Raw genomic sequence first — 57,671 nt, forward strand, 5'->3', positions numbered from 1 at the left:
AGACTCTAATTCATCATTAACGCATTGAAGAACATAGCCAAATAGATCGTCGTTACTTACATCATCATCTTTAGCCCAATTTACACACATATCTGTGTATTCTTTAATTGTTTGTGCAGAAGCTACTGGTGCATCGTCTGCGATTGCAACCGTTGCAGATACAGCAAAAAGTGGTGCAACTATTAATGCTAGCAATGCTTTATTCATTTGTTGATTCCTAAATAAATGGTTTTACGATTTAAATACATTTTAAAGCTGTATTTAAATAGTGCCCAATGCAGAACAACTCTGTTGGTGTAGTGATTTTTAATCGAAATTAAAATAAAAGATAACGAAAAATTTTTATCGTCAAGATGAGTAAATTACGCTTAAATAATTATATAAGTAATTGTGTTGTAATAAATTATAAGCTAAGGTCGCTTTTTTATAAAAAGATAAGTTAATGTCAGAACACCAAGCAAAACCAACCAGTACGCCTCGTAAAATACACAAAGTAGAGCAGGGCTTAGAGTCGTTTATATTTAAAGGGCGCTGGTTATTAGCCCCGTTTTTTGTAGGCCTACTATTTGCTGTAATATTGCTATTAATAAAGTTTTTTAAGCAACTTTATTTAATGGGTATTGCCACTTTTAGTGCAACAAACCAAGAGTTATTAGTGGGTATACTTACCCTCGTTGATACCGCTTTACTGGCTGGTTTATTACTTATTATTATTTTTAGTGGTTATGAGAACTTTGTGTCAAAGCTTAATATTGAGGGCCACGAAGATAGGCCGTCATGGATGGGAAAAGTAGGTTTCTCAGGCTTAAAAATGAAGCTTATTAGCGCAATTGTTGCCATATCTGCGGTTGAGCTTTTAAAGGTATTTATTAATTCTAATATTCATTCAAGTGAGGAGCTATTTTGGAAAGTGATTATCCATGTCACCTTTGTAAGCTCTGGCGTGTTATTTGCGCTCACTGATTATTTAAACAGTAAAACACAATCACATTAGAAAGGTTAAGTTAGTGGTTTGGTGGCCTGTATTTCGTCTTAATACCGGCTATAGCAGCCCCACTATTTGAGCGCACAAAAAAGCCCGATAAAATCGGGCTTTTGAGCATCATACGTCAGGGCATTCTTATTTTACAAAAGCAAAGTAACAGCCAAAACCATTCATGTTGAGTTTATTACCATCTAAAGTAGCATTACAGTGAGATAGTGAGTCATGCGCCTCAGTCACTGTTTTAGTCAACTCAAATGTTTGATTGGTATCAGCTAAGTTAAACACACATAACATAGTTTGCTCGTTTAGCGTTCTGTAAAAAGCGAGGATAGGCTCAGCAGTATCAATAAACTTAATATCGCCTGCTAATAACACAGTATGCTGTTTACGCCATGCCATAAACTCACGATAAGCATTGAGTATAGAGTTTGCATCTTTATCTTGTACAGACACAGCCTGCTGCGTATGCGCGCTATCAACCGGTAACCAGGGTTTAGCAGCACTAAATCCTGCGTTTTGTGTGTTGTTACCTTCCCATGGCATTGGCGTTCTACAGCCGTCGCGACCTTTAAAGTTTGGCCAAAAGGTAATGCCATATGGGTCTTGTAGGTCTTCAAATGCTACAGAGGCTTCACCTAGCCCCAGCTCTTCACCTTGGTACATACATACGCTACCACGCAAAGAAGCTAATAAAGCTGTAAGCATTTTGCATTGTGCTGGGTTTATTTCACCATTTTGGCTCCAGCGGCTCGCAACACGCTCTACATCATGGTTGCTAAACGCCCAGCACGGCCAACCTTCAGTCATGCGTTGCTCTAGAGTCTGTACGGTTTCTCTTATGTATTCACTTGAATAATCATCCGTGAGTAGCTCAAAACTGTAACCCATATGCAGCTTATCGCCGCCTTGGGTATATTCTGCCATTGTTGCCAATGAATCTTCCGATGAAATTTCACCAAGTGATACAGTACCCGGGTATTTATTAAGTAGTGCACGTATGTCTTGCATAAACTCAATGTTTTCTGGCTGGGTGTTATTATAATAATGGTACTGAAACGCGTATGGGTTATCTTCACTAAAGCCACGGCCTTGGCGTTTATCTTTAGGCTTTGCAGGATTGTCACGTAATTGTGCATCGTGGTAGCAAAAGTTAATAGCGTCTAATCTAAAACCATCTACACCTTTTTTAAGCCAAAACTCTACGTTTTCTAAAACAGCTTTTCTTACATCTGGGTTATGAAAGTTTAAATCAGGCTGTTCGGTTAAAAAGTTATGTAAATAGTATTGACCGCGACGAGGCTCCCATTGCCAAGCACCGCCACCAAAAATAGATAACCAGTTATTAGGCGCTGTGCCATCTTCTTTAGCATCTGCCCATACGTACCAGTCAGCTTTATCATTGTTTTGGTTTTCGCGGCTATCTAAAAACCATTGATGTTGGTCTGATGTATGGCTTAACACTTGGTCAATAATAATTTTAATGTCGCGTTTATGTGCTTGATCTATTAACTCATCAAAGTCGTTTAAGTCACCAAATATGGGGTCTATATCGCGATAGTCACTTATGTCGTAGCCAAAATCTTTCATTGGAGATTTGAAAAAAGGAGAAATCCAAATAGCGTCAACGCCTAAGCTTTTAATGTAATCAATGCGATTAATTATCCCTTTAAGATCACCAATACCATCGTTATTGCTGTCTTGAAAGCTTCGCGGGTAAACCTGATAAATAACCGCACCTTTATACCACTGCTGTTGGGCCATACTTTTCTCCGTCGTTCCACACAGTATTTATATTGTTATTAGTTTGATTGAAACAATCACTAAATTTTCAAAAAGCATACGTGAAGGGTGCTGCTCTGTAAAAAGTCTGCATACGTATGCAGCTAATTTACTTACATAAAAGCGGTTTTAGCTAAGCAGAAAGTTACCCATAAAAACCGCTACAGCACTTTTACCAATCATGTTTATTTAAGTGTAACTAAAACAGCTGACTATTTTGGTGCTTATTTTTAAAGGGCTGCACAGCTTTGGTGATTCCACTCTTTGGTCAGACCAATTTAACCTGGTAATCTTTACAAAAGATATGCGTGTAAATTTATAAAAAACCTTTAATTAACGCTATTTACAAATAATGACAAAGGGATTTCAGGTAAATAATTGATGTATTTTTATAATGATAATAAATCACTAGATTGCACCAATATAAAACTATTTAAAACAGTGGGTTAAAGTTTTATTTGTGAACTCATTGTTAACTTTTAGCGTTTTGCATAGTACTGAATACGTATGCATAAAGTTGTTAATAAAATAATTCGAGCGTTAATATTGATGCTGACAACAAAATTAGCTCGCCTGTTTGACTATCACTCAAATAAAGAAGCGAGTATCACAATATGGGTAACGGGAAAAACATCATGTCTATGTTCAAACCAAGTATATTAACGTTGGCAATGGCTACTGCAGGATTAGCAAGCTTTGCCTCTGTAGCAGCACAAGAAGATACAGTTAAAAATGATGACGTTGAGGTTATCGAAGTAAAAGGCTTTCGTGGCAGTGTTGTAGAATCAATCAACACAAAGCGTTTTTCTACTCAAGTCGTTGAGTCAATTTCAGCTGAAGATATAGGTAAACTTCCTGATTCATCTATTGCTGAGTCTATTGCACGCTTACCAGGTTTAACGGCGCAGCGCCTAGATGGTCGCGCAAGTAGAGTATCAATTCGTGGTTTTGGTGAAAACGAAAGTGGCACTACATTTAATGGCCGCGAGCAAGTATCTATTGGCGATAACCGCGGCGTAGAGTTTGACCTTTACCCATCAGAAATTATGAGCGGCGTTACCGTTTATAAAACACCTAATGCAAGTATTGAAGCAGAAGGTATTGCCGGTGTTATTAACATGCAAACCGTACGTCCTTTAAGTAAAGGCGAGCGTGTATTTCAAGTTAATGGCCAGTACGAGCAAACTAGCTTTGATAAACTAAACCCAGACGGTAACGACGATGGTTACCGCGGTACTATTTCATACATTGATCAATTTGCAGATGACACCATAGGTGTTGCGTTTGCACTAAATACCATGAGCTCTCCAAATCAAGAAAAACGTTGGAACTCTTGGGGTTACCCTGAATTTACTGCTGATGATGGTCAAACGTACTCTATATTAGGGGGTGCAAAACCATTTGTACGTTCATCAACCCTTGAACGTGACTCAGCAATGCTCGTACTAGAGGCCGCGCCTACAGACAAATTAAACATGACGTTTGATGCCTTATATGTTGATTTTACAGATGAAAAAATCTTACGTGGTATCGAAATCCCATTCGCATGGGGTCAAGGTTCGATTGACCCTGCAAGCGTAGCTGTAGATGACGCAAGTGGCTTTATTACCAGTGCGGTAACAAATGGCCAACGTGTGGTTGTGCGTAACGACTACGAAGAGCGTGAAGCAGAATTAACCGCGTTTGGCTTTAACACTAAATACGATATTGATGACTCGTGGTCAGTAGAGTTTGACGCAAGTTACTCGCAAGTAGACCGTAAAATTTGGAGCCTTGAGAGTTATTCAGGCACAGGCCGAGGCGATGCTCGCGGTGTTGCAGATAACCTAGGTTACACATTTAACGGTGGTAATACAGGTGCTACGTTTACTCATGACTTAGATTACAGCGATTACAGCTTAATACAATTAGGTGGTCCTTTATCATGGGGTGCAAGCTCTGCTTTAAATGATAAATATGGCTTAACCGGCACCGAGTATGAAAACCAAGCGCAAGATGGTTTCATTAATGCACCTACAATTGAAGATGAGTTATCTACGTTAAAACTAGCGGCATCTAAAGTATTAGAAAACGAATACTTCAGCTCAATTGAATTTGGTATGTCTTATAAAGAGCGCGAAAAAACCAAAGATTCGCAGGGCTTCTTTATGACGTTATCTGGGTTTTCACTTGATAACCCGGGTTTAGTTACCGTGCCAGAGCAGTATCGAATGGGCAGCGTTGATTTAGACTTTATTGGCATGGGCGATATGATTGCCTACGATGTAAATGGTCTTGTTAATGACGGCTACTACGACTTACTTGATGAAAGCTTAACAAATACGAGCCATTTAACTAAATCGTGGACCGTAAAAGAAGAAATTACCTCTGCGTTTGCACAAGCTAATATTAATGCAGAAGTAAGCGGCTTAGCGTTAACGGGTAATATCGGTGTACGTTACGTTCACACTGATCAGTCATCGCAAGGTAATGCATTTAGTACTGTAGATGGCATTGTTGTGGCATCACCTACCAATATTAGCCACGATTATTCACACGTTTTACCAAGTTTGAACTTATCACTTGCGATTGATGAGCAGCAAACAGTGCGTTTTGGTGCAGCTAAAACAATCTCACGCGCCCGTTTGGACGAAATGAACTCATCTATTGATGCATCATACAACACAACGCCTGATGAAAATGGTAACTTTTGGTCTGTATCGGGTGGTAACCCTAACCTAGAGCCTAAAGAAGCAACTGGTTACGATTTAACGTACGAAAACTACTTTAGCGATGAAGGTTACTTCTCTGCTGCGTTTTTCTATAAAGACTTAACCCAGTGGATTTTTGACGGCACATACGAAATTGATATGTCGGGCGTTGCTGACCCTTCAACAGGTGAAATCCCAGCTACTTCTGAAGGTACTGGTAGTGGTAAAGTAAATGGCGGTGGCGGCGACCTATACGGTTACGAGCTATCTCTTGCATTGCCATTTAAAATTTTCCACCCGTCACTTGAAGGTTTTGGTTTAATTGCAAGCCATACCGGTATTGAGTCTGATATTGAAGATCAAAACGGTAATGAGTACGAGTTACCGGGTCTGTCTGACAAAATTCAGAGCTTAACGGTTTACTACGAAATGAATGGTATTCAACTGCGTACCAGCATGCGTAAACGTAGTGCCTTTAAAGGTGATGTATACGGGCTAGGTTTTGATACCGAGCAAGTGGATATCCTAGGCGAAACAATTTGGGACATTCAAGCGGGTTACGACTTTAGTGAGGCCGGTGTTGAAAGCCTTGAAGGGTTATCAATTCAGTTCCAAGTTCAAAACTTAACAGAAGAGCCGTTTACATCGCTTTCTGGCGATAACGCGCTACAAGTTCGTGACTACCAAGATTACGGACGTACTTACTTGTTAGGCTTTAGCTACAAGCTATAATAAAGGTTGTGTGTAGGAGCCCTTGTAATTTGTTTTACAAGGGCTTTTTTATAGCTACTTTATCTAAATTTTATCAAACTTAACAAAGCTTTAAACTGTAAACGTGGACAATAATATGAAACCAATAAAACACGTCGTAATCGCAGGCGGGGGCACGGCAGGGTGGATAACAGCCGCCTTGCTTAATAAAGTGTTAGGTAAAGTAATTAAAATAACCCTTATTGAGTCAAGTACTATTGGCACTATAGGCGTGGGTGAAGCAACAATTCCGCCTATTATTCAACTTAACAATGCACTGGGTATAAACGAGCAAGATTTTATAAACGCTACAAATGCATCTATAAAATTAGGAATTGAGTTCGAAAATTGGAAAACCCCCTCTCATAGCTACATGCATGCTTTTGGCTCATTTGGAAAAGACTTCCCCTTTTGCGATTTTTACAATTTTTGGGTAAAAGGGCATATTAGCGGTGCAGAAGAAAGCTTATGGGATTTTTCTCTTAACTACCAAGCGGCTAAACAGCATAAATTTGCACCCTTAAATACCCTACCTAATACACAATTGCCTGGCTTGAGTTATGCATATCACTTTGACGCAACGTTATATGCTGAGTTTTTAAAAAAGCTCGCAACATCACGCGGTGTTGAGCATATTGATGCCAAAATAGAGCAGGTAGAACAATGCCCTCTATCAGGGAATATAAAATCATTAACCCTTGGTAACACACAGCAGATAAATGGCGACCTTTTTATAGACGCTACAGGCCAGCGCGCCTTACTCATAGAGCAAACCCTTAACACCGGTTTTGTCGATTGGTCTCATTATTTACCGTGTGATAGCGCCGTGGCGGTGCAGTCTCAAGGTACTAGCGAGCTAAAACCTTATACGCGTTCAATTGCACACAGCGCAGGCTGGCAGTGGCAAATACCGCTGCAAAGCCGAATAGGAAATGGCTTGGTGTACTGTAGTCGTTATTTATCTGACGATGCGGCAACGCAGTTATTATTAAATAATTTACCTGCTGAGCCAATGACTGAGCCGCGGGTAATTAAATTTAAAACAGGACGACGTTTAAAACAATGGCATAAAAACGTGGTATCGGTTGGCCTTGCCAGTGGCTTTTTAGAGCCGCTAGAGTCTACCAGTATTCATTTAATACAAAGTGCCGTAACCCGTTTAATAAAGCTGTTTCCACACAATGGCATAAGCGATGCTTTAGTTACTGAATTTAATAAGCAAAGTGTGATAGAAATAGAGCACATTCGTGATTTTATAATATTGCATTACACACTAACAGCGCGAGAAGACTCCCCATTTTGGCGACAATGTAAGCAAATGGACATTCCTGACTCATTGGCCCATAAGCTCAAATTATTTAAGCAAACCGGCAAAGTAGTGCGCGAAAACGACGAATTATTTGCCGAAGTTGCCTGGCAACAGGTGTTTATTGGGCAAGGACTTATCCCCGAAGATTACAACAGCATTGTTGACTCACTCAGTAGTGAACAACTAAACGATTTATTCTCAACACTAAAAACGCTTATTACCTCAACGGTAGATCAATTACCCACTCATAAAGATTTTTTAGCAAAAATTAAAAAGGCCTGATGATGCAACTTTTAAAAAAACTTTTACTTGTAAGTGCCTGTACTTTACCAACCATTAGCTTCGCACTTGACGTTGAGCCAGCTAATTGGTGGGTTGGCATGAACAAAAACACGATTACCATCATGGTTCATGAGCAAAACATTGCAAACGAGCAAATTAAATTAGCTAAATACAACGGCGTTAAGTTAAATAAAGTAACCCGTACCGACAATCCAAATTATGTATTTTTAAATATTACCATTACCGACGCCGCTAAAGCCGGAACACTTGAATTTAATAGCAGCGAAACGAGCAATAACTTTGAGTTTCCACTTCTTGAGCGAGATAAAAACAGCGCTCAGCGTCAAGGGTTTACATCAGCTGATACGCTTTATTTGATTAACCCAGATCGCTTTGCTAATGGTGATAAACAAAACGATACCGTCGCAAGCATGTTAGAAGCGGCAAACCCGAGTATAAAAGGTGGGCGCCACGGTGGTGATATTCAGGGCGTTATAAACGCGCTTCCCTATTTAAACGACTTAGGCGTAACACAGCTTTGGTTAACCCCAGTGCTTGAAAACAACATGCCTAACTATTCTTATCATGGTTATGCAATTACAGACTTTTATAAGGTTGACCCACGCATGGGCTCAAACCAGCTATACAAAACGTTATCAGTAAAAGCAAAAGAGCAGGGTATAGGGCTAGTAATGGATATGGTTCTTAACCATTTTGGCTCTGAGCATACTTGGGTTAACGATAAGCCAACTAAAGATTGGATTAACTTTAATGGTGAATTTAACAATGGCAAAAATGCCACCAGCCATGCGCGCCAAACCATACAAGACCCACACGCCAGTGAATACGATAAGCGCCAGTTTAACGATGGCTGGTTTGTAGAAACCATGCCTGATTTAAATCAGCGCCAACCACTGTTAAGTGAATACTTAATTCAAAATGCAATTTGGTGGATAGAATACGCCGATTTAAGCGGCATACGTGTTGATACCTACTCTTACTCAGATAAAGCATTTTTGAGTGATTGGACAAAAGCCATAATGCAAGAGTACCCAGATTTTAATATTGTTGGAGAAGAGTGGACGTCTAACCCTGCTATTGCCTCTTACTGGCAACGTGGAAAGCATAACCAAGATGGCTATACATCAAGCTTACCAAGCGTGATGGACTTTTCGTTGCAAGAGTCGGTAATTCAAGCGCTAAATGAAGATGAAAGCTGGAACACGGGTTGGGTTAAAGTATATGAATCGTTAGCTAATGACTTTTTATACCCTGATACAAATAACATTATGGTATTTGCCGATAACCACGATATGAGCCGTGTTTACACTGAGCTTGGTCAAGATGTAGCCAAAACAAAAATGGCGATGACCTTGTTTTTAACCACACGTGGCATAGCGCAAATGTATTACGGTACGGAAGTACTATTAGATAACACCCCAAGTAAAGACCATGGTGATATTAGAATCGACTTCCCCGGCGGGTTTGAAGGGCAAACTCGTAATGCCTTTACCAAAGAGGGCTTAACAAAACAGCAAAAAGAGATGCATAACACCATCAGTACGCTGCTTAACTTTAGAAAAAACAGCTCAGCACTAGATAAAGGCAAACTTGTACACTTTACGCCTCAACAAGGGGTTTATAGTTATGCGCGTATTAGCGATGAGCAAACAGTGTTGGTATTTATGAATAAAAACACACAAACGCTACAAAAAAATATTGAGTATATGCAAGAGGTAATGCCTAACAGCACAACAGCATTTAATTTATTTACTCAAAAAACACAAAAGCTTGGCAAAACCATTGAATTACCAGCGATGAGCGCAACGGTACTCGTTATAAATACGCCACAATAGTGACCTGAATACGTATGCAGCAACTGTATGGTTGCTGCAGTAATCTTTAGTATAAAGTTAATAACAATACTGACAAAAAAGACACACAATGAAAAAATCAGTTTATGTACCCGCAGTACTGTGTAGTGCACTTATTGCTACAGGGTGTTCAGAAAATAACAAACCTGAACAACAGCAAGCACCTGCCCACACGCAAAATGAGCTTACCAAGCCGGTTGTATATCAAGTATTTACCCGTTTGTTTGGCAATACCGAAACAGCCAATGTGCCATGGGGCACTAAAGAGCAAAACGGCGTAGGTAAATTTGCCGACTTTAACGATGCAGCCCTCAAAGGCATTAAAGAGCTAGGTACCACGCACGTTTGGTATACCGGTGTATTACACCACGCGTTAGTGGGCGATTATACCGACTACGGCATTTCACAAGATGACCCCGATGTAGTAAAAGGCCGCGCAGGGTCACCGTACGCAATTAAAGATTACTACGATGTTAACCCCGATCTGGCCGTTAATGTAACAAACCGCATGGGAGAGTTTAGCCGGCTTATTGAGCGTACACATAGCCACGGTATGAAAGTCATTATTGATATAGTGCCTAACCATGTTGCCCGAAACTATCAATCACTTGGAAAGCCTAAAGGCGTAGAGGATTTCGGCGCACAAGACGACACCAGTAAAACGTACGATAAAAATAACAACTTTTATTATGTGCCTGGGCAGTCATTTCAAGTGCCTACCTCTACAACTTATACCGTGTTAGGGGGAAAGGCTCACCCACTTGCGGATGGCTTTTTTGATGAAACACCTGCTAAATGGACAGGTAACGGTGCCCGTGCACCAAAACCCGATATTAACGATTGGTACGAAACAGTAAAAGTAAATTATGGCGTAAAGCCAGATGGGAGCTACGATTTTGCTCAGCTGCCAAACGACTATAAAGACAAAGATTACCGTGCTCATTATGCATTTTGGCAAGATAAAGAGCTACCAGATAGCTGGTACAAATTTAGAGACATTGCGCTTTTTTGGCTAGACAAAGGCGTTGATGGCTTTAGATACGACATGGCCGAAATGGTACCGGTTGAATTTTGGAGCTTTTTAAATTCGTCAATAAAAATGCAAAAAAGCGATGCCTTTTTATTGGCCGAAGTATATAACCCGTTAATGTACCGCGCGTATATTCAGCAAGGTAAAATGGATTACCTTTACGATAAAGTCGGCTTTTACGATACCTTAAAAGCGATAATGCAACTTAAACAACCTGCCAATAGTATTTTTGATGCGCATCAAAGTGTGCTCGATATAGAGCAACACATGCTGCATTTTTTAGAAAATCACGACGAGCAACGAATCGCAAGCCCAGACTTTGCAGGTAATGCCCAGTGGGGTAAACCTGCTTTAGTTGTTTCTAATTTAATTAGCCGCGCGCCAACACTTTTATATTTTGCTCAAGATGTGGGAGAAGATGGCTCTGAAAACGCGGGGTTTGGAGCGCCGACACGTACCAGTATTTTTGACTACATTGGCGTCCCTGCGCACCAAGCATGGATGAATAATGGGAAATTTGATGGCGCAAACTTAACCGCAGAGCAAGTAGCACTTCGTGATTACTACAAAGCGGTTATGTCACTGAATAGTTTACCTGCTGTAGTAGGCGGAGAAATGTCGGCACTTAACCTTGTAGGAAGTGAACGTGTTGTTGGTTTTACCCGCTCTTTAGGCCAGCAAAGTGTGTATGTGTTAAGTAACTTTAGTGAGCAGCCACAAACAGTTACGGTTAATTTATCAAAGGCACAATTAGGTGCAATGAGTGAAAATACGCTATTAAATGATTTACTTGAAAATCACACCACCGAGCTTAAAGCTCACCCGCAAGGCGCTACATTTAACCTCACACTTGATGCATTTAGCAGCGCAGTATTAACAAATAAGGCTAATAATGAATAATCAAAATAATATTACCGATAAGCCAAATTTAAGTTTTTGGCAAATATGGAACATGTGCTTTGGCTTTTTAGGCATACAATTTGGTTTTGCCCTGCAAAACGGCAATGTAAGCCGAATATTTCAAACATTAGGCGCACAAGTTGATGATATTCCCATTTTATGGGTTGCAGCCCCGCTTACCGGTTTAATTGTACAGCCAATTATTGGTTACTGGAGTGACAAAACCTGGGGTCGCTTTGGTCGTCGTCGTCCGTTCTTTTTTATAGGCGCAGTGTTAACAACGCTTTCACTATTTATTATGCCGCATTCACCAACGCTTTGGATTGCCGCAGGTATGTTATGGATCATGGATGCGTCAATCAACGTAACCATGGAACCGTTTAGAGCGCTTGTTGGCGATAACTTGCCAGAAAAACAGCGCGCGACAGGTTACGGTTTACAAAGCTTTTTTATTGGTATTGGTGCGGTGTTAGCCTCGGCGCTACCATGGATGATGACCAACTGGTTTGATGTAAGTAATACCGCAGCCCCAGGGCAAATTCCTGAATCTGTTAAATACTCATTTTATTGGGGCGGGGTGGTGTTACTTGTTGCCGTGCTTTGGACCGTTGCACGTACTAAAGAATATAGCCCTGAGCAATTAGCGGCTTTTGAAAAGCAAAGCGCTCAACCTAAAACAAGCAAAGTGGTTGATATTAACTTTAATAAAGGTGCCATTATTTTTGTGGTACTGGGTTTAGCAACTCTTGCATTAGTCATGGGCTTATCCCTTGAAAAAGAATTATACCTACTTGCTGGTGGTTTATTAGCCTTTGGTATTGTGCAGTGGATTGCAGCGGCGCTTAAAAGTGCGAATAAAACCCAAGGTGGTTTTTACCAAGTAGTACAAGATGTATTTACTATGCCAGAGGCCATGAAGCAGCTTGCTTGGGTGCAGTTTTTTAGCTGGTTTACTTTATTTGCTATGTGGATTTATACCACCGCTGCAGTAACAAGCTTTCATTATGGTAGTAGCGATGCAACTTCTAAAGCATTTAACGATGGCGCTGACTGGGTGGGTATTTTATTTGCCGCCTACAATGGATTTGCTGCAATTGCCGCTATGTGTATTCCGTTTTTAGTTAAAAAAATGGGATTAAAAGGCGCGCATTGCTTTAATTTATTGCTGGGCGCGTTAGGTCTTGCAAGCTTTATGTTTATTCAAGACCCTAAAATGCTACTTATACCTATGATTGGCGTAGGGTTTGCGTGGGCGTCTATTTTATCACTCCCGTATGCCATGTTAAGTAACGCACTACCGAGTAACAAAATGGGCGTTTATATGGGGATTTTTAACTTTTTTATAGTTATACCTCAGTTACTTGCCGCCAGTATTTTAGGGCTTATTTTACGCCACGTATTTTCTAATCAGCCTATTTATGCATTATTAATTGGTGCAGCTTCGTTTGTTGTTGCTGCTGTTGCAGTAATGCGCGTTAAAAATTCTCATTAAGGACACACAATGAAAAAATATAACCTTATAACCGCCTCTCTTTTAACGTTAGGTTTAGCGGCTTGCGGCGCTCAAAACACAAGCACAACTAACGAAAGTACCACAGCACAGGTTACATCAGCCCCAGGCGCCCCAGGTGCAGAGCCTTTTTGGGCTTATGCGGGTAAAACAGGTATTGGTACATCATACGAGCAATACCAAAACGGCCAATACACTAATGCAGCTGCAACGGAGGATGTGTCTAAAGTATGGTTTTCAATTGCTAAAGGGATGATCACCGAAACCATGTTTGGGCTTATTCACCAAGCACAAATAAAAGACATGCAATTTATAGTAACAGGTAAAGATTTTACCGTTAGTGAAGCGGATGATTTAAATGTCACCATTGATTACTTACATAAAGATGCACAAGGTCGCCCGTTATCGCTGGCTTATAAAGTAACAAGCACTGATAAACAAGGCCGCTTTAGCCTAGAAAAACACATCTTTACTGACCCAGATGGGCAAACCCTATTTGTACGCAGCGTATTTAATACTGAGCTTGAAGGGCTAAAAGCGTATGTGTCTGTTAATCCGTACATTAATAATAACGGCTTAGGTGACTTTGCTAAAACAACAGAGCAAGGCCTAGTAGCATGGGAAAACGATAACTATCTATCACTTCAATCCGCGTCACCATTTAAAGCAAAAACAGTAGGGTTTACAGGAAAAAGTGATGGCATTAATGCACTTAAAACTACGCAATCTATAACTACCCAATACACAAATACCGGCGAAACTGCTGGTAATGTAAGCATGCTTGCAGAGCTTGGCGAGATAACTGCAAATACCACTTTTGATTTAGCACTGAGCTTTGGTAAAACGCAGCAGCAAAGTATTCAGCAAGGCGAAAAAAGTTTGGCAAACGGGTACCAAGCGGTGCTCGATCACTACAACGGCAAAGGAGAAGCGCTAGGCTGGGAAGATTACCTACAAAGCCTAAAACCGCTTAATACCATGGTTGAACAAACAGCCGATAACGGTAAGCTTTTATACACCAGCGCCATGGTATTAAAAGCACAAGAAGATAAAACACACGCAGGGGCATTAATTGCTTCTTTATCTAACCCATGGGGCGAAACGGTTTCAGCCAAAGAGGGTTCTACGGGTTATAAAGCGGTATGGGTGCGCGATTTTTATCAAGTAGCCATGGCATTTATGGCGCTTGGCGATACTGCCACAGCAAAAACAGCGTTCGAATACCTTGAAAAAGTGCAAGTAAACAGCAAAACACCAGGTAATAAAGGCGATACAGGCTGGTTTTTACAAAAAACACACGTCGACGGTGAATTAGAATGGGTAGGCGTACAGCTTGATCAAACCGCTATGCCTATCATGCTGGCATGGAAGTTACATAAAGCCAACGTACTTAGCGATGAAGAGCTAAAAAACTGGTACGGCAAAATGTTAAAACCAGCGGCAGATTTTTTAGTAGAGGGCGGACTTGCTAAAATTTTGTGGAACGACACACAAATTACACCACCGGCAACACAACAAGAGCGCTGGGAAGAGCAAAGCGGTTATTCGCCATCTACAACTGCGGCAATAGTGGCAGGCCTTATTACCGCAAGCGATATCGCAACGCTTAGTGGTGATGATAAAAACGCGCAGCGCTACCTTGCCACGGCTAAAAAATACAGCAGCGATATTGAATCGCAAATGTTTACTACCGAAGGTAACTTAAAAGGCGAGAATAGCGATGGCGAATACTTTATTCGTATAGGCCAAGATACCGATGCAAACTCAAACACTAAAATTAACGCTAATAATGGCCGCGAAGGGTTTAATAAAAAGCAAATTTTAGATGGCGGCTTTTTAGAGCTAGTACGCTATGGCGTACGCGGTGCAAATGATGAAAGCATCGTTAAAACACTACCTGAGTATGACGACGAAACGCTTGAAGATAACCTACAAGTTAAATACAGCTTTAGCTTTGACGATGGCAGCGGCACTTTTGCAGGCTACCGCCGCTATGGCAATGATGGCTACGGTGAAGATGAAGTTAAAGGCACAAACTATGCTGAGGGTGGCAGCAATACACCAGGCCAACGTGGGCGTGTATGGCCATTTTTCACCGGTGAGCGCGGGCATTACGAAATCGCAGCAGCTAATGCAAACAACGCTCTGGATGATGCTAAACAAGCGCAAATTAAAAACAGCTATGTAAAAGGCTTAGAGCAATTTGCTAATAACGGCCTTATGTTACCAGAGCAAGTATGGGATGGTGTAGGGGTTAACAAAGCAGGTTATGAGCTAGGCGAGGGGACTAATTCAGCAACACCATTGGCATGGACTCATGCCGAGTATATTAAATTAGTTCGTTCACTGAGCGACAAACAAGTTTGGGATCATTATCCCGTTGTTGAGAAAGCTTTAAAATAAGGCTAGTTCAAAATGTAAAATTAAAGCCACGGTTAACAGCCGTGGCTTTTTTGTATCTAAGTGGGGGTTTAATGTTTAATAAGCACAATGAAGTTGAGTGATAAATTCTTAACTAGACCCTCTGGCAATTAATACCGGCGGTAAAAGGGTGCTTTGCACTTCTTCTTCACGTATTAATTTAAGCAGGTTCTCTACTAACATTTGCCCTGCGACGGTGGTGTCTTGCGCTATGGTTGTAAGCGGTGGGTTTATGTAGCTTGCAATGGCTATGTTATCAAAACCGACCACGGCCACTTCGTTAGGAACATTAATATTGGCTTCTTTTAAAGCGCGAATTGCACCAATGGCAATTAAATCACTGGCGGCAAAGAGTGCGTTAAATTTAATGTTATTAGCAATAAGTGAGCGTGTAGCATGATAACCAGACTCTTCAGTTGAAATAGCATTGGCCATTTTTCGCTCATTAATGGTTATACCGTTAGTAAGTAGCTCATCTTTAAACCCCTGAAAGCGGGCAAAAAATTCTGGGCTGTGATCAGATGCATCACCGATAAACGCGCAATCAGTGCGGTTATGGGCAATTAAATGACCAGCGGCTAGTTTGCCCCCGCCGTAGTTGTCGCAGCATACAGTAAGATCTGGGCGGTTATCTACTGTTGCGCCCCAGCATACAAACTTAGTATTTTGGTCAAGCAAGGTTTTAAATTTTGGTTGAAAGTCTATGTAATCACCATAGCCGAGCAAAATAATACCATCGGCTCTGTGGCTGTCTTCGTAGTCGGCTTGCCAATCGGCGCTAGCTGATTGAAACGATACTAATAAGTCGTAACCTTCTTTTGCACACGCACGAGTAATACTGCCCAGCATTGATAAAAAGAATGGGTTTATTTGTGATTCATCTGACGTTGGGTCTTCAAACAACAATAGCGCAAGGGTACTACTTTGCTGAGTACGTAAGTTGCTGGCATTTTTATCAACTTTATAGTTAAGTTGTTTTGCTATGTCGTGGACGCGTTTGCGTGTTTCTTCATTAACAAGGGGGCTGTTACGTAAAGCGCGAGATACAGTTGATTGTGAAACCCCTGCATAATGGGCAATGTCAAATGAGGTGGCTTTACCTTTCATTGATACAACTTAATTAAATGCTAAATAATTGTGTCATTTTCGACTATTAGTGAATTATTTCAAGCTTTTTGCGATTTATTATTGATCTAATCCTGACACCGGTGTCATAATGCCAATGTTTTATCATTTTGTTGTCAAAACGTATTAGCTGCTATTTTATATAGCAGCCTTTTTTACTGTGATAGCTACTTTGAGGTGATAGCTCAAAGTGTATAAATAACAACGCATAGTCGTTGTAAAATAATAAGCATAAGCCGCTTACACAAAAGAGATAATACCATGAGCCAAAATTCTTCTGCCCAGTTTAACCCTATCTTAGTTGCCGATATTGGTGGCACCAATGCGCGCTTTGCATTAATTACCGACTTTAATGAGCAAACTAACCAATTTGTTATTGAGCATATTAACATATTTCCCAGTGCTAATTTTGGCTCTTTAGAAAGCGCACTTGAACAATACCTAACAACGATTCCTCATGTTACGCCAACTCAGGCATGTTTAGCTGTTGCAGGCCCTATAAAAGCAGGCCAAGTGCATTTAACCAATTTAGGTTGGCACTTTAGTGTTAGTGAATTTAAAGCACATTTTAATTTAACACAATTAGAAGTAATTAATGACTTTGCTGCATTTGCTTATGCAGCGCCTTATTTAGACTCAACGCAAAATATTACTATTAAGCCTGGTCAAGCCGATGCAAATGCAAATATTGGTATTATGGGACCAGGTACTGGCTTTGGTGCTGCGTGTTTAGTGCGTACAGCGCAGTCAACTGCAGTGTTAAGCTCTGAGGGCGGGCATATGTCGCTTGCTCCTGTAAACGAGCTAGACGCTTTATTAATTAACGAGCTTCGAAAAGAGCACCCTCATGTATCTATAGAAACTGTTTTTTCAGGCCCAGGTATTGCCCATTTATACAAAGCAATGGCAGCCGTGAAAGGGGTTACAGCTAAAAATTTAGATGCAGCACAAATTAGTAGCCTTGCGAACAGTGGCGAGTGTGAAGTGTGCGATGCAACGCTTAATCAGTTTTGTGACTGGATAGGCAGTGTGGCAGGCGATTTAGCGGTAGTATACGGCGCATTAGGTGGCCTATTTATCGGTGGCGGTATTTTACCGCGCATGCAAACACGATTACTTGAAAGCCGTTTTGTAGAGCGTTTTTCGCAAAAAGGTGTTATGTCGCAATATGCAGGGCAAATTCCAGTTACTTTAGTAACACAAGATAACATACCGCTAATTGGGGCGGGTGCGTGTTTATATAACAGCAAGTAAATTTGCTTAATGGTTGTATTTGGATAATGAACAAATGAAAAAAGTAACCATAAATAGCGTAGCAAGCCATGCGGGGGTTTCTAAAAAAACCGTGTCGCGGGTTTTAAATAATGAGCCTAACGTGAGTGCAGCTACGCGCGAAAAAGTACTTAAAGTATTTAAAGAGCTTGATTACACGCCTAACCCAATAGCACGCGGGCTTGCGCAAAATCGCAGCTTTATTATTGGCTGCTTATACGACAACCCCAGTAAAAGTTATATAACACGCGTACAAACGGGTGCGCTTGCTGCTTGTAAAGAAAATAACTACAACTTATTAATACACCCGTGCGAATTACGTGGCGATGATTTAATTAACGATATAGAGCAGTTATTACAAACCTCGCGTTTAGATGGCGTAGTACTGACCCCGCCATTTGGTGATTTTGAAAAACTCGCTAATTTTTTAAAAGCTAAAAAAATACCCTATGCACGGGTTGCATCGGCCCTGCTAGAAGATGATTCAATTTCAGTGCGCAGCAACGACGAGCAGGGCGCTTATGAAATAACCGAGCACTTAATTTCGCTTGGTCATAAGTCGATTGCTTTTATTAAAGGCCACCCTGATCACAGTGCTACACAACAGCGCTTTAAAGGTTACAGACGAGCGTTGGCAAGCCACGGTATAGAATTTGACGAGCGCCTAGTAGAAGAGGGTAACTTTAGTTATCACTCAGGTGTAGACAGTGCGCGCAGCATTTTAGATTTATCGCCACGTCCTACTGCGGTATTTGCATCAAACGATTACATGGCGGCGGCGGTATTAAAACTTGCCACACAGCGCCAATTACGCGTACCCGATGATATTTCTATTGCAGGGTTTGATAATGCACCAATTGCTCGCCATATATGGCCGGGCTTAACGACTATTGCACAACCTGTTGAAGAAATGACTAAACAAGCTGTTACGCAGCTTATATCGCATATTTCGCAGCCACAGGAGCAGCCATATCAGGTAACGCTAGAATCACGTTTAATTACCCGCGAGTCTACTGCTGCAATAAAATAACCCCCTTTTTTGTTTTTCACAGTAACCCGAATTTGAGTGACGCTTATTCGGGTTTTTTTTGTGCGGATTTTAGCAAATAAACTAAAATTAGCATGGTCATTAATTGGTCACGTTAAAATTTTACACTATTTTTGTTACTCAGGGTTGACACCGGTGTCAATGCTATGCGTTAATACAGTGACACCGGTGTCAGGGTTGTTGTGAGAGGCTCCCTGGTAGCGTACCTTTGAACGGGTAAATCAAAGATGCTCAGTGCAGTTATTTACGTGGAGTCTGTAATTGCTACTGAGCCTTTTTCCTCTAACTAATAGAGATGAGCTAAATTATGTTGCACCCTCGCATTGAAGAAGTCACCCAACGCGTTATTGAACGCAGTAAACAAACCCGTCAAGATTATTTAGATCGTATTTCGCACGCAAAAAAACAAACAAGAGTCCGTGCCGGACTAGGCTGCGGAAACATCGCTCACGTTATGGCTGCGTGTAGCAGCGACGACAAAGCGCGCTTAAAGGCTGATGAGCAGCCAAATCTTGCTATTATCAACTCATATAACGATATGCTTTCGGCCCATGTGCCATACAAAGATTTCCCAGATTTAATTAAAGACCTTGCTACTAAGTACGACGCAACTGCCCAAGTTGCAGGCGGTGTGCCAGCAATGTGTGATGGCGTTACGCAAGGGCGTGATGGCATGGAATTATCGCTTTTTTCTCGCGACGTAATTGCTATGTCTACTGCGGTATCACTATCGCATGACGTATTTGACGGCGTTTTTTGTTTAGGCGTATGTGACAAAATTGTCCCAGGTTTATTAATTGGTGCCTTATCTTTTGGTCACTTACCGGTATTCTTTTTACCTGCTGGGCCAATGCAATCTGGTATTCCTAACAAAGAAAAAGCACGTATTCGCCAAAAATTTGCACAAGGTTTAGTAAGCCGTGAAGACTTACTTGAAGCTGAAAGCGCCTCGTACCACAGCGCAGGTACATGTACGTTTTACGGTACCGCTAACTCAAACCAAATGTTGATGGAAATTATGGGCCTACACCTTCCAGGTAGCTCGTTTATTAATCCTTATACTGAGCTTCGCGATGGTTTAACAGGTAATGCTGTAGAAACCATGCTTAAGCAGCTTACAGATGATAAAGAAAGCCCGTGTTTAGCAGATGTAATCAGCGAAAAAACCATTATTAATGGTTTAGTTGGCTTGCTATCTACAGGTGGCTCTACTAACCACGCTATTCATATTGTTGCTATCGCAAAAGCGGCGGGTATTCAAGTAACGTGGAAAGACATGTCTGACTTATCAGAAGTTGTACCACTACTTACGCGTATTTACCCTAACGGCTCAGCAGATGTAAACCATTTCCAAGCCGCAGGCGGTATGGGCTTCTTAATGCGTGAATTAGCCGGCGCAGGTTACTTGCATACTGATGTTAAAACAATGCTTGGTGAAGGCTTAGCGCCTTACATGATGGAGCCGCGTTTAGATAAAGACGACAGCTTAATTATGAGCAACTCAACAGGCCCTTCAAAAGTGAAATGGGTAGATTGCCCAGAAAACTCACTCGATGAAGAAGTACTGCGTCCAATTAGCAATCCATTTAGCAAGCAAGGCGGCCTACAACTACTTACAGGTAACCTAGGTAAAGCAGTCATTAAAGTCTCTGCTGTAGCCACTGAGCATCAAGTAGTAACAGCCCCAGCTAAAGTATTTAGCTCACAAGGCGAACTGCAAGAGGCATACAGCCGTGGCGAGTTAAACCAAGACTTTATTGCCGTGCTTAAAGAGCAAGGCCCTAAAGCGAAAGGTATGCCAGAGCTTCATAAATTAACGCCAGTAATGGCAACACTTCAAGACGAAGGCTTTAAAGTAGCCATTGTGACTGATGGCCGTATGTCGGGCGCATCAGGTAAAGTGCCTGCTGCTATTCACTTAGCGCCAGAAGCTGTTGAAGGTGGCATTATTGCAAAAATTCTTGAGGGCGATTTAGTAACCCTAGATGCGCCAAACGGAATATTAAAAGTACATGTTAGCGACGAAGAGCTTGCTAAGCGTGAACTACAACTTAGCCAACCAAGCTTAACCTTTGGTACCGGCCGAGAGTTATTTACTGGATTTAGAAATATTGTAAGCAGCGCCGATTTAGGTGCGAGTGCTTTTGGACTTGAATAATAATTGCCACACACTGGGTAATGAGGAACAAGTAATGAGTATTGAAAAAATCTTAGCGTCGGCACCTGTGGTGCCAGTGGTTGTAATCGAAAAACTAGAAGATGCAGCACCACTCGCTAGAGCGTTATACAACGGTGGCTTAAAAGCCCTTGAAATTACGCTACGCACGCCTGTTGCAGTGGAAGCTGTAAAACTAATGAAAGCAGAAGTTCCAGAAGCTTACGTTGGTACAGGTACAGTGGTTGATAAAGCAAGCTTTGATGCTTCAGTAGAAGCAGGCGCTGATTTTATGGTAAGCCCGGGTGTAAGTGATGAATTATTAGCACTAGCTAAAGATTCAGACATTCCGTTTTTACCGGGTGCAGCAACTGCAAGCGAAGTAATGCAGTTAGCAAGCCATGGCTTTAAGTACTTAAAATTCTTCCCTGCAGAGGCTGCAGGCGGAACGGCAATGCTTAAGTCGATTGGCGGGCCATTGCCGCACATTACTTTTTGCCCAACCGGTGGTATTAGCCTAGCAACAGCCCCTAATTACTTAGCGCTTAATAACGTTATTTGTGTTGGTGGTACGTGGATGCTAGATAAGAAACTAATTGAAAACAAAGACTGGCAAGCCATTGAAGCGCTTGCTCGACAAGCAAGTGAAGTTAAATAGGAGTCTAAAAATGATTAATGTAGCAATTAATGGCTATGGCCGTATCGGTCGCAACGTATTACGTGCACTTTACGAGTCAGCACAAAACAGTGAAATTAAAATTGTAGCAATTAACGATTTAGCACCGGCTAACGTAAATGCGCATTTAACACAATTTGACTCAGTTCACGGTCAATTTTCTCAAAAAGTAACGTTATCAGATAACACTATGCTGATTGGTGATGACGTAATTACTTTGACTCAAGAGCGTGACCCTGCAAACTTACCGTGGAAAGAGTTAAACGTAGATATCGTTTTAGAATGTACTGGTTTTTTCACTAAGCGTGAAGACGCAGCTAAGCACATTACAGCAGGTGCTAAAAAAGTAATTGTGTCTGCTCCTGGTAAAGATTTAGATGCAACGGTAGTACACGGTGTTAACAGCGATGTAATTAACGCTGATAGCAACATTATCTCTAACGCATCATGTACGACTAACTGTTTAGCGCCAATTGCAAAAGCAATTAACGACACAGTAGGTATTGAGCAAGGTAGCATGACTACAATTCATGCATATACAAACGATCAAAACTTATCTGACGTTTATCACCCAGATCTATACCGTGCACGTAGTGCAACTCAGTCTATGATCCCAACTAAAACAGGTGCTGCTGCAGCTGTTGGCTTAGTACTTCCTGAGCTTGCGGGTAAATTAGACGGTATGTCGGTACGTGTACCTACTATCAATGTTTCTTTAGTCGATTTTACGTTTATTACTAAGCGCGAAACAACTGCTGAAGAAATCAACGAAGTAATGAAAGCCGCAGCAACAGGTTCAATGAAAGAAATTTTAGAGTACAACGAGCTTCCGCTTGTTTCTATTGATTTTAATCACAACCCTGCGTCATCAATTTTTGATGCAACGCAAACTAAAGCTGATGGCAAACTAGTTAAAGTAATGGCTTGGTACGACAACGAGTGGGGTTTCTCAAACCGCATGTTAGACCAAGTTAAAGCATTAGGTCAGTACTTATAATTGACCCTATAAAAGTTTAGCTTTATCCAACCAAGCCTGCATTATGCAGGCTTTTTTATTTTGATTAATTTATACCCGCTCGTTTAATAGAGCGCTTAGCTCTTTAAAGCTAGGGCGCGATGCAATATCCGTATTTATAGCACGCGCTGCTATATCGGACATTTTACCAAACAGTTCGTTTTGCTTATCTGCAGCGCTAACAGTGCTTAGCAAGTCCTCAATTAAACAACCAAAAGCGCGGACTTCTATTAACTGTATTTGCTGTTGCTGATATTCGCTAAGCATGGCTAAATTTGTTGCGGCACCAAAATCACCAAATAAAACGTCATATTGTTCATTTATCATGGTGTTGTGTGCGTAAATATCGCCATGACTTACGTTGTTAGCATGTAAGTGGGCAAGGGTGCTTATCATTTGCTGGGCAACTTTATAAATTGCATCAGGCGAATAGTGACAGTGTGTATTAAAGGTATCGCGCGTACAGGTTTCTAAACTTGGCGGCAAACCTAAGTTAGTAAAGCGTGTATCTATTAGCTCCATAACTAAACCAAGCTGTGTGCTTTGCTCTATGTAGCTTAATACGTTAATTAAGTTTTTATGATAGCCTGCTTGTAAACAACAGTTTACTTCATCAAGTGGGTAGCCATCGCTTGTAATTGCCCCTTTAAATAATTTCACTGCCACATCGTGCTGTGCTGTTTTAGCTAAATGAATAACGCCCGATGCACCTTGGCCAATTACTTTTTTAAGCTGAAAATTTTCAAGTGGCGTGTTTTGTAAACGACTGTTAGTTAAGCACTGAGCTTTATTAAATGCATTACCCGCAAAGGCAAGCCAAGCAAGTTTGGGGAGTTCTAATAGCCAATTATCAAGTTTTGTTAGTTTATTAGCAGAGAGCCTAACTAGCTCTAAATTAGTACATGAGGCCATACTCGCGGGTAGTTGTTTTAGGTTATTTCCTGCAAGGGCGAGCTTTTTAAGCTGTGTGTAATTACCAAAGTCACTTGGCAATGCGCTTAATTTGTTATCGGTCAGTATTAACCATTCAATATTACTAGGTAAGCTGTTTAGTGCAAACTCTGTTATTTGATTGCCTTTAAATGCAACCATAATTAAAGCAGGGCACTTAGCGAGTACTTTAGGTATATGTTCAAATTGGTTAAACGATAAAAAAACCCGCTTAAGCTTTGTTAAGCACGCAAACTCATCTGGCAGTGTAGTGAGATTATTGTTTGATAAATCGAGTACTTCTAAGGTATCTGCAAGCGTTAAAATTTCTAAAGGAAACTGTGTTAAGCCTTCAACGAGTTGTAAGCGAGTAACACCATTCAACCTACCAGCTTTAAGCTCTGCAAGGGTATTCATAAATTTTCACAAGCCTTTTAAAATAAAAAAGCCAACATTGCTGTTGGCTTAAAATAAATACGTTTAGTAAAGTTTAAAATTGCGCGTTATGGTAAACGTTTTGCACGTCGTCACAATCTTCAAGCATGGCTAAAAAGCGCTCCATTACTTCTACGTCTTCACCTTCAATAGGGGCTTCAACTTGTGGTACAAACGAAATTAAATCTACGTCAAAATCTGTAATACCCATCTCTTCAAGCGCTGTACGCGTGTTGTTGTATTCTGTATGTGGTGCAAAAACCGTCACTTTACCGTTTTCTACTTCAACATCTGTTACATCAACATCGGCCATCATAAGGGCTTCTAGTACAGCTTCATCGTCATCGCCATCAAAAACAAAAATAGCGAGGTGATCAAATAAATGTGATACCGAATTTTGTGCGCCTATTTTAGCGTTTGCTTTGGTAAAACAAATACGTACATCAGCAAACGTACGTTTGTTGTTGTCGGTTAAACAGTCAACAATAATCATACAGTTACCAGGGCCGTAACCCTCATAACGTGTGGCTGCGTAATCTTCACCGCCGCCGCCTTTGGCTTTGTCTATTGCGCGCTCAATAACGTGTGCGGGTACCTGGTCTTTTTTAGCGCGCTCGATTAAACGGCGCAGCGCAAGGTTACCATCTGGATCTACGCCACCATTTTTAGCGCAAATGTATATTTCTTTACCGTACTTAGAATAAACTTTAGTTTTAGCACCCGCAGTTTTAGCCATTGAATCTTTTTTGTTTTGGTAAGCTCTTCCCATCTGCGTTTCGCCTTAATATATGTAAATTATTGAATAAAATTGCAAGGCCGTATTCTAAAGGTAAAGCCGCAGTATCGCCAGTAAATGGCGTTAATTAATCTTCTTGCTGTTGTAATTGCCACATTTGAGCGTATTGACCATTTTGTAATAAAAGCGCTGAATGTGTGCCTTGCTCAACTAGTTCGCCCTTTTTAAATACTAATATGTTATCGGCATCAACTATAGTTGATAGCCGGTGTGCAATCACAATACTGGTGTGGTTTTGAGTTACATCGCGCATTGCCTTTAAAATGGCTTGCTCTGCGTGCGAGTCGAGCGCCGAGGTTGCCTCATCAAAAATTAAAATAGGAGATTGCTTTAAAATTGCACGTGCAATTGCAATACGTTGTTTTTCGCCGCCAGATACTTTTAAACCGCGCTCGCCTACCAACGTTTTATCGCCTTGCGCTAAAGTTGAAATAAAGTCTTTTAAATGGGCCATTTCTATTGCTTTATCTATTTCACTATCGCTTGCTGTGGGTCTGCCATAGGCGATGTTTTCGCGTATGCTGGTGTTAAATAGCACGGTGTCTTGTGGCACTATAGCAATGGCTTTACGCAGGCTATCGAGAGTGACGGAGTCTATAGCTTGGTTATCTATGGTTATACTGCCCGCGCTAATATCGTAAAAGCGATAAAGTAACCGCGCCAACGAGCTTTTACCTGCACCACTTGCACCTACAATGGCAACCTTACTGCCTGCTTTAACTTTAAAGCTAATATTACTAAGAATAGGGCGGCTGGCATCGTAACTAAAACTGACATTATTAAAGGCTATATTGCCTTTGCTAACACAAAGGTGTTGAGCATGGGGTCGCTGCGTTACCTGTGGTTTTTTATTAAGTAAGCCCAGCATGTTTTCTAAATCGGTTAGGGCGCGCCTTATTTCTCGATAAACAAATCCTAAAAAGTTAAGCGGTAAAAATAATTGGATCATGTAGGCGTTTATCATTACAAGTTCGCCAATTGTTAGAGCGCCCGTTACCACTTCTTTGGCACCTAACCACATTAGCGCTGTAATAGCGCTTGCAATTATTAACGCTTGGCCTGAATTAAGCGCAAGCAATGACATTCTATTTTTTAAACGGGCGGTTTCCCAATTTGCTAAAAAAGAGTCGTATGTTTTGGCTTCAAATTCTTCGTTATTAAAATATTTTACAGTTTCGTAGTTAAGCAGGCTGTCTATGGCGCGTGTATTACTAAGGTTATCGGCGGCGTTTGCCTCGCGTATAAAACGGTTTCGCCACTGCGTTACTGTTACAGTAAAGGTAATATAAATAGCAACCGCTAATAAGGTTATTAACGCAAACCAAATAGAAAATAGTGAGCCAAAAATAATAGCAACGGTCAGTATTTCAAAAAGGGTGGGGACAATATTAAACATTAAAAAACGCATTAAAAAGCTCAGCCCACTAGTACCACGCTCTATATCACGGCTTATTCCACCGGTTTGCCTATCGAGATGAAAAGCAAGCTCTAGCGAGTGTAAATGTTTAAATACTTTTAACCCAATATCACGCATCGCGTGCTCTGTCACACGAGAGAACACCGCATCTCTTACTTCGCCTAAAAACACGCTGGCAAACCTAAGCCCACCATACATAAGCAATAGTAATGCAGGGATAACTAAAACTGGATTAATTGATTTATCAACCGAGTCGATAATTTCTTTTAATGCCCAAGGCATTAAAAGAGTTGCGCCCTTAGCTCCTATAAGCGCTAAAAGGGCTAAAAGTACGCGCCCTTTAAATTTAGTAATGTATGGCCACAGCGTTTTAATGCTTTGTTTTAAGGTCATTGCATCGGCGCGTTTTATAATACTGTGTTTAGAGCGCATTACGGATCTCAGTCAAATAAATACTTAATTAATATGCATTGTATTTTAAATACTTGCCCATATATACTACGCATCCCTTATTTTAGTTTGACGCAACCATGTTTAACGTTCGTGTGTTTATAACTGCTTTTTTACTGTTTTGTGCGCTTTTTAGTGTTCAAAGTAGTGCGCAGTGCGCGACACATAAATTAAACACTGTAACCACCTCATTGAGTGTGTTTGATGATAGCGTTGAGTTAGCTAAAACGCTGCCTATATCAACATCGGTAAAGGCAAATGAGCACAAAAAAACACATCAAACAGGGTTTGACGCTCATCAACCTAGGTTAACGGCTAGTAATTCTTCGTTATTTTTACATGTCGCGCAAAGTGAGCCTGAATACGACGTTGTATTTGAATTTTTTGCACACACCCTTTTTAGAGAAATATACCTAAGCCCCAACGCGTTTATTGCCCAACGGCCATGGTATACACTTGTAACGCATAGCAAAAAGTCGCGACTCAGTGGCTGGAAAGACGCTAATTTACTTTATACCGCTGCAAGCACCTATCACGCTTAATTTTCTTATTTAATTTTTATTAGGTTTTAACGTTTTACGTTTAGGCCTTGAGATTAATTGTGCTTTTAAAAAGTACGTTACCGGTTCTGGTAATAAGGAAACACCATGTTAAGTGTAAAAAAAGATCACAAGCCGTTTATGGCTAAATTTAAATTAAGCTATATAGCCATGCTTATTGTGCTGGTTTTATTAGCCATTAGCGCATTACCCAACTTATACCCAAATAAATCGTGGTTACATGTAAACAATGCACCTCATAGCGAAACACAAGTTGTGCCAAGTACTAATGCATTAGTTACTTTTTTAAATAACCAAGGCTTAAAAGTTGAGCAAGGGCTAAATAATCAAACATCTATAAATATTTTGTTAAACGAGCCAACTAAAAGCGCACAAGCCCAAGCGGCTATAAAGGCGCAGTATCCAAACACGCAAGTTAAAATTGTAGAACATGCAACGAGCCCACTTTGGCTGCAAGAGTTTGGTTTATCACCAATAAAATTGGGACTAGATTTAAACGGCGGTGTGTTATTTGTACTCGACGTAGATTTAGATAAAGCAATTGATGAGCAATTAGTCAGTGCGTATCAACAAGCAAAATCAATTATTATTAAGCAAAAAGCGTACGGCCTTAAAGTGCTGCAAACAGGGCACGGCTTTGAAATAAATGCACACCCAAATGGAGCGAAAAAGCTTACCCCGGTAATCAATGAGCTACAAAGTCGCTTTGCTAATTTAGCAGTTTCAACAACCAGTAATGGTGATATTAAAAATGCAAAATTCACCTATTCAGAGCAAGGGCGAAGCAACTTTGATAAAGAAGTAATGAGCCAAACGCTTACAACGCTTCGCTCACGTATAGAAGAATTAGGCATTACCGAAGCCGTCACTCAGCGCCAAGGTAAAAACCGTATACGCATAGAGCTGCCAGGCGTGCAAGACCCAACAGAGGCAAAGCGCATCATAGGTGCAACTGCATCACTTGGGTTTTATCAGTTAAAAGAAATCGGTGGGCAAACATTTGATATGCAATCGGGCGGGTCCATCAAACTTGATCCTGTGCCAATTTTTACCGGTGAGCATATTAATAACGCCACCATAGGGCGCGATGACTGGGGTAAGCCACTTGTGCAACTTAGCCTTGATGGACAAGGCGGCGATGCCATGTCAGCGTTTTCAAAAGCAAATATTGGTAAGCCTATGGCCACGGTTTACTCTGAGTACTCTCAAAACGCTAAAGGTGAAACCGTTAAAAAAAGCGAAGTTATAAATGTGGCGAATATTGCGCAGCATTTAAGTTCACGTTTTAGTATTACCAATATGAAAAGCCAACAAGCAGCGGCCGATTTAGCACTATTATTACGCGCAGGCTCGCTAACTGCACCGGTTACTATTGTGCACGAGCAAACAATTGGCCCAAGCCTAGGTCAAGAAAATATAACTAACGGCTTGGCCGCATTGATGCTGGGCATGGGTATTACACTTGCCTTTATGGCGATGTGGTATCGCCGCTTAGGACTTATTGCAAACGTAGCGCTATTATTAAATTTAACTTCGCTTGTGGGGCTAATGTCGTTATTACCAGGGGTTGTGTTAACACTTCCGGGTATTGCCGGGCTGGTACTCACCATTGGTATGGCGGTAGATACCAACGTTATTATATTTGAGCGAATAAAAGAAGAGCGTAGAAAAGGCCGCTCTGCTTATCAAGCTATTCAAGAAGGTTACAAGCAAGCCGCTAACACCATATTTGATGCCAATATAACCACCATGATCACCGCGCTTATTTTATATGGAATAGGTTACGGCCCAGTTAAAGGCTTTGCCATAACATTGGCACTTGGCTTAATAACCTCGGTATTTACTGGCGTGTACGTATCAAAAGTACTAAGCCAAACGGTATATTTAAAAATGGCTAAAAAAGCAGGAGTAAATGCACATGCTTAACATTTTTTTAAAGGGCGAGGCGGGTACACGTCTGCGTTTTTCGGGCATGCTTTTGAGCGCCATACTTGTACTGCTATCGGTATTTACGCTTAGTCAAAAAGGGCTTAATTTTGGGCTCGACTTTACCGGTGGTTACCTAACAGAATTTACCACCAGCCAAGGTGTTGAGCTAAAACAACTTGAGCAATTTATTACTAAAAATCACAATGGCGAGTTTGAACTAACCGCACAAGGTAATAATCATTTTCAACTACGCGAAGCGCCCAGCGGTTCAACAGCAAATAGTAGTGATTGGCAAAGTGCCATTACACAAAATGCAGACATTAACGCCGAGGTTTTATCATCAGCGTATATTGGCTCGCAAGTGGGTGATGAACTGTTTGAACAAGGTTGTTTAGCGCTATTTTCAGCCATGGTTGCAGTAATGCTTTATTTAGCGGTGCGGTTTGAATGGCGTTTAGCCGTAGGCTCTGTAGTTGCGTTAGTGCATGATTTATTACTGGTACTGGGGCTATTTTCGCTATTAAGTATTGAGTTTAATTTAACCGTACTTGCCAGTTTGCTGGCCATTATAGGTTACTCACTTAACGACTCTATAATAGTGGGTGATAGAGTACGCGAGCTTTTACGTGTTAAATCTAATAATGCGCTTAGCCCCGCAAGTATTATTAACAACGCCATAAAAAGTACCTTAACGCGCACGCTTATTACATCGGGTACCACACTTGCTACAGTTGCAAGTGTTTGGCTCCTCGCGGGTGCGCCATTACAAGGCTTTGCCATCGCGCTATTTACCGGCATTGTAGTAGGTACGTTCTCATCTATTTGTATTGCCGCCACGTTACCCGAGCTATTAGGGTTAAGTGCTAAAAATTACGAAGAAAAACAAGATGCAGAAACGCAAGCGTTGCTCGATATGCCCTAGCAATAAATACTTTTAAAATCAGCATTAAAATACAGGCGCTTAAAATAATGGTTTTAAGCGCCTTATAACGTTAAAATTAACTACATAGTTTACCGTATTGGTTATTAGCGCCTTTCATGAATAAATCCCACGTAATAGAACACCTTAAATTTGCACTCGAAGCACAATTAAACAGTGCAAAACAAGCAGCAAAAGCCGCGCACGACGCCGCCACTCACGAAGAAAGCGTTGCAGAAACGCAGTACGATACCCTAGGACTCGAGGCCGCTTATTTAGCACAAGGCCAAGCCGAGCGTGTAAACGATTGCTACAAAAGCATTAAACAATTTGAAGCCATTTTTAAAGAGCCCACTCACAATAAAGTGATTATAAGCTCACTCGTTTGCCTAGAAGATGAAAATTCCGTACAAAAATGGTTTTATTTAGGCCCAGCCGCAGGCGGGTTAACCGTTGAATTAAAAGGACTAACTATTCAAGTTGTTACTCCTGAAGCCCCACTGGGTAAACAGCTTTTAGGCAAACAACTTGATGATGAAGTAAGTTTAACTATTGTAGGCAAAAACCATGAATATGATGTGGTAGAAATTTTATAAAACATTGGTTTTTATGTAGGTCGGATAAGCGAAGCGCCATCCGACAAAACCATATCAATACAATAAACGCTTATACTTATAAATTAATTGTCGGATGGCATGGCTTCGCCATTTATCCGACCTACGTCAATGTTGTATATATCCTAAATTTGCGCTTTATTTGTCTAATGCGTAACAAATAATACAATGGATATGCAATGCAATATCGTCGTAATTATGTAAAAGGTGGGACGTACTTTTTTACAGTTAATTTGCTCGATAGGAATAAATCGTTGTTGGTTGAGCATATCGATTTATTAAGAGAGTCTATCCGTTTTGTTAAATCTCAAAGGCCATTTTATATAGATGCATGGGTTGTGCTGCCCGATCACCTTCATGCAGTTTTAACTTTACCAGATGATGATGTGGATTATTCGAGTCGCTGGCGAGAAATTAAAAAGCGATTTTCAAAATCACTCCCAAAGACAGAGTTTTTAACTCAAACACGGAAACGTAAAAATGAACGTGGAATTTGGCAGCGCCGCTTTTGGGAACATACTATTAGGGATGATAATGATTATTGGCATCATGTTAACTATGTTCATTTTAATCCGTTAAAACATGGCCTAGTTAGTCAAGTAGCTGATTGGCCTTATTCAAGTTTTCATAGAGCCGTGAAACAAGGCATTTATGCAAATAATTGGTGCGGATAAAAAATATAAATATTTCGTAGGTCGGATAAGCGAAGCGCCATCCGACAAAGCTATAGCTTCATAATACACTTTAATTTTGTACAAAAGTTTTTGTTAAATGAAATAATTTCGGCCTTTATTACGCGTCGGATGGCATGGCTTCGCCCTTTATCCGACCTACGAGTTAGCTTTTTTCACAAACTTTGCTGTTACCATCATTTCGCCAATGCCATCTACTTTGCAATCTAGCTCGTGATCTTTTTTATCAAGCACGCGTCTAACGACTGCTTTTGTGCCAATTTTAATGACTTGTGAGCTGCCTTTAATTTTTAAATCTTTGGCTACGGTTACTTTATCGCCATCACTCAGCATAGTGCCATTGGCATCTTTAACTAAAATTGCGTCTTCATCGTTTGTACTGTTTGGGTTCCATTCATAGGCGCATTCAGGGCAAATAAGCAGTTGCTGGTCTTCGTAAACATATTCAGATTGGCACTGTGGGCAGGCAGGATGTGACATTTATAACGCTCATAAAATATTAATTTTGCGTATTTTAATCTGCATTAATAGGAAAATATAGTTAATCAATATTTTTTATCTTCACGCTAAAAATATCTCGTTTGTGTGGTTTTTAAAAAGGGCATATAAAGCAGATGTCGCTTAAGCAATTTAAGCGCTAACACTTACAGTAGGTATTTGTTAAAGCACCCATCGTATTAAGTGATACGCGCAATGCCCACTTAGTACGATGGGTGTTTCTATTTATAGTGCTGAGTATTTTATTATGCATGCTTTTTATATTTCTGACTTAACTAGGAAAAGTCGTGTTTAAAACCTTAATAGTGGTTGATAACAACGAGCAAACACTTGCTCAATCGTTCGAAAATGTAATTACGTTTAATAGTTACTTACGTGATTACCCAAAACATAATGAACCTAAAACTCGCATTATTAATTTATGCGACTCAAGCCAATACTTGAGTAAGGGTTATTATTGCTCTTTGCTTGCTGAGGCGCGCAAACACCAGGTGTTACCCAGTGTTAAAACAATAAATGCGCTTCGTAGCGGCCAAGCTCCTATGTTAAATGTTGGGCAAATTGATGGCGAAATTTACTTTGGTAATGCTCTAAACGAATTACAAAGTAAAGCGGCTAAATCGGTATTTAAGCAATACCCAGCGCCTATTTTATATGTAGATGAGCAAGGCTTATTGCAACAGGGCTCGCTAAGTTCTTTAAACGATGAGCAATACAGCAATTTTGTAGAAAAACTAAATACGTTTACCCAAACACAGTGGCGCATTGGAAATGTGCAGCGCCGTTTTAGATGGGATATGGCAATACTTGTTGATCATAACGAAAAAGTACCACCGAGTGATAAAGACGCCATTGCCCGTTTTATAAAAGCAGCTGCTAAACATGGTATTAATGCTCAAGCATTAAGCTTTGAAGAAATAGACAACATTGCCCAGTTTGATGCGTTATTTATTCGCCAAACTACAGCAATTGACCACCAAACGTACCGCCTTGCAAGCAAAGCGCAAAGCCTAGGTTTAGTGGTAATTGACGATGCTGAATCTATTTTACGTTGTTGTAATAAAGTGTATTTACACGATGCGTTTAATTATCAAAAAGTGCCCAGTTTAAAAACGGTGGTAGTGGCTGATCAATCAGCGCAAACGCTTGAGCAATTAGAAGAGTCGTTTACCTATCCGCTGGTTTTAAAAATGCCTGAAGGGTCGTTCTCAAAAGGGGTGTTTAAAGTTGCAAACCGCAGTGAGCTTGAAGCTAAACTAACCGAGCTGTTTGAATATAGCGCATTGGTACTTGCACAAGAATACATGTACACAGAATACGATTGGCGAGTAGGGGTATTAAATGGCCGCGCTATTTATGCGTGCCGCTACTTGATGGCGCGTAATCATTGGCAAATTTATAATCACGATGCTAAACGGTTTTTCTCTGGTGGCTTTGAAACGCTACCTACCTTTGAGTTACCAAAAGCCGTGTTAGATGCCGCTTTAAAAGCATGTAAAACAGTGGGCAAAGGCTTATATGGCGTAGATGTTAAAGAGCATCAGGGCCGAGCTTATGTGCTTGAAGTAAATGACAATCCAAGTATTGATCATAAAGTAGAAGATGGCTATTTAGGTGATGAGCTATACATGATCATTATGGATGAATTTAAACAACGCCTAGAAGCGCGAGGCCGTGGCTAATACATGAGTAACCTTGTTATTCGAAAAGCACTTAGCAGTGATTTAACCGCACTGATTGACGTTGAAAATACTTGCTTTAATAACGATAAATTGAGCCCGCGTAGCTTAAAGCGCTGGTTAAATGCTAAGCACGGTATTTTGCTCGTTGCCGATAATGGCGAGCAAGTATGCGGCTATGGGCTGGTGTGGTGCCATAAAGGCACGGGTTTGGCGCGTTTATATTCGCTTGCTGTAAAACCCACAATGCAAGGTAAAGGCATTGCCAAAATGCTATTAGCTGCGCTTGAAAAACAAACCAGCGAGCGTGGGCGACTTTACTTACGTTTAGAAGTGGCGGTAAATAACGAAAGTGCGATTGGGCTATACAAAAGCTTGGGTTACAGAGTATTTGGCCAATATAGCGATTATTATGACGATCACAGTGATGCACTGCGAATGCAAAAAAATATTCGCCAAACGCGTGAGCTAAAAGTAGCGCGGTTAACGCCGTGGTACCAACAAACTACCGAGTTTACCTGTGGGCCTGCTGCGTTATTAATGGCAATGGGGGCACTTAAGCCAACAACCGAGCTTAGCCAATCGCATGAGCTGGCACTTTGGCGTGAAGGCACCACCATTTTTATGACATCGGGTCATGGTGGTTGCCATCCGTTTGGTTTAGCGTTAGCGGCTAATAAACGCGGCTTTAAAAGCGAGGTAATGGTAAATACCACAGAGCCTTTGTTTTTAGATGGCGTACGCAATGAAAACAAAAAAGTGGTGCTTTCAACAGTACACCAACAATTTGTAGAGGGTATAGCGCAGGCAAATATACCGCTTAGCTATAAAGATGTTGAGCTTGAGCATATTGAACAATGGTTAAGCCAAGGCTTTAGTGTGCTGCTACTAATTAGCACATACAGTTTTGATGGTAAAAAATCACCTCATTGGGTGTGCGTTACCCACCTTGATGAGCACTGCGTGTATGTTCATGACCCGTTTTGCGAGCCAGGAAGCGACAAACAACTCGCTATAGATTGCCAGTACGTACCTATAGCGCGCAGTGATTTTAGTAAAATGTCAGCATTTGGTAGCCAACGTTTAAGAACCGCGGTGGCCATTGCTAATAATTAATAGGTTTTCGTTAAGAGTGACTTTTTTAGATTTAATTGATGTAGCGCCTTATTCGTGGGCAGCCATTGGCACCGCCGCTTTTTGCGGTGCAATAATTGGCTTAGAACGGCAATTGCGCGGTAAACCTGTGGGTATTCGTACCTCAGCGCTCATAACGCTGGGCACGTATTTGTTTTTATCAACCGCGTTTAACTTACAAGGCGATGTGATTGATCATTCGCGTGTAGTGGGGCAGATAATTACAGGTATTGGCTTTTTAGGTGCAGGGGTCATGCTTGCAAAAGACGGCGCTGTAGTAGGGGTAACCTCTGCTGCAACCATTTGGGTGCTTGCCTCAATTGGCGTAATGATAGCCACCGACAATTTAGGTGCTGCCATTAAACTTTCGGTGCTGGTGGTTGGTATTTTATACGGTGTAGATGTACTGGAGGCAAAATTTAAAAGCCTAAGCAAAGGCGTACACACTAAAGTAAAAAATTATCAAAAGCGTTACTACCGAAAAGACTTTAACGACACAGAAAGCCACTGATTTAACGCCACTAATTTAGTGGCGTTATTATCTGTATTAGCCAAATAGTTTCCTTCGCACTACTTTTCTGTACTCGCTTGGCGTTTGGCTAAGCACTTTTTTAAATACGCGGGTTAAATGACCTTGGTCGTTATAGCCGACCTCAAGTGCCACCTCTTGAATCGTTAAATTAGATGAAGCTAATAGCTCTTTAGCGCCTTCTACCCGTAATTGTTGCCAATATTCTATAGGGCTTTGATTAGTCGCAAGCTTAAAGCGGCGGGTAAATGTGCGATAACTCAAACTAAATTGGGCGGCTACTTCTTGTAAGTTTAACTCGCTGGCTAAATTAGTTTTAAGCCAAAACTGAATTTGCGCTATAAGTTCATCTGGATGGCGGTCAACCGCGCCTTCAAGATAGCGCTGATCTTCGTATGGTTTACGTACTTCGTGCGAAAAGTTACGCTCTACATGTTGAGCTGCTGCTTTGCCATAGTATTGGCTAATGATATGAACGATTACATCGGCAAGGGCATTTAAACTTGCCACCGTATACATGCGCTCTGACTGGGTGATAAAAAAGTCGGGCTTTAAGCGCACTAATGGGTAGTCGTGGCTAAATTGTTTTGCATAATGCCAGTGGGTTGTTGCAGGGTGCCCATCAAGTAAGCCCGCTTCTGCAACTAGGCAATTACCCGTGCCTACACCAATTATATGACTGCCGGTTTCAAAGCTTTCTTGTAGCCATTCAACCACTTCTTTATTAGTACGTACGACCGGACGAGGGTTTCGCCATATACCGGGCACAATAATTAAGTCGTTGTAGGGCGCGTTATGTGTGGTGCAGTCGGGAACTATGGCAAGCCCAGTACGGTTTTGTATTGGCTCATTATTTTTAGCAATTAAATTTATACTAAGCGGTCTAAAATCCGTGTGGCTTAAATGGCCTTTTGCATAAGCCTCACCGGCTCTTAGCATTTCAATAGGCAGTGTTAAACTGGTAATAAGTAAATGCGGGTACACTGCTATGGCAATATTTAACGCTGGATTTACTGATTTTTTATGCATGTGAATGCTCCGACCAGTACTTTTTGGCCTTTAATGCTGAATATTTGGCTATTAAAGCACAAAGCGCTGTGGTTAATCCAATTAAACTGTTGGCTTCTCCTATAACACGTTTTAAAGGTTAATTATGACAGCATTACCCGTAATAGTAGGCATGGGTGGTATTAACGCCGCTGGCCGTACTTCTTTTCATCAAGGTTACCGCCGTATCGTGTTAGACGCATTAAACGCACAAGCTCGTAGTGAAACATTTTTAGGCCTCGCCACATTAATGAACTTAGTACGCGTTGTTGATGGTCAATTACAAGACACAAACGGTAATAATGTTGAGCAAAGCGACATAGAAGCACGCTTTGGTGAGCAAATTATTGCTGGCACACTTATTCGTAAAATTGAAAAAGAGCACTTTGATGCAGATGCCACGCCTTGGCAGCAAAAGATGACGTTAAAGTCCTCTGATGAAAACGCAATTGTGTTTGAAACGCGCGCACGCGATTTACCAATCCCAGTGCCTGCCAGTTGGAAAGTACAAGAGCTTGAAGGCAAAAAAGTAAAAGTGACTATAGCGGCAGAGCTAGATGTAAAATTAGATTCTACCCGTGATAACCCAATTAAATCGGCAGGCCAGTTTCCTACCGGGTTTGATCCATCAATAATGTATAACAGCCGTTACCAGCCACGTGGTTTGCAAGCCACTATATTTGCAGCAAACGATGCTATTAAGTCAACTGGCCTTGATTGGCAGCGCATAATGAATAGTGTAGAGCCAGATAAAATTGGCACTTATTCCGCTTCGGTTATTGGCCAAATGGACGACAAAGGATTAGGCGGTTTAGTTAAAGCACGCCAGCAGGGCGATCGTGTTAGTACAAAACAATTAGCACTTGGCTTAAACACGATGTCGACTGATTTTATAAACGCCTACGTTACAGGTAATGTAGGTACTACGTTTTCTACCTCGGGTGCATGTGCCACATTTTTATATAACTTACGCGCTGCAGTAAACGATATTCAAGCAGGGCGCACCCGTGTTGCGGTAGTAGCAAGTGTTGAATGCGCTATCACGCCTGAAGTAGTAGAAGGCTTTGGTAATATGAGCGCCCTTGCTAATGTTGAAGGCCTGCGCCGTTTAGATAATTTAAGCAGTGAAAAAGAGCCCGATTACCGTAAAAGCAGCCGTCCATTTGGCGAAAACTGTGGCTTTACATTAGGTGAAGGCGCACAAGTGACTATCTTAATGGATGATGCATTAGCACTAGAGCTTGGTGCAGATATTATGGGCTCAGTACCTGATGTATTTGTAAATGCCGATGGTATTAAAAAATCAATCACCTCACCGGGCCCTGGTAACTACATTACCATGGCCAAATCTGCAGCGCTTGCAACAAGCTTATTAGGTAAAGAAGCGCTACAAAAACGCAGCTTTATTTTAGCGCATGGTTCTAGCACGCCGCAAAATAGAGTAACAGAGTCACTTATTTATCATAAAGTGGCACAAACGTATGCCATTGATAGCTGGAAAGTGACGGCGCCAAAAGCTTATGTAGGGCATACAATTGCCCCCGCCAGTGGCGATCAGCTCGCTATTGCGCTGGGTGTATTTAGTCATAATATTATGCCGGGTATTACTACCATAGATAAAGTTGCCGACGATGTTTATGCTGATCACTTAGATATACGTAACAGTCATTACGACTGTGGCGACATGGACATAGCCTTTATAAACTCAAAAGGTTTTGGCGGTAATAACGCCACTGCAACTGTACTTAGCGCTAAAGTAACACTACAAATGCTTGCTAAGCGTCATGGTGAAAAAGCGATGAGTGATTACGCTGATAAAAACACATTCGTTGTTGCTGCGCAAAATACCTATAAAGCGCAAGCTGACCTTGGAAAGTACGAATTAGTATATCGTTTTGGTGATGGCGCCATTGACGATAACGACATTGTAATTGGCGAGGACGGCATAGAGCTTCCTGGTTTTGATAAAGCAATTTCGTTTAATACAACCAACTCCTATCAAGATATGTTTTAAGCACACATACTTGAATCCAAAGGCGCTGTTTAAAGCGCCTTTTTTTATGCCTGTGTCTTTTATAAAACCCATAATAATACCAATCCGTAATACTGAATCATTTTGTGCGGCTAAACATGTCGCTATCTGCGTTAAAATTCTCAATTAGAATAATTAAATAGCCAACTTTTTCCCTAGCTACAAACACGTTTTCCAGCCTCAAAATAGATCACTTAATAAAGCGGATTGGTATAAAGTTGATTAAAAAATGACGTGTTTTTTATGGATTAACTTGCATTTATGGAGTACCTTTGTTTTTATAATAGAAACATAATCTAGGATGGATATATCGATGAAAAAACTTTTATTAGCACTTTCTCTCGCTTCAACCTTTACTCACCTATCAGTATCAGCAGATGATTTTGTAGCTGCTGAAATTATTAATAAAAATTACGACCAGCTCACTAATACCTCGCCGCGTGCTTCAAGGTTAGAAGGGATTAATTTAAGTAGCTACGTGGTTGATGAAAACGGCCAAGTGAGTGATATCGAAATTGTGGCTTCGCTTGGTCAAAAAAAATATCAACGAGAAGTTCTCGATTATGTTTCTAAGCTTAATTATAAAAGTGCACAGATAAATGGCAGTGCCGTGCCTACGGCGAAAACTATTACGGTAAGCTCGCAAAATGTACATGCTAGTTTTTCTAACGATCAGGCATCCCCGGCGTTTTTTGACGATTATGAGAAAGCCAGCCAGCTTATTGATGATAAAAAGTACGATGAAGCTAAAACGTATATTACTGAGCTTGAAAACGAACACACTAAAAACACAGTCGAAATAGTTTTACTGGCTTGGCTTAAAAGCCAACATAGCTACTTTGTGCAAGATTGGAAAAGCTTTGATAAGTCTATTTATGAAGCCTTTTTGTTTAGAGATAACTTACCGGATCAAATAAAAAAACGCGTTATTAAAAATGCCTTACAATGGTTTATTTCAAAACAAGACTACGTACGTGCTTACGATGCAATTGATGCATTAGGCGATATTGAATCAATAACGTTTAGCGAGGAAAATAGAGCGCAATTACTTGCACAAGTGAATGACATTTATAAAAATTCTGGCGCTATAAATCAGCAAATAACGCTTGAGTCTGAAAAAGCGGTTTTACCTTTACTTTCTAAAGGTACGGTTGAACTAAGCGCGAGTAAACCGTTATCTAAAGTACAACTTCGCTGTGAAAACAAAGTCGTTAATTATAATACCAACGAGATTGATAAAATATTAATTTCAAAAAATGATATTCGTTGTGGGCTATTAATTAAAAGTGCACAGGCGCAAACGGTTACTTTAAAACAAACTGGTGAAAGCTTTTTATAAAGTATTTTATTGGTAATAAACATTTAAATAAAAACCCCACAATATTATGTGGGGTTTTTGTTATATATATTTAGCAATTAGAGTGTGCTTATTATTGCGCTTCCAGCCTAAATAGCGTTTTGCAAGTAAAGTGGTTAAGCCTATAACCACAGCTATAAATAACAAAGTTGCGCCATAACTCATACCGTACCCCGGTGGAAGGCCTACTAATGTGTCACCGTATGTCATATCACTAAAACTAAGTCCTAAAACAGGGATAAGCAACCAAGCGACAGCGTGCAATAAATACAAATGTGCAAGGTATGAGAACATACTGGTTTTACCAAGCACTTGTAAAAAGTTGCGAGAAAAGTCGGCTTTAACGTGGCTTAAAAGTTTAAGCGCAATTAGCCCAAGGCCCACGGTTAGCAACATAAATTGTAATGACAGTGGGTATTTAGTCGGATTTAAAAACGACATAACAGTATTAATAGTATTGGTATGAATAGTAAACACTGAAGTGTCGCCGTATAAATTAAAACCGCGCAGCACAGTGTATAAAGCAAGGCAGCTTGCACCTAATATAGCTGCATAATTCATCACCTGAGCTTTGTACTGGTGTTTTTTATAATATACCCCCGCGCAGTAGGCTAAAGCCATTAAACCTACAATGGGCGCAACTGGGTAAGTTGTTCTCATTTTTAAGCCCAAAGGTAGTTCAAGTACATTTTTTTGATGTGCAATAGACCAAAGTGTATGTGCAAGCGTATTTGGCTCAAAGCTTACGCCATCAAATAGGTTATGGCCAAACACCAACAATAAAGCACTTATTAGTACGCCGTAAATGCCTAATAAACGTAATAAGCCTAATATGACAAATCCCCAGCCTATCGCCCAAATGACCTGTGCGTATAACATTGGAAAAGCGGGGTTAAAGCTCCATGACCACGAAACAATGGTAAATTCAAAAATGATTAGCACCAACCCACGGACAATTAAATTGTAAGAAAATGCCTTAGTTGAAGCGTATTTATGCTCGGTAACAGCTGCTGAAAGGCCTGCTAAAAAAACAAATAAAGGGGCGCAAAAGTGCGAAATAAAGCGGGTGAAAAAAGTAACAGGGCTGGTACCCGGAACCGTCATAGGATCGGTTACTGAGTAATTAAGACAATAATACATACCATGGTCAATCACCATAAATATAATGATAATGCCACGCAATAAATCAATATGATGCAACCGAGGGGCTGTAGAGTGAGACGACATCATTAAGCTCAAATACGTTGTATAAATTTGGCGATATTATATGTTATAAAGTATCGTCATGCGAGCTTGAGCGCTTTTAAGCGCCTTGATTTATTACATTAATTTAGGTTGCAGTAGTTACTCACAATTTATCTTCTTTTTAGTAATTTCATAATGGTACACCTTAGCATTACTTAAACTTTTTAATGTACCTCAGTGTTATAAAATTAATGATAGCTAATAAAATAGCAATTTCGTAACGGCTGTAGGCAACCGCTATACCAATTAAACCCATATTCCATATGCTTGCTGCTGTTGCGGTACCCGATGTAGATTTATTATTTTTTAAAATTGCACCACCGCCAATAAAGCCTATGCCGGTAATAATCCCTTGTAGCATTTTAGATTGCGCTTCTGCACCTTCTAGCACTGACATAGCAATTACCGCATAGCCGCATGAGGCAACTGCCACAAGTGGAAAAGTCCTTAACCCTGCGCCATGGTGGCTTCGCTCCCTGTCGTAAGCCATAGGCAGTGCGAGTATGTAGGCAATGCCAAGGTGTACTAAATTATCGATGATTTCGTTCCACTGTAAATCAATTTCCATAATGGTCTCTATTGGTTAAGGGTGTAAACTAATAGCAACCTATAGGCCAGCTTATTTTATTATATAAATTCAATGTGTTAAATCTAAATGTGAGATGCATTCATTAATTAATTGGTAACATTTACATAGTTAATTTACGCTTTTACAGATAAACGCTGCCTATTCGTTTAATTAATTATGCAAAGTGCGTATTATTTTATTATTAAACATAAATAAACAGTATTTCACTTGCCTTTACATACAACCAAGCTTGAAAAAACAGCGTTATTACTTTGCCTTACTCTTTGTGCTATTGCATTTTTGGCGCCTCAATTACTCACCAATCATTTGCAACCGCTTATAAATAACGCTTTAAGTTTTTTAGGGGCGCCGTTTTTTTTATTAGTAAATTTTTTATTACTTGCAGTTATCGTTATTGCCATAAGCCCGCTTGGTAGGCGAAAAGTAGGCGGTGACAATGCCCATATTGAATTTGGCTTATTTGGTTGGCTTTCTATGCTTTTTGCCGCAGGGATGGGGTCGGGTTTAATTTTTTGGGGAGTTGCAGAGCCTGCGTTGAATGTAGTCAACTCTCCTTTAAAACATACACTTTACCCTAACAAAGTAAGTAGTGCTTTAGCGCTGACGTTGGTTAACTGGGGGGCGCATGCGTGGGCTCTTTATGCAGTATTTGGGCTTGTGTTAGGTGGCTTAACAAAAAACAGTCATTGCAGTGGTGATATTAGCGCACCGGTAATCAGTGCATTAAAAGGCGCTATCAATATAAAATACCAATACAGGCTTACCTTTATTGTTAAATTAGTGGCCGTGCTTGCCATTTTTTTTGGTGTGGTTGGGACAATTGCAAACTCTACGTTATTGCTACGCAAGGGAATTGAAATAAACCTAGGGATAGAGTCCGCGCTTGTATCTGGTTTTATCATAATCAGCTTAATTGTATTGCTGTATACAATATCGGCCAAGCTTGGGCTTAAAAAAGGTATTCAAACGCTGAGTAAGTTTAATGTTTGGCTAGCTTTTTTACTTTTATTGTGGCTGCTTTTGTTAATGCCCATACAGCCTATAATGGCTATTGCCATTGAGGGCACAAGGGATTACCTACGGCTTATTTTTACAGGGACATGGCAATTACAAAGCCAACTTAATAACCCCGAGTGGGCAAATGGCTGGACGTACAATTATTATTTTTGGTGGTTAGCGTGGGGGCCTTTTGTTGGCGTGTTTTTAGCTAAAATTAGCCAAGGCCGGCCAGTGTGGCAATATATATTGGGCGTAGTTTTGCTGCCTACGCTTGTAACTATTGTGTGGTTTAGTGTGTTTTCGGGCTCGGCTATCGCATGGGATAAAATCTACTATGCCGGTATTTTAGATGCCATTAAAGCCGACTATACCCAAGGGCTATTTATATTTTTTCAGCAGTTAGGCTGGCAAGGCGCCGTACTTATTTGGTCAAGCTTGTTACTGTTACTTATTTTTGTGGTTACCTCAGCCGATTCGGCCATATTAGTAATACGTGATTTAACAAATAGCAAAAAGGCAAAAGCATGGAGTATTTATGGTTGGTCACTCGCGCTTGGGCTTTGTGCCTTTATATTACTGGTACAAAATAATGAGCCCCTAAACAGAACCATTGCTATTATTGGCGCTTTACCGTTTTTAGTTATTTTTATTTTGCAGCTGGTGGGCTTTATAAAAGAGTGTATAAGTGAATTTAAGTATTAGGGCTTAAACCCATTTTATTAATAAAATGATGATGCACTGTATTAAATTGTACGCTTAGGCCGTTCAAAATTAAGTATATAGAACAGGTATACATATTTTTACAATACTATTTTTAAAGATGTTTATAATTTAGGTAATATTTTTGATCAGGATGAGCCATGAGAGCGCTAACTTTATGTTTATGTGTTATTTACCTAAGTGGCTGTACAGTCGCTGGTGTTATAATTGATGGGCAGGCACAGTCAAATGCACGCGCCAATAAATATAGTAATAGCCCTGCTCGTTCAGATCCTTATAAAAATCCACTCGAACCTGTACCGAAAGACAAAAATGGGTTTAGTTTTACCGATATAGGGTTAAAAATAGATTCATTGCTGATCAATTTAGTAAAAGGTGAGGGCAATACGGTACAAGTGTGTAGGCAAGTGAGTAAAGTATTGAAAGAGTGTGTAGAAGTAGATAAATCTGATCTACACACTAATGAGATTACACAGTTAAAAACTGATTATGAAATGATAAGTGTTGGTCAATAAAGCTGCTTATAAAAAAGTAACTATGATCGTAGCCAGCTTGCATTTCAATGCTAAGCGGGTAACCTTTATTTTTAGCAACAGCCGCTAAATTTTGTGGCTTAAGTTGCTCCTCTAAAAACCCATCGGCATCGCCTTGTGTAACAAGCATAGGGAGAAAATCAGCTTGCTGCGCTTTTTTCATCAACTCGCACGAATCGTATTGAGCCCAAAGCTCTTTGTCAGTACCTAAGTAACCCGTAAATGCTTTCACGCCCCATGGGCAGTCAATTGGATTAACAATAGGGCTAAAGGCCGAAGCGCTAACAAACGCTTTAGGGTTTTTAAGTGCCACCATTAAAGCGCCGTGCCCGCCCATAGAGTGACCGCTAATTGCTTTAGTACTGGTTACTGGGAAGTGTTGCTCAATAAGCATAGGTAGTTCATCAACTACATAGTCATACATATTAAAATGTGTATTGAACGGTGCTTGTGTTGCGTTTACGTAGAAGCCTGCGCCTTGGCCAAAGTCGTAGCTGTCATCATCAGAGACATTATCACCACGTGGGCTTGTATCAGGCGCTACAATTGCAATACCCAGCTCAGCCGCTTTTTTAAATGCGCCGGCTTTTTGCATAAAGTTTTCGTCTGTACAGGTTAAACCCGATAGCCAATAAAGTACCGGCACTTTGTTTGTTTCGCTTGCGCCAGGGGGTAAAAATACCGCAAAACGCATTGTGCAATGGGTACTTGTTGCAGTGTGGGTATATTGTTTGTGCCAACCACCTGCTACTTTTGTACTTGAGATATTTTCTAACATAAAAATCCTTAAAAGCCGCAAACAATTAAGTATTACGGCTTTTTAATACATAGGTTACCAATAACGTATTAGTAGTGAATTACTGTACGAATACTTTTACCTTCGTGCATTAAATCAAACGCATCGTTAATTTCTTCAAGGCTCATGGTATGCGTAATAAAGTCGTTAAGAGCAAATTCGCCTGCCATGTAACGCTCAACTATTTCAGGTAATTGTGAACGGCCTTTAACGCCACCAAATGCGCTACCACGCCATACACGCCCTGTTACTAGTTGGAAAGGACGGGTTGAAATTTCTTGGCCAGCACCGGCTACACCAATAATTACCGACTCACCCCAACCTTTATGACAACACTCAAGTGCTGAGCGCATTACATCAACGTTACCAATACACTCAAACGAGTAATCAACACCGCCATCGGTCATATCAACAATCACTTCTTGAATTGGTTTGTCGAAATCTTTAGGGTTTACTAAATCTGTTGCGCCAAGTTTTGTTGCAAGGTCAAATTTGCTGGTATTAATATCAACTCCAATAATGCGACCCGCGCCTGCCATTTTTGCACCAATAATAGCCGATAAACCAATGCCACCTAAGCCAAAAATAGCCACAGTATCGCCTGGTTTTACGTTTGCAGTGTTTGTTACCGCGCCCATACCTGTGGTTACACCACAGCCTAATAAACAAATTTCTTCAAGCGACGCTTCTTTGTTTACTTTTGCGAGTGAAATTTCTGGAAGTACTGTGTACTCAGAAAAAGTAGACGTACCCATGTAGTGATAAATTGGTTGGCCGTCTTTAAAAAAGCGTGTAGTGCCATCTGGCATTAGGCCTTTACCTTGTGTTTCGCGCACTGCTGAACACAGGTTAGTTTTGCCTGAAGTACACATTTTACATACGCCACATTCAGCGGTGTAAAGTGGAATTACGTGATCGCCTACTTCAACACTGGTTACGCCTTCGCCCACTGCATACACAACGCCTGCACCTTCGTGGCCTAAAATTGCTGGGAAAATACCTTCAGGATCTTCACCTGATAAAGTAAATGCATCAGTGTGACAAACACCAGTAGCGGTAATTTTTACCATTACTTCGCCTTTTTTAGGCATCATCACATCAACTTCTTCAACGCTTAGAGGTTGGTTTGGACCCCACGCAATAGCTGCTTTTGATTTTATAAATTCAGACATGTGTTTATCCTTTGTAGTGGTTTTAAATAACAATTGTAGACCCAATTTGTTTGGGTGATGGCTCCATTGTATTTGTTTCTCAAATAATGATAATCTCTGATTTATTAAAACACTTTTACAGTATGGTAATAATGGCGCGTTGGGATGGCATAGACGAATTTATAGCAGTGGGTGAAGAGGGCAGTTTTACAGCAGCGGCTAATGTACTGGGGTTGTCGGTTGCTCATATAAGTCGCCATGTAACGGCGCTGGAGCAGCGTTTAAATACCCAGTTACTCACCCGTACCACCCGCAAAGTGGTATTAACCAAAGAAGGCGAAGCCTTTTTACATCAAACTAAGCAATTACAACATGCTATGGACGATGCCACGCAAAGCTTAGCAACGCAGCAAACAACGCCTAAAGGTAAAATTAAATTAACAGCACCAGTTATGTATGGTGAAACTTTTATTATGCCCATTGTGCACAATTTCATGCACGCTCATCCTGAGGTCGAAGTTATTGCTACGCTTTCTAACGAGCAAGAAAATTTACTCGAAGGCGGGTTTGATTTAGCCATTCGGTTAGGGCATTTAAAAGATTCAAGCCACAGAGCACGGCGTTTAAGTGCTAGGCGCTTTATAATGTGTGCCTCCCCAGATTATTTATCCCGAGTAGGTGAGCCTCATACCCTAGGCGAGCTAAACCAACATCAATGTTTAATTGGTAACAGCAGTTACTGGCGAGTAAACGAAAACGGCCGCGATAAACACATTAAAATTGCAGGACGCTTGCGCTGTAATAGTGGTTGGGCATTAGTTGATGGTGCAAAAAAAGGCTTAGGAATAGTGCAGCTGCCAAATTATTACATTGAAAATGAGCTACGAACGGGCGAGCTTGTGCCAGTATTAACTTCTTATCAGCCAGATCAAGAAGGCGTGTGGGGAATTTACCCACCGCGTCAGTTTGTTGCCACTAACGTAAGAGTATTACTTGATTATTTAGTGGCTGGGCTTGAATAAAGCGCGCTTAAAATATAGCCAAGTATAAGATTTATAAATTATTTCTTACATTTATGGTCATATTCAATTCATCTTAGTTCGTGCTACTATAGCCGCACACTTTTAGCATAAATGTTTTAAATAATATGTTTCAACCGGTTAGCTTATTTATAGGGCTCAGATATAGCCGCTCCTCCAAAGGAAATGCGTTTATATCGTTTATCTCGTTTTTTTCTATTGCCGGAATAGCCATAGGGCTAATGGCCTTATTCACTGTAAGCAGTGTAATGAATGGCTTTGAAAACAGTTTAAAAACAAATATGTTAGGGCTCATTCCCCACGTAGAAGTACAAGCCAATAAACACACCAGCGCACAAATGACTGCATTAAAAGCCGACTTAGAGCGCTCAGATTATGTAGATCACGTAAGCCTTTACCGTCACGGCGAAGCCATTTTGCAAACCAATAAAGATTTACACGGCGTATTACTGCAAGGCTTGTATGGCAATAACGGATCGCTATATAAAATTACCGATAAAGTTGTGCAGGGCAATTGGCAAAACGTTTTAAATAATAGCTACAACATAGCTATTAGCCGTTATTTAAGCCGTAAACTTGGCGTTGGTATGGGAGAAAAACTGCGCGTAATTATGCCTAATGCTTCTACTTACACGCCACTTGGGCGCGTACCTAGTCAACGTTTATTTAAAATAGCCGCAATATACGAAACCGGCTCAGAGATAGATATGAGCCTTGCATTTACCAGCGGCGCATCTTTACAGCGGGTATTAAAGCTTAACAAAAATACCGCGCCTAACTTAAGTGTGTCGTTACATGAACCCTTTGAATTAGCGCAATTTACAAAGGACAGCCAGCACATTTTACGCGATTACCAAGTAAGTGACTGGCGCAGTAGCCAAGGTACTTTATTTGCCGCGGTTGCTATGGAAAAACGTATTATGTCTATGTTGTTAGGGCTGATTGTATTAGTGGCTGTATTTAATATTGTTTCGGCACTGACTATGATGGTGAGTGAAAAACAAGGCGAAGTGGCGATATTACAAACCTTAGGTTTAACGCCTTCACAAGTACAAAAAGTGTTTATGGTGCAAGGCTTGTATAACGGGGTTATTGGCACCGCGATAGGGGCACTTTTAGGTGTATTGTTTAGCTTATATATTAATGAACTACTCGCTGCTGTGGGGCTAAACCTACTTGCAGGTGTAGAGCTTCCGGTAAAATTTGATGTGTTAAGCCTCGTTATTATTGCGCTTAGCAGTATTGCAATGAGCTTTTTAGCCACTTTATATCCTGCGCGCAAAGCCGCAAAAGTAAAACCAGCAGAGGTATTGCGTTATGAATGATTTAGTTATTAGCTGTCAAAACTTAAGTAAAGTTTATCAAGATGGCCAAAACCAAGTAGAAGTATTAAAAGGGGTGGACTTATCACTTAACCAAGGTGATATGCTGGCTATAGTGGGCAGCTCAGGCTCAGGAAAAAGTACCTTATTACATATTTTAGGAACCCTAGATACGGCTACATCGGGTAGCGCTAAAATAAAAAATCAAGACGTTGCTAAATTATCGCGAACAGAGCAAGCGGCGTTTAGAAATAAAAACTTGGGCTTTATTTATCAGTTTCACCATTTATTAATGGAATTTAGTGCGGTTGAAAACGTGGCTATGCCGCTGCTAATTAAAGGGCTCAACGCAAAAGAGGCGAAAGAGCAAGCCCTGCAAATGCTAGATAAAGTAGGCTTAGCGCATCGCTGTGAGCATAAGCCTTCGGCACTCTCTGGTGGAGAGCGCCAGCGTGTTGCTATTGCTCGAGCGCTGGTGACTAAACCCGCATTAGTGTTAGCCGACGAACCTACCGGTAACCTTGATAAGCAAAACGCGATTAAAATTTACGATTTAATTAATGAGCTAAATAAAAGATTAAATACTAGTTTTGTGGTGGTTACTCACGACTTAGAGCTTGCAGACAAGCTAGGTAAAATTGCGTATTTAGATGATGGGAAACTTGCCATAAAAGAGTCGCACCATGTTGCTTAGTTTATTTTTAAGTGAACGCTTTAGAGCGTATTCTGGCCATAAAGACGAAAAAAACGCATTTGTAAGCTTTATTGCCAAAGCCTCTACTGTTGGTATTTTATTAGGGGTGGCGGTGTTAATTGTTGCGCTTTCGGTTATTAATGGCTTTGAGCAGCAATTAGTGCATCGTTTATTAAGTGTGGTACCGCAAGTTGAATACGTAGCGCCTAGCCGACCGATTGCTGATTGGCCTAACAAAGTAGAAAAACTTAAAGCAGAGCCTCATGTTACAGGTGCTGCGCCATTTATAGCAGTAAATGGTATGGCGCAATTTAAAAGCCAGCTTAAAGCGGTAGAAATACGCGGCGTTGAACCTAGCTATGAAGGGAATGTATCGGCCATAAATCAATTTACCAAAGGCACACTGGTTAGTCAGCTGCGCACGGATGACGTTATTTTAGGCAAGCAAACTGTAAAGCAATTAGGCGCTAATATAGGCGATAATATTACTTTACTCATTCCTAAAATTAGCGAGCAAGGGAAGTCTCTATTAGCCCCTAAACGCGTAACGTTAACACTTGCGGGCATTATAGAAATGGGTGGGCCAATTGACAGTAGCGCTGCATTTATTCACTTAAATAAAGCACAGTCAGTTTTAGGCTACGACGCCAGCCAAGTGACAGGTTTACGATTGAGCGTAGATGATGTGTTTGCTGCGCATCAAATTGCACTGCGAGTAGGGCAAACTATTAGTGATTATGTGTATGTCTCTAGCTGGTTTAGAACGCAAGGTAGTCTGTATCAAGATATTCAAATGGTGCGCACAATTGTGTACATTGTGGTGTTTTTAATTATAGCGGTAGCTAGTTTTAACATTGTATCGTCGCTTGTAATGGAAGTGCGCGAAAAACAAGGCAATATAGCTATTTTAAAAACCATGGGTGCTAAAGACAGTACTATTTTAGCTACCTTTGTCATGCAAGGTTTAACGCAAGCCTTTGTTGGCGTGTTACTTGGCACACTAGTTGGGGTTATATTAGCGCTTAACATTAGTGAGCTGTTTACATGGGTTAGCCAGTTATTTGCAGCTAATCCGCTTGAAGGTGTTTATTTTATTGAATTTTTACCCAGTAAATTAGTACTCAGTGATATTGGAATAACAGTTATTGTTACCTTTGTTTTAGCTGTACTTGCTACTATTTACCCAGCGTGGCAAGCAACTCGAGTCGACCCTGCCAAGGTACTGGGTAATTAACAACTCTTTATAGTGTAAATATCAATAGGGCAGCGTGCCTTAAGCTGCTAAACTGCGCGCTCATTTAACGTGGGCGCTGTAATTTAGCCTCGCTCTCTACTCAGGAAATTACTTTGACAAATAACGATATTTTACGCCGTGTTCGCTATACCTTTAATTTAACCGATACTGCCATGGTCGGTATTTTTGCCGCCGCAGAGGCTACAGTTACCACTGAGCAAGTCGTTGCATGGTTAACAAAAGAGGGTGAGCAAGGGTTCGTTAAAATGTCAGACACTGAGTTTGCTACGTTTTTAAATGGCTTTATTAATACTAAGCGTGGCAAGCGCGAAGGCCCACAGCCTGTGCCAGAGACTAAATTAAATAATAATATTATTTTTATGAAGCTACGTATTGCTTTAAACATGAAAGCAGAAGATGTAATAGCAACACTTGCAAAAGTTGACTTTGAATTAAGTAAACATGAGCTCAGTGCGTTTTCTCGCAAAGTAGAAAATAAACATTACCGTGTGTGTAACGACCAGGTTTTGCGTTTGTTTTTAACAGGTGTTCAGCAGCAGTATCGCCCTGCAGAGTAAGTAAATTATTTAACGCTAAAAGCTCAGCAATTGCTGAGCTTTTTTGTAGTTAATGTTTGCGGTTAAGAAAAGGCCTTATCAGTAAGAGATTGCTGCATTTGCTCTCGCATTTTAAACTTTTGCAGTTTGCCTGTTACTGTCATTGGGTAACTCTCTACAAAGCGAATATAACGGGGTATTTTAAAATAGGCGAGTTTGTCTTTTAAAAATGCACGTATTGCTTGCTCATCAAGTGCTGCATCTTCTTTTGGCTGGATCCACGCACACACTTCTTCGCCGTACTTCTCATCACTAATACCAAATATAGCGGCATCTTGAATACCTGGGTAAGTGTAAAGAACCTCTTCAATTTCGCGTGGGTAAATGTTTTCGCCACCTCGAATGATCATGTCTTTAATGCGGCCAACAATACTCACAAACCCTTCGCTGTCCATTACCCCTAAATCACCAGAGTGTAACCAGCCTTCATCATCTATAGTGGCTTTTGTTTTTTCTTCGTCATTCCAATAGCAGCGCATTATACCGGCGCCCTTACTGCAGACCTCACCAGGTACACCTATTTTTTGAATGTTACCCAGTTCGTCAATAATTTTAACTTCAGTGTGAGCAAGGGCACGGCCAACGGTTGTTACTTGGCGCTCTATTGATGAGTCGGTTTCGGTTATATTGTTGATTGGGCTGCACTCAGTTTGCCCATACGCAATTAATACCTGATGCATGTTCATTTGTGTTTGTACTTTACGCATGACTTGCTCAGGGCACGTTGAGCCCGCCATTACACCAGTGCGTAAAGTGCTGAGGTTGTAATTGGTAAAATTAGGCAGCTCTAGTTGGCTAATAAACATAGTCGGCACACCATGCAGCGCGGTACAGCCCTCTTGCTGGACAACATCAAGCGTGGTTTTTGCATCAAACGCATCGCTTGGGTATATAGCTGCGGCACCTTTACTTACACATAGCAGGCTGCCAAGCACCATCGCAAAACAATGATACAGAGGCACAGGTATGCATAGTTTATCTTGCGCTGTAAAATGCATAGCCTCTGCAACAAATAGCGCATTATTTAGTATGTTTTTATGGGTGAGTGTAGCGCCTTTAGGGTTGCCCGTGGTGCCAGAGGTAAACTGTATATTTATGTCTTGATCAGCGTTTAAATTTGCTGAAATCGCATTTAATTCAAGCTTGTGGGCAGGGGTGGAAAAATTCATCACATCATCAAACGTAAACATACCAGGGCTTTTTTCATTGCCAATGCGTATTACATTTTTAAGGCTAGGTAGGGCATGTGCATTTAGCTCACCGGGTTCACATTGGGCAAGTTCAGGCGCTAAGCTGTTAAGCATATCTATATAATTGCTGCCTTTAAAATGTGACGCGGTAATTAATGTGCTGCATTCTACCGAGTTCAAAGCATAGGCTAACTCGTTTGGCCTGTAGGCAGGGTTAACGCACACCATAATGGCACCTATTTTGGTGCTCGCAAATTGGGTTAAACACCACTCAATGTTATTGGGTGACCATATTCCTACTCTATCTCCTGGTTTAACGCCTATTGCTAGTAGTCCCATAGCGAGTTGATTAACTTTATTTTGAAATGCTTTATACGTTAAGCGTACATTTTGATGGCTAACAACGACAGCGAGCGAATCAGGCTGTTTGTCGACAATAAAATCAAAGTACTCGCCAATTGTTTTATCCGTTAGCGGCGTGCTTTGCGCACCTTTAAAATAGCTTTTTGTGAGCGGTAATATGTTTATTTGTTCTACTTCTTTTACCGAGCGCGATGGTGTGTGCATGTGCTTCTCCGTATTAATATGTGTCAGTTACTTATATCAATCCGTGCTGATAAGTCAGTATTCATTTACTTAGCCACGAATAGCTGTGTAGCAAAATAAAAAATAGTTAAGCGAATTGTTATAGGCTGTAGTTAAAATAAACACAAATTGTCGACAAAGAAAGGGTGGTTAGACTAATGTACTAAGCATAAAGAAAAGTTAAATGAAACGTTTTACAGAGGGGCAATAAAAACTAACTTTTATAAAGGCATAAAAAAACGCCACTAAATGGCGTTTTTATAGTTTGTTTTAATCGCTTTGTGACTTATAGCTCGTCACTGCGGTAGGTTTTTTTCATAATGTATACATAGGCATTAACAAAAGCGTTTTCTTGGTACTTTTTAAGGCCTGTGTCTTCAAACGCAATAGGTATAGGATTACGTTTAAGCTGCTCTTTAATTTCGGTCATTGAGAACACGCGAACGTCTAACTCTTCAATTAATTGAATCGCTGTTTCCATTTTAAAGCCCTTTGCACTGCCTGCAAATTTACCTTTAGGTTGGCGCTCACGAATGGCAACAGAATCAATTTGGTAATCTTGCATTAGTTTTGCAAAATCAAATTGAAATTTACGCATTATTTCAGTGTCGTTACCGTTACCTAAGGTAAAGCGTGTTTGGCGCACATCGCGAATATCAAATACGTCGTTATCTTTACTTAAAATACAAAGTAGTACATCACTACCGGTAATTTCTACACCACATGTTCTCATTGCTGTTCTCTAATATAACTTAATTGCTTGGTATTATACCCAACATCTAATAAATTGCGAGAGCAAGGCGGTGCAGGTGCATTTTAATAATCAGTAAACTCAAGTTGTCACATGCTTAATTTAAATTAGCGAACGAAAAACAAAAAAATGACAATTTTAGGTAAAATTTCAAGTAATGAGCGCGCTTTAAACTTGTAATTGATACTCTATCACGCGACAATATCTTTTTTGTAGTTGAGCAGACTCAGCATCTACATTAGTCATTTATGGCGAAAAATAGTCAATGCTTATTCGTAAAAGCGTTGTCGAGTCATTCTCATTTAATTTATTTAAAAATACACGTGATACATTGTAGGTGTCACCACTGTATGTAAGGATTTATAATGCCAGTTATTACTCTTCCTGACGGCAGTCAGCGTAGTTTTGAAAACCCTGTAAGTACTCTTGATGTAGCTAACGACATTGGCCCTGGTCTTGCTAAAGCAACCATTGCTGGTCGTGTTAATGGCGAGCGTGTTGATGCGTGCGATATGATCAACGAAGATTCGCGCCTTGAAATCATCACCGCAAAAGATGACGACGGCCTAGAGATTATTCGTCACTCGTGTGCTCACTTAATCGGTCACGCAGTTAAGCAGCTTTTCCCAGACGCTAAAATGGCTATTGGTCCAACTATTGATAACGGTTTTTACTACGATATTGATATGGAACACTCTTTGTCTCAAGAAGACTTAGACGCCATTGAAAAGCGTATGTTGCAACTTGCAAAAACAAACTACGACGTAGTGAAAAAAAATGTAAGCTGGCAAGAAGCACGCGATACGTTTGAAGCGCGTGGCGAAACATACAAAATGGAAATTTTGGACGAAAACATCTCAAAAGATGATCGCCCAGGACTATACCACCACGAAGAATACGTAGACATGTGTCGTGGTCCGCACGTACCAAACATGAAATTCTGCCAAAACTTCAAAATAATGAAAGTAGCTGGAGCTTACTGGCGTGGCGACTCTGAAAACAAAATGCTACAGCGTATTTACGGCACAGCGTGGGGCGATAAAAAGCAACTTAAAGCGTACCTTAAACGTTTAGAAGAGGCTGAAAAACGCGATCACCGCCGTATTGGTAAAGCGCTTGATTTATGGCACTGGCAAGAAGAAGCGCCGGGTATGGTATTTTGGCACAACGATGGTTGGAGCATTTACCGCGAGCTTGAAGAATTTGTTCGCGAAAAACTGCGTGAGTACAGCTACGAAGAAGTTAAAGGTCCAATGATGATGGACCGCTCTTTGTGGGAAAAATCAGGTCACTGGGAAAAATACTCAGACGCCATGTTTACCACAGAGTCTGAAAAACGTGAATACGCTATAAAACCAATGAACTGCCCAGGTCACGTGCAAATTTTTAACCAGGGTTTAAAATCGTACCGTGATTTACCACTGCGTATGGCTGAGTTTGGTTGTTGTCACCGTAACGAACCATCAGGCGCTTTACACGGCTTAATGCGTGTACGTGGCTTTACACAAGATGATGCTCACGTGTTCTGTACAGAAGAGCAAGTAATGGACGAAGTTTCAGCGTGTATTAAGATGGTTTATGATACATATGAGACATTCGGTTTTGACAAAATTGTAGTTAAGCTTTCTACGCGTCCTGAAAAACGCATCGGCGACGATGAAATTTGGGACAAAGCAGAGGTTGCATTAGCCGATGCACTTAAAGCAAACGACATTGAATTTGATTACCTACCAGGTGAAGGTGCCTTTTACGGACCTAAAATTGAATTTACTTTGTACGATTGTTTAGACAGAGCGTGGCAATGTGGTACAGTGCAACTCGACTTTGCATTACCGGGTCGTTTAGGCGCTACTTATGTAGCAGAAAACAACGAACGACGCACTCCAGTTATGATACACCGTGCTATTTTAGGCTCAATTGAGCGCTTTATCGGTATTTTAACTGAAGAATACGCTGGTTTATTCCCTACGTGGCTTGCTCCAAAGCAAGTGGTAATTATGAACATTACCGATAAACAAGCAGATTACGTGCACGAAATTGTACAAAAATTAAATAAACTTGGAATTAGAGCCGCAGCTGACTTGAGAAATGAGAAGATTGGCTTTAAAATCCGAGAACATACACTTAAGCGTATTCCTTACTTACTCGTTGTTGGCGATAAAGAAGTTGAACAACAGGAAGTAGCAGTACGTACCCGCACAGGTGAAGACCTAGGCAAATTTAATGTTGATGATTTTGTAGCTAAAATTAGCGAAGAAATTAAAAATCGACAGTAAAAATCGAGCGTGTAGGGCAATCACAAACAGCCAACTACACGCTTATATTATTGATATTCTTGGAGGAACGTACCATTAGAGGCGGCAAGAAAGGGCAACAAACAGCTCAAAAAAATCGTATTAACGAAGAAATTACAGCTCAAGAAGTTCGTTTAATCGACATCGAAGGCGAACAAGCTGGAATTCAGTCATTAAAAGACGCACAAGCTATGGCTGATGCAGCGGGTGTTGATCTTGTAGAGATTAGCCCAAACGCTGAGCCGCCTGTTTGTAAGGTTATGGACTACGGTAAGTTCATCTTTGAAAAAAGCAAAGAACTAAAAGAGCAGAAGAAGAAGCAAAAGCAAATCCAGATTAAAGAAATCAAATTCCGTCCTGGCACGGATGAAGGTGACTATCAGGTTAAGCTGCGCAACTTACGTAAGTTCTTAGAAGCTGGCGATAAAGCTAAGATTACTATCCGCTTCCGTGGCCGCGAAATGGCTCACCAAGAAATTGGTATCGAATTATTAAACCGTGTTAAGGCTGATTTAGAAGAACTTGCAGTAGTTGAGTCTTTCCCAAATCGTGTTGAAGGCCGCCAAATGGTTATGATGATGGCGCCTGTTGCTAAAAAATAATTTTTAAGCGATAATGCGCACCGAATTTAGCTCAGGTACCCAAGTAATATGCAAATATTCACCTGTGCTAACCGGTTTTAAAGTAAAATTGCGGCATTTTTGCTGGGTTTTCACCGGAATATGGCAGTAAGTTAGGCCTAAAAGTGGAGCTATAGAAATATATCTCACGCCTGCTTACTAATTTTTAAGCAATACATTTGGAGTTATTGCAATGGCTTATAAGCTAAAAAGTCACAGAGGCGCTGCTAAGCGTTTCAAGAAAACTGCTTCTGGCGGTTTCAAGCGTAAACAAGCGCATCTTCGTCACATTCTGACTAAGAAAACTTCTAAGCGTAAGTTACACCTACGTCCTAAGATGATGGTTCATAAAAATGACCATGGTCTAGTTTCACGTATGTTACCATTCGCTTAATAGGGGTTTTTAGAAATGGCAAGAGTTAAACGCGGCGTTGTCGCACGTGCACGTCACAAAAAAGTTTTAAAGCAAGCTAAAGGTTACTACGGAGCACGTTCACGTGTTTACCGCGTAGCTTTCCAGGCAGTTACTAAAGCGGGTCAATACGCTTACCGTGACCGTCGTGCTAAGAAACGTACTTTCCGTCAATTATGGATTGCACGTATCAATGCAGCTTCACGTCAAAATGGTCTGTCTTACAGCCGTTTTATCAATGGTCTTAAAAAGACTTCTGTAGAAATCGATCGTAAGATCCTTGCAGATATCGCTGTTTACGACCAAGTTGCATTTGCAGCGCTTGTTGAAAAAGCAAAAGAAGGCCTAGCGGCAGCTTAAGCTTTTTTAAATAAGTAATAAAGAGGAGCCCTAGGCTCCTTTTTTTGTGCCTGTAATTTAAGATTCACCGAACAATATCCTCCCGCTATAATACGTTATTATTTTGTGGGGCTAAATGTGTCGCTATCTGCGTTAAAAAACTCTCGTTTAGAACTACTAAATAGCGAAGTTTTTACTACTATCAACACGTTTTCTATTCTCAAATAGATCACTTAATTAAGCGGATTGGTATAAACAACGAATTTTTTAGCAAGCTATTGACACTTTTCCCCAGCCTTAAAATTAACTACTTTAATAATCACTTTATTAAGTGCATGGGTATAAACGGGCTTTCTTTTTTGTTGAATCACCGCACTTTTATAATATCGCTATGTTTACTTGGTATAATTTATTTTATTAAAGCGTTTGTTAGAGAAAACTATGTTTGCAAGCCTGTTATTTTTATCTGCAATTGTGGCAGATAACAGTCATTTACCGCCTCTTATTCCTTGGCAAGGTGATAGCGTTTCGTTATTACAGCAGCAAGGCCCGTTAACCACTGATTTTGAGTTATCTCAGGGCAAAGCCTCGCCAAACTATGCCGACACAATGGCGTTTGTAGATAGGCTTGTAGCGGCAAATCCCACGCAGTTTCAGTCTCAAATAATAGGCTACAGTAATAGTAATCGCGCTATTAAAAT

General features: G+C 40.7%; 48 protein-coding genes (2 of these 48 only partly in view). 34 read left to right on the top strand and 14 right to left on the bottom strand.

What is annotated here, in order from left to right; genetic code table 11:
* Positions 1 to 207, bottom strand: partial view of a hypothetical protein gene (locus PSH54_RS08140; protein WP_004587793.1) — the 5' portion only. Its footprint begins 36 nt before the window's first position; the window shows 207 of its 243 coding nt (coding positions 1-207); the start codon lies at positions 205 to 207; its stop codon lies beyond the left edge, outside the window.
* A 235-nt stretch (positions 208 to 442) separates the two neighbouring features.
* On the opposite strand from PSH54_RS08140, the gene PSH54_RS08145 reads away from it, so the two are divergent.
* Positions 443 to 994 (top strand): TIGR00645 family protein, encoded by a 552-nt coding sequence (locus PSH54_RS08145; RefSeq protein WP_055253277.1) that lies wholly within the window; start codon positions 443 to 445, stop codon positions 992 to 994.
* A gap of 126 nt (positions 995 to 1,120) precedes the next feature.
* On the opposite strand, the gene PSH54_RS08150 is transcribed toward PSH54_RS08145, so the two are convergent.
* Complete coding sequence (locus PSH54_RS08150; RefSeq protein WP_273605906.1) at positions 1,121 to 2,746, bottom strand: alpha-glucosidase family protein; 1,626 nt, start codon at positions 2,744 to 2,746, stop codon at positions 1,121 to 1,123.
* Between the two features lie 653 nt (positions 2,747 to 3,399).
* Here PSH54_RS08150 and PSH54_RS08155 point away from each other — a divergent pair.
* From PSH54_RS08155 to PSH54_RS08180, 6 genes are all read left to right on the top strand, one after another.
* A complete protein-coding gene (locus tag PSH54_RS08155) occupies positions 3,400 to 6,186 on the top strand; it encodes a TonB-dependent receptor (RefSeq protein WP_121638204.1) in 2,787 nt (928 codons plus the stop codon).
* Between the two features lie 115 nt (positions 6,187 to 6,301).
* Positions 6,302 to 7,795 carry a tryptophan halogenase family protein gene (locus tag PSH54_RS08160; protein WP_273605907.1) on the top strand — a complete coding sequence of 498 codons (1,494 nt, stop codon included), beginning with the start codon at positions 6,302 to 6,304 and terminating at the stop codon, positions 7,793 to 7,795.
* Positions 7,795 to 9,651, top strand: coding sequence for a glycoside hydrolase family 13 protein (locus PSH54_RS08165; protein WP_273605908.1), 1,857 nt, complete (start codon positions 7,795 to 7,797; stop codon positions 9,649 to 9,651). The genes PSH54_RS08160 and PSH54_RS08165 overlap by 1 nt, the downstream gene beginning before the upstream one ends.
* Before the next feature lie 88 nt (positions 9,652 to 9,739).
* Positions 9,740 to 11,599, top strand: a complete 1,860-nt coding sequence (locus tag PSH54_RS08170; RefSeq protein ID WP_273605909.1) for an alpha-amylase family glycosyl hydrolase — start codon at positions 9,740 to 9,742, stop codon at positions 11,597 to 11,599.
* Entirely contained in the window at positions 11,592 to 13,091 is a 1,500-nt protein-coding gene (locus tag PSH54_RS08175) for an MFS transporter (protein WP_273605910.1), read from the top strand. The genes PSH54_RS08170 and PSH54_RS08175 overlap by 8 nt, the downstream gene beginning before the upstream one ends.
* A 9-nt stretch (positions 13,092 to 13,100) precedes the next feature.
* The gene (locus PSH54_RS08180) at positions 13,101 to 15,512 is read left to right on the top strand and encodes a glycoside hydrolase family 15 protein (RefSeq protein WP_273605911.1); all 2,412 of its coding nucleotides are present in this window, start codon (positions 13,101 to 13,103) and stop codon (positions 15,510 to 15,512) included.
* Between the two features lie 108 nt (positions 15,513 to 15,620).
* On the opposite strand, the gene PSH54_RS08185 is transcribed toward PSH54_RS08180, so the two are convergent.
* Complete coding sequence (locus PSH54_RS08185) at positions 15,621 to 16,637, bottom strand: LacI family DNA-binding transcriptional regulator (protein WP_054982417.1); 1,017 nt, start codon at positions 16,635 to 16,637, stop codon at positions 15,621 to 15,623.
* A 279-nt stretch (positions 16,638 to 16,916) separates the two neighbouring features.
* Here PSH54_RS08185 and glk point away from each other — a divergent pair, with 279 nt between their 5' ends.
* From glk to gap, 5 genes are all read left to right on the top strand, one after another.
* Positions 16,917 to 17,909, top strand: a complete 993-nt coding sequence (gene glk, locus PSH54_RS08190) for a glucokinase (protein ID WP_273605912.1) — start codon at positions 16,917 to 16,919, stop codon at positions 17,907 to 17,909.
* A gap of 34 nt (positions 17,910 to 17,943) precedes the next feature.
* Positions 17,944 to 18,957, top strand: coding sequence for a LacI family DNA-binding transcriptional regulator (locus tag PSH54_RS08195; RefSeq protein WP_024034047.1), 1,014 nt, complete (start codon positions 17,944 to 17,946; stop codon positions 18,955 to 18,957).
* A 325-nt stretch (positions 18,958 to 19,282) separates the two neighbouring features.
* Positions 19,283 to 21,133 carry a phosphogluconate dehydratase gene (gene edd, locus PSH54_RS08200; protein ID WP_029773525.1) on the top strand — a complete coding sequence of 617 codons (1,851 nt, stop codon included), beginning with the start codon at positions 19,283 to 19,285 and terminating at the stop codon, positions 21,131 to 21,133.
* Positions 21,134 to 21,167: 34 nt separating this feature from the next.
* The gene (gene eda / locus PSH54_RS08205; protein ID WP_273605913.1) at positions 21,168 to 21,788 is read left to right on the top strand and encodes a bifunctional 4-hydroxy-2-oxoglutarate aldolase/2-dehydro-3-deoxy-phosphogluconate aldolase; all 621 of its coding nucleotides are present in this window, start codon (positions 21,168 to 21,170) and stop codon (positions 21,786 to 21,788) included.
* 10 nt (positions 21,789 to 21,798) lie between these two features.
* Positions 21,799 to 22,803 carry a type I glyceraldehyde-3-phosphate dehydrogenase gene (gene gap / locus PSH54_RS08210; RefSeq protein ID WP_029773117.1) on the top strand — a complete coding sequence of 335 codons (1,005 nt, stop codon included), beginning with the start codon at positions 21,799 to 21,801 and terminating at the stop codon, positions 22,801 to 22,803.
* A 69-nt stretch (positions 22,804 to 22,872) separates the two neighbouring features.
* Here gap and PSH54_RS08215 read toward each other — a convergent pair whose 3' ends face one another.
* The 3 genes from PSH54_RS08215 to PSH54_RS08225 all read right to left on the bottom strand — a co-directional run bounded on the left by PSH54_RS08215 (position 22,873) and on the right by PSH54_RS08225 (position 26,831).
* On the bottom strand, positions 22,873 to 24,168 hold the full coding sequence (locus PSH54_RS08215) for a leucine-rich repeat-containing protein kinase family protein (RefSeq protein WP_273605914.1): 1,296 nt from the start codon (positions 24,166 to 24,168) through the stop codon (positions 22,873 to 22,875).
* A gap of 73 nt (positions 24,169 to 24,241) precedes the next feature.
* The gene (locus tag PSH54_RS08220; protein WP_004587809.1) at positions 24,242 to 24,955 is read right to left on the bottom strand and encodes a YebC/PmpR family DNA-binding transcriptional regulator; all 714 of its coding nucleotides are present in this window, start codon (positions 24,953 to 24,955) and stop codon (positions 24,242 to 24,244) included.
* 94 nt (positions 24,956 to 25,049) lie between these two features.
* Positions 25,050 to 26,831: an ABCB family ABC transporter ATP-binding protein/permease gene (locus tag PSH54_RS08225; RefSeq protein WP_273605915.1), complete on the bottom strand. Its 1,782-nt coding sequence runs from the start codon at positions 26,829 to 26,831 to the stop codon at positions 25,050 to 25,052.
* 98 nt (positions 26,832 to 26,929) lie between these two features.
* Between PSH54_RS08225 and PSH54_RS08230 the strand changes: the two genes are divergently transcribed.
* The 5 genes from PSH54_RS08230 to PSH54_RS08250 all read left to right on the top strand — a co-directional run bounded on the left by PSH54_RS08230 (position 26,930) and on the right by PSH54_RS08250 (position 31,545).
* Complete coding sequence (locus PSH54_RS08230; protein WP_273605916.1) at positions 26,930 to 27,391, top strand: hypothetical protein; 462 nt, start codon at positions 26,930 to 26,932, stop codon at positions 27,389 to 27,391.
* A 105-nt stretch (positions 27,392 to 27,496) separates the two neighbouring features.
* Positions 27,497 to 29,335, top strand: coding sequence for a protein translocase subunit SecD (gene secD, locus PSH54_RS08235; RefSeq protein WP_273605917.1), 1,839 nt, complete (start codon positions 27,497 to 27,499; stop codon positions 29,333 to 29,335).
* Positions 29,328 to 30,260 (top strand): protein translocase subunit SecF, encoded by a 933-nt coding sequence (gene secF, locus PSH54_RS08240; protein ID WP_096740390.1) that lies wholly within the window; start codon positions 29,328 to 29,330, stop codon positions 30,258 to 30,260. The genes secD and secF overlap by 8 nt, the downstream gene beginning before the upstream one ends.
* Positions 30,261 to 30,376: 116 nt before the next feature.
* A complete protein-coding gene (locus PSH54_RS08245; protein ID WP_273605918.1) occupies positions 30,377 to 30,853 on the top strand; it encodes a GreA/GreB family elongation factor in 477 nt (158 codons plus the stop codon).
* 197 nt (positions 30,854 to 31,050) lie between these two features.
* Complete coding sequence (locus tag PSH54_RS08250) at positions 31,051 to 31,545, top strand: REP-associated tyrosine transposase (RefSeq protein ID WP_004587815.1); 495 nt, start codon at positions 31,051 to 31,053, stop codon at positions 31,543 to 31,545.
* Between the two features lie 156 nt (positions 31,546 to 31,701).
* Here the strand turns inward: PSH54_RS08250 and PSH54_RS08255 are convergent, their stop codons facing one another.
* Positions 31,702 to 32,043, bottom strand: coding sequence for a zinc ribbon domain-containing protein YjdM (locus PSH54_RS08255; RefSeq protein WP_064385489.1), 342 nt, complete (start codon positions 32,041 to 32,043; stop codon positions 31,702 to 31,704).
* A 305-nt stretch (positions 32,044 to 32,348) separates the two neighbouring features.
* Here PSH54_RS08255 and PSH54_RS08260 point away from each other — a divergent pair, with 305 nt between their 5' ends.
* From PSH54_RS08260 to PSH54_RS08270, 3 genes are read left to right on the top strand one after another with little or no spacing between them, the layout of a single operon-like run.
* The gene (locus PSH54_RS08260) at positions 32,349 to 33,743 is read left to right on the top strand and encodes a RimK family protein (RefSeq protein ID WP_273605919.1); all 1,395 of its coding nucleotides are present in this window, start codon (positions 32,349 to 32,351) and stop codon (positions 33,741 to 33,743) included.
* A gap of 3 nt (positions 33,744 to 33,746) precedes the next feature.
* Positions 33,747 to 34,856: a GNAT family N-acetyltransferase/peptidase C39 family protein gene (locus PSH54_RS08265; RefSeq protein ID WP_273605920.1), complete on the top strand. Its 1,110-nt coding sequence runs from the start codon at positions 33,747 to 33,749 to the stop codon at positions 34,854 to 34,856.
* A gap of 16 nt (positions 34,857 to 34,872) precedes the next feature.
* Positions 34,873 to 35,385, top strand: coding sequence for an MgtC/SapB family protein (locus PSH54_RS08270; RefSeq protein WP_055253305.1), 513 nt, complete (start codon positions 34,873 to 34,875; stop codon positions 35,383 to 35,385).
* A 36-nt stretch (positions 35,386 to 35,421) separates the two neighbouring features.
* On the opposite strand, the gene PSH54_RS08275 is transcribed toward PSH54_RS08270, so the two are convergent.
* Positions 35,422 to 36,432, bottom strand: coding sequence for a GlxA family transcriptional regulator (locus PSH54_RS08275; RefSeq protein WP_054982430.1), 1,011 nt, complete (start codon positions 36,430 to 36,432; stop codon positions 35,422 to 35,424).
* A 124-nt stretch (positions 36,433 to 36,556) separates the two neighbouring features.
* On the opposite strand from PSH54_RS08275, the gene PSH54_RS08280 reads away from it, so the two are divergent.
* Both PSH54_RS08280 and PSH54_RS08285 read left to right on the top strand, forming a co-directional pair.
* Entirely contained in the window at positions 36,557 to 38,464 is a 1,908-nt protein-coding gene (locus PSH54_RS08280; protein WP_273605921.1) for a beta-ketoacyl synthase, read from the top strand.
* A gap of 331 nt (positions 38,465 to 38,795) precedes the next feature.
* Positions 38,796 to 39,821, top strand: a complete 1,026-nt coding sequence (locus tag PSH54_RS08285; RefSeq protein WP_121637411.1) for an energy transducer TonB — start codon at positions 38,796 to 38,798, stop codon at positions 39,819 to 39,821.
* Between the two features lie 60 nt (positions 39,822 to 39,881).
* Here the strand turns inward: PSH54_RS08285 and PSH54_RS08290 are convergent, their stop codons facing one another.
* Together PSH54_RS08290 and PSH54_RS08295 are read right to left on the bottom strand one after the other, a co-directional pair.
* A complete protein-coding gene (locus PSH54_RS08290; RefSeq protein ID WP_273605949.1) occupies positions 39,882 to 41,066 on the bottom strand; it encodes a DUF1624 domain-containing protein in 1,185 nt (394 codons plus the stop codon).
* Between the two features lie 169 nt (positions 41,067 to 41,235).
* Complete coding sequence (locus PSH54_RS08295; RefSeq protein ID WP_004587826.1) at positions 41,236 to 41,652, bottom strand: MgtC/SapB family protein; 417 nt, start codon at positions 41,650 to 41,652, stop codon at positions 41,236 to 41,238.
* Between the two features lie 228 nt (positions 41,653 to 41,880).
* Here PSH54_RS08295 and PSH54_RS08300 point away from each other — a divergent pair, with 228 nt between their 5' ends.
* Together PSH54_RS08300 and PSH54_RS08305 are read left to right on the top strand one after the other, a co-directional pair.
* The gene (locus tag PSH54_RS08300; protein ID WP_273605922.1) at positions 41,881 to 43,374 is read left to right on the top strand and encodes a BCCT family transporter; all 1,494 of its coding nucleotides are present in this window, start codon (positions 41,881 to 41,883) and stop codon (positions 43,372 to 43,374) included.
* 158 nt (positions 43,375 to 43,532) lie between these two features.
* Positions 43,533 to 43,907: a hypothetical protein gene (locus tag PSH54_RS08305; protein ID WP_004587828.1), complete on the top strand. Its 375-nt coding sequence runs from the start codon at positions 43,533 to 43,535 to the stop codon at positions 43,905 to 43,907.
* On the opposite strand, the gene fghA is transcribed toward PSH54_RS08305, so the two are convergent.
* The gene (gene fghA / locus PSH54_RS08310; protein ID WP_273605923.1) at positions 43,861 to 44,703 is read right to left on the bottom strand and encodes an S-formylglutathione hydrolase; all 843 of its coding nucleotides are present in this window, start codon (positions 44,701 to 44,703) and stop codon (positions 43,861 to 43,863) included. The genes PSH54_RS08305 and fghA overlap by 47 nt on opposite strands.
* A 68-nt stretch (positions 44,704 to 44,771) precedes the next feature.
* Positions 44,772 to 45,893 carry an S-(hydroxymethyl)glutathione dehydrogenase/class III alcohol dehydrogenase gene (locus tag PSH54_RS08315; RefSeq protein WP_004587830.1) on the bottom strand — a complete coding sequence of 374 codons (1,122 nt, stop codon included), beginning with the start codon at positions 45,891 to 45,893 and terminating at the stop codon, positions 44,772 to 44,774.
* A 131-nt stretch (positions 45,894 to 46,024) separates the two neighbouring features.
* On the opposite strand from PSH54_RS08315, the gene PSH54_RS08320 reads away from it, so the two are divergent.
* The 5 genes from PSH54_RS08320 to PSH54_RS08340 all read left to right on the top strand — a co-directional run bounded on the left by PSH54_RS08320 (position 46,025) and on the right by PSH54_RS08340 (position 50,740).
* Positions 46,025 to 46,894 carry a LysR family transcriptional regulator gene (locus PSH54_RS08320; RefSeq protein WP_029774426.1) on the top strand — a complete coding sequence of 290 codons (870 nt, stop codon included), beginning with the start codon at positions 46,025 to 46,027 and terminating at the stop codon, positions 46,892 to 46,894.
* Positions 46,895 to 47,019: 125 nt separating this feature from the next.
* Positions 47,020 to 48,237 (top strand): lipoprotein-releasing ABC transporter permease subunit, encoded by a 1,218-nt coding sequence (locus PSH54_RS08325; RefSeq protein ID WP_248461411.1) that lies wholly within the window; start codon positions 47,020 to 47,022, stop codon positions 48,235 to 48,237.
* Positions 48,230 to 48,928 (top strand): lipoprotein-releasing ABC transporter ATP-binding protein LolD, encoded by a 699-nt coding sequence (lolD, locus tag PSH54_RS08330; protein WP_273605924.1) that lies wholly within the window; start codon positions 48,230 to 48,232, stop codon positions 48,926 to 48,928. The genes PSH54_RS08325 and lolD overlap by 8 nt, the downstream gene beginning before the upstream one ends.
* The gene (locus tag PSH54_RS08335; protein ID WP_273605925.1) at positions 48,918 to 50,162 is read left to right on the top strand and encodes a lipoprotein-releasing ABC transporter permease subunit; all 1,245 of its coding nucleotides are present in this window, start codon (positions 48,918 to 48,920) and stop codon (positions 50,160 to 50,162) included. Before lolD ends, PSH54_RS08335 begins: the two co-directional genes overlap by 11 nt.
* Before the next feature lie 113 nt (positions 50,163 to 50,275).
* Complete coding sequence (locus PSH54_RS08340) at positions 50,276 to 50,740, top strand: DUF1456 family protein (protein ID WP_273605926.1); 465 nt, start codon at positions 50,276 to 50,278, stop codon at positions 50,738 to 50,740.
* Positions 50,741 to 50,802: 62 nt separating this feature from the next.
* On the opposite strand, the gene PSH54_RS08345 is transcribed toward PSH54_RS08340, so the two are convergent.
* Both PSH54_RS08345 and PSH54_RS08350 read right to left on the bottom strand, forming a co-directional pair.
* Positions 50,803 to 52,536 (bottom strand): AMP-binding protein, encoded by a 1,734-nt coding sequence (locus PSH54_RS08345; protein ID WP_273605927.1) that lies wholly within the window; start codon positions 52,534 to 52,536, stop codon positions 50,803 to 50,805.
* A gap of 304 nt (positions 52,537 to 52,840) precedes the next feature.
* Positions 52,841 to 53,287, bottom strand: coding sequence for a DUF3010 family protein (locus PSH54_RS08350; RefSeq protein WP_273605928.1), 447 nt, complete (start codon positions 53,285 to 53,287; stop codon positions 52,841 to 52,843).
* 383 nt (positions 53,288 to 53,670) lie between these two features.
* On the opposite strand from PSH54_RS08350, the gene thrS reads away from it, so the two are divergent.
* The 5 genes from thrS to PSH54_RS08375 form a co-directional block, all read left to right on the top strand.
* Positions 53,671 to 55,581 carry a threonine--tRNA ligase gene (gene thrS / locus PSH54_RS08355; RefSeq protein ID WP_273605929.1) on the top strand — a complete coding sequence of 637 codons (1,911 nt, stop codon included), beginning with the start codon at positions 53,671 to 53,673 and terminating at the stop codon, positions 55,579 to 55,581.
* A gap of 59 nt (positions 55,582 to 55,640) precedes the next feature.
* A complete protein-coding gene (gene infC / locus PSH54_RS08360; RefSeq protein WP_024034072.1) occupies positions 55,641 to 56,201 on the top strand; it encodes a translation initiation factor IF-3 in 561 nt (186 codons plus the stop codon).
* Between the two features lie 211 nt (positions 56,202 to 56,412).
* On the top strand, positions 56,413 to 56,613 hold the full coding sequence (rpmI, locus tag PSH54_RS08365; RefSeq protein WP_004587840.1) for a 50S ribosomal protein L35: 201 nt from the start codon (positions 56,413 to 56,415) through the stop codon (positions 56,611 to 56,613).
* Between the two features lie 15 nt (positions 56,614 to 56,628).
* Positions 56,629 to 56,991 carry a 50S ribosomal protein L20 gene (gene rplT, locus PSH54_RS08370; RefSeq protein WP_004587841.1) on the top strand — a complete coding sequence of 121 codons (363 nt, stop codon included), beginning with the start codon at positions 56,629 to 56,631 and terminating at the stop codon, positions 56,989 to 56,991.
* Between the two features lie 420 nt (positions 56,992 to 57,411).
* Positions 57,412 to 57,671, top strand: the 5' end (the start) of a protein-coding gene (locus PSH54_RS08375; RefSeq protein ID WP_273605930.1) for a M14 family metallopeptidase. It continues 1,558 nt past the right edge of the window; the window shows 260 of its 1,818 coding nt (coding positions 1-260); the start codon lies at positions 57,412 to 57,414; the stop codon falls past the right edge of the window.

This window comes from Pseudoalteromonas sp. Angola-30, assembly GCF_028599215.1.
Lineage (GTDB): Bacteria > Pseudomonadota > Gammaproteobacteria > Enterobacterales > Alteromonadaceae > Pseudoalteromonas > Pseudoalteromonas atlantica.

What these genes read in the sequence shown, in the direction of transcription:
- PSH54_RS08145 (WP_055253277.1), top strand. Translation starts at nt 443, where the DNA reads ATGTCAGAACACCAAGCAAAACCAACCAGTACGCCTCGTAAAATACAC.
- PSH54_RS08150 (WP_273605906.1), bottom strand. Translation starts at nt 2,746, where the DNA reads ATGGCCCAACAGCAGTGGTATAAAGGTGCGGTTATTTATCAGGTTTAC.
- PSH54_RS08155 (WP_121638204.1), top strand. Translation starts at nt 3,400, where the DNA reads ATGTCTATGTTCAAACCAAGTATATTAACGTTGGCAATGGCTACTGCA.
- PSH54_RS08160 (WP_273605907.1), top strand. Translation starts at nt 6,302, where the DNA reads ATGAAACCAATAAAACACGTCGTAATCGCAGGCGGGGGCACGGCAGGG.
- PSH54_RS08165 (WP_273605908.1), top strand. Translation starts at nt 7,795, where the DNA reads ATGATGCAACTTTTAAAAAAACTTTTACTTGTAAGTGCCTGTACTTTA.
- PSH54_RS08170 (WP_273605909.1), top strand. Translation starts at nt 9,740, where the DNA reads ATGAAAAAATCAGTTTATGTACCCGCAGTACTGTGTAGTGCACTTATT.
- PSH54_RS08175 (WP_273605910.1), top strand. Translation starts at nt 11,592, where the DNA reads ATGAATAATCAAAATAATATTACCGATAAGCCAAATTTAAGTTTTTGG.
- PSH54_RS08180 (WP_273605911.1), top strand. Translation starts at nt 13,101, where the DNA reads ATGAAAAAATATAACCTTATAACCGCCTCTCTTTTAACGTTAGGTTTA.
- PSH54_RS08185 (WP_054982417.1), bottom strand. Translation starts at nt 16,637, where the DNA reads ATGAAAGGTAAAGCCACCTCATTTGACATTGCCCATTATGCAGGGGTT.
- glk (WP_273605912.1), top strand. Translation starts at nt 16,917, where the DNA reads ATGAGCCAAAATTCTTCTGCCCAGTTTAACCCTATCTTAGTTGCCGAT.
- PSH54_RS08195 (WP_024034047.1), top strand. Translation starts at nt 17,944, where the DNA reads ATGAAAAAAGTAACCATAAATAGCGTAGCAAGCCATGCGGGGGTTTCT.
- edd (WP_029773525.1), top strand. Translation starts at nt 19,283, where the DNA reads ATGTTGCACCCTCGCATTGAAGAAGTCACCCAACGCGTTATTGAACGC.
- eda (WP_273605913.1), top strand. Translation starts at nt 21,168, where the DNA reads ATGAGTATTGAAAAAATCTTAGCGTCGGCACCTGTGGTGCCAGTGGTT.
- gap (WP_029773117.1), top strand. Translation starts at nt 21,799, where the DNA reads ATGATTAATGTAGCAATTAATGGCTATGGCCGTATCGGTCGCAACGTA.
- PSH54_RS08215 (WP_273605914.1), bottom strand. Translation starts at nt 24,168, where the DNA reads ATGAATACCCTTGCAGAGCTTAAAGCTGGTAGGTTGAATGGTGTTACT.
- PSH54_RS08220 (WP_004587809.1), bottom strand. Translation starts at nt 24,955, where the DNA reads ATGGGAAGAGCTTACCAAAACAAAAAAGATTCAATGGCTAAAACTGCG.
- PSH54_RS08225 (WP_273605915.1), bottom strand. Translation starts at nt 26,831, where the DNA reads ATGCGCTCTAAACACAGTATTATAAAACGCGCCGATGCAATGACCTTA.
- PSH54_RS08230 (WP_273605916.1), top strand. Translation starts at nt 26,930, where the DNA reads ATGTTTAACGTTCGTGTGTTTATAACTGCTTTTTTACTGTTTTGTGCG.
- secD (WP_273605917.1), top strand. Translation starts at nt 27,497, where the DNA reads ATGTTAAGTGTAAAAAAAGATCACAAGCCGTTTATGGCTAAATTTAAA.
- secF (WP_096740390.1), top strand. Translation starts at nt 29,328, where the DNA reads ATGCTTAACATTTTTTTAAAGGGCGAGGCGGGTACACGTCTGCGTTTT.
- PSH54_RS08245 (WP_273605918.1), top strand. Translation starts at nt 30,377, where the DNA reads ATGAATAAATCCCACGTAATAGAACACCTTAAATTTGCACTCGAAGCA.
- PSH54_RS08250 (WP_004587815.1), top strand. Translation starts at nt 31,051, where the DNA reads ATGCAATATCGTCGTAATTATGTAAAAGGTGGGACGTACTTTTTTACA.
- PSH54_RS08255 (WP_064385489.1), bottom strand. Translation starts at nt 32,043, where the DNA reads ATGTCACATCCTGCCTGCCCACAGTGCCAATCTGAATATGTTTACGAA.
- PSH54_RS08265 (WP_273605920.1), top strand. Translation starts at nt 33,747, where the DNA reads ATGAGTAACCTTGTTATTCGAAAAGCACTTAGCAGTGATTTAACCGCA.
- PSH54_RS08275 (WP_054982430.1), bottom strand. Translation starts at nt 36,432, where the DNA reads ATGCATAAAAAATCAGTAAATCCAGCGTTAAATATTGCCATAGCAGTG.
- PSH54_RS08280 (WP_273605921.1), top strand. Translation starts at nt 36,557, where the DNA reads ATGACAGCATTACCCGTAATAGTAGGCATGGGTGGTATTAACGCCGCT.
- PSH54_RS08285 (WP_121637411.1), top strand. Translation starts at nt 38,796, where the DNA reads ATGAAAAAACTTTTATTAGCACTTTCTCTCGCTTCAACCTTTACTCAC.
- PSH54_RS08290 (WP_273605949.1), bottom strand. Translation starts at nt 41,066, where the DNA reads ATGTCGTCTCACTCTACAGCCCCTCGGTTGCATCATATTGATTTATTG.
- PSH54_RS08295 (WP_004587826.1), bottom strand. Translation starts at nt 41,652, where the DNA reads ATGGAAATTGATTTACAGTGGAACGAAATCATCGATAATTTAGTACAC.
- PSH54_RS08305 (WP_004587828.1), top strand. Translation starts at nt 43,533, where the DNA reads ATGAGAGCGCTAACTTTATGTTTATGTGTTATTTACCTAAGTGGCTGT.
- fghA (WP_273605923.1), bottom strand. Translation starts at nt 44,703, where the DNA reads ATGTTAGAAAATATCTCAAGTACAAAAGTAGCAGGTGGTTGGCACAAA.
- PSH54_RS08315 (WP_004587830.1), bottom strand. Translation starts at nt 45,893, where the DNA reads ATGTCTGAATTTATAAAATCAAAAGCAGCTATTGCGTGGGGTCCAAAC.
- PSH54_RS08320 (WP_029774426.1), top strand. Translation starts at nt 46,025, where the DNA reads ATGGCGCGTTGGGATGGCATAGACGAATTTATAGCAGTGGGTGAAGAG.
- PSH54_RS08325 (WP_248461411.1), top strand. Translation starts at nt 47,020, where the DNA reads ATGTTTCAACCGGTTAGCTTATTTATAGGGCTCAGATATAGCCGCTCC.
- lolD (WP_273605924.1), top strand. Translation starts at nt 48,230, where the DNA reads ATGAATGATTTAGTTATTAGCTGTCAAAACTTAAGTAAAGTTTATCAA.
- PSH54_RS08335 (WP_273605925.1), top strand. Translation starts at nt 48,918, where the DNA reads ATGTTGCTTAGTTTATTTTTAAGTGAACGCTTTAGAGCGTATTCTGGC.
- PSH54_RS08345 (WP_273605927.1), bottom strand. Translation starts at nt 52,536, where the DNA reads ATGCACACACCATCGCGCTCGGTAAAAGAAGTAGAACAAATAAACATA.
- PSH54_RS08350 (WP_273605928.1), bottom strand. Translation starts at nt 53,287, where the DNA reads ATGAGAACATGTGGTGTAGAAATTACCGGTAGTGATGTACTACTTTGT.
- thrS (WP_273605929.1), top strand. Translation starts at nt 53,671, where the DNA reads ATGCCAGTTATTACTCTTCCTGACGGCAGTCAGCGTAGTTTTGAAAAC.
- rpmI (WP_004587840.1), top strand. Translation starts at nt 56,413, where the DNA reads ATGGCTTATAAGCTAAAAAGTCACAGAGGCGCTGCTAAGCGTTTCAAG.
- rplT (WP_004587841.1), top strand. Translation starts at nt 56,629, where the DNA reads ATGGCAAGAGTTAAACGCGGCGTTGTCGCACGTGCACGTCACAAAAAA.